Below are 57671 nucleotides of genomic sequence, written 5' to 3' on the forward strand. Positions count from 1 at the left end.
TCCACTTTGGTAGGTTGCTGGCCGGTGGGGTGCTGGCCGGTGGGGTGCTGGCCGGCGGCCCTTTCGCCTGTTGCCTTTTCACCCAACACCGCGCCCAGCCAGCGTCCCATGGAAGTGGCGGCTGCCTCGGCGGGTTCGATTCCCTTCATGGGACCCTCCTCAATGCGCGCGCAGTCCCCTATTGCGTACACGCCAGGGAGTCCCGCGACCCGCAGGTCAGGGCCAACAGGGTAGCCGGCGTGGGTGGGGGCCGGATTGGGTTCCGGATTGGACTTTGGGTTGGTCTTTGCGCTGGGTAGTGCAGGCCCGGCCGAGGTCGCCCCCACCGCCGCGAACCACAGCGGGTGTTGCGAGGGGTCGGGTTCAGGGGTGTGTGGCACGAATGTGACGTGTTCATGCAGGGCCACGACCGCCTGGGCGAGGTGGGCGCTGACCTTGGATAACGGCCGGTCGCCGCGCAGGTAGACGTGCGGGTGGTGACCGGCGTCGGCGAGTCCGCGGGCAATTTCCAAGGCAAGGAACCCTGACCCCAGGACCCCCACCGAGGTGCCCGGTGCCAAAGCATGAATGGCCTGGTGGGCACGGGTGGCGGATGCGCGGTCGTACACGGTGAGCGCGTCAAAGGCGGGTGTGCGAGGGGTCAGTCCGGTGGCGTAGACGACCGCGTCGGCGGGCAGTTCTCCGGCCACGGTCTCAACGATGTAGCGAGCGCGGTCGCTGGGTTCTGCCGGACGCACTTTGCTGACGGTCCCTTGCACGCGAACCACATTTTCGTCCATTACGTGAGGCACCAGGGACAGCTCTTGGGCCGCTAAGGATTTCGACAACGGCGGTAGCTCCACCGGCTGTTCGAGCGGGTCCACCACCGTGACACCACACTCGTCAGCCATGCCGCTTTCAGCCTGAGCAACGGTCTGGACGAATGAGTGGGCGCAAGCCGTACCGGCCGCTCCGCCTCCAATGATCACGACACGCATACTTCATGCTTACACCAGGGCATATGCTCTCTCAACACAGAAAGCGCCCGCAAAATTTGACGTATATCACACTTTGGGGGTTGGATAGTGACGTCTCACACATTTCACATCTTGAAATGTTCACTGTTCTTGTACCTGTCCAAGGAGTTTGTATGGATGCGGTCGTTACCGCGATTAACGACGTAGTGTGGTCACCCGCGCTCGTCTACTTGTGCCTGATTGCCGGCCTGTACTTCACAATCCGCTCACGGGTTGTGCAGCTTCGCAAGATCGGCTCGATTTTCACGTACATGTTCACCGGAAAAGGCAGTGACTCTGGAGTGTCCAGTTTCCAGGCCCTCGCCATGTCGCTTGCTGGGCGTGTGGGAACGGGAAACATCGCTGGTGTTGCTACCGCTATCGCCTTCGGTGGACCCGGCGCTGTGTTTTGGATGTGGATCGTTGCGTTCTTTGGTGCGTCCACGTCTTTCGTCGAATCGACTCTGGGCCAGATTTATAAGGAACGTGACCGGGACACTGGCGAGTACCGAGGTGGTCCCGCGTTCTTCATCGAACGCGCCTACCGTCACACCAAGGCTTCGGGCCTGTTTAGCGTGTACGCCATGGTTTTCGCATTTGTCACTGTTGTGGCAACGAGCTTCCTTCTTCCAGGAGTTCAGGCAAACGGTATTTCTTCAGCGGCCGCAGAGGCATGGAACTGGCCTAAGTGGGTTCCAGCCGTCATCATCACGATCCTTCTGGCCTTCATTATTGTTGGTGGAATCAAGCGCATCGCCACGTTCGCATCCCTGGTTGTTCCGTTCATGGCAGTGATCTACATCCTGGGTGCGATCGTGGTTGTGTTCGTCAACGCTGACCAAATTCCTGCGGTTTTCTCGCTGATTGTGCAGTCAGCATTTGGGGTGGACTCCACGTTTGGTGCCATGTTGGGTGTTGCGGTTTCGTGGGGTGTGAAGCGTGGTATTTACTCCAACGAAGCCGGTCAGGGAACCGGTCCTCACGCAGCTTCGGCGGCCGAAGTTTCACACCCGGCCAAGCAGGGTCTTGTCCAGGCTGGTTCGGTGTACATCGACACGTTGTTCGTGTGTTCAGCGACCGCGTTCATGATCCTGTCCACCGGAATGTACAACGTGTTCTCTGACGCGGCGGGAACGCAGCTGTTCCACGCTGGCCATGGAAACCTTCCGGTTGATACCGAGGTGGGACCTGCCTTCGCGCAGAACGGTTTCGACACCGTGATTCCGGGGCTTGGTTCGTCGTTCATCGCGGTTTCGCTCGCATTCTTCGCGTTCACCACGATCGTGGCCTACTACTACATGGCCGAAACGAACTTGGCGTTCTTCCTCCGAAAGATCGAGAACGTTCGTGTTCGTCAGGTGGGCTTCCGTTTCTTGCAGTTGTTCATTCTGGTTGCGTGCGTTGTGGGTGCCACGACCGACTCAGGTTCCGCATGGGCTCTGGGTGACGTGGGTGTGGGGCTCATGGCGTGGCTCAACATTATTGCGATCCTGATTCTGCAGCAGCCTGCGTTCAAGGTTCTGCGTGACTTTGAGCGTCAGCGCAAGTTGGGCAAGGACCCGGTTTTCCGTCCGTCCGAGGCGGGAATCGCCAACGCTGACCTCTGGGAAGAAATCGCTGACCGCGAGTCCGGCTCTGGTTCATCGGTGGCAGACGAAAAGGCCCCCGACGCAAAATAAATAACCTGTGAAGTCTCGGGACATCGTTCACTCGATGTCCCGAGACTTTTTGTGTGGTGACGTGTCGGGTCTCCGTTCCCCTTGTCTGGGCCTATAGCCCCTCAGTTACCCACCACAAGTGAGATGTTTTTCGTTTGATGTGTTGGGTAACTAGCCGATTTTGGGCCGAAAACGTGAACAAAACGAACAAAAAGGGCGTTTACCCACCAACCTTGTTCGAGGGGTGGTGGGTAAACGGTTTTTGTGCGCGTGGTGACGTGGCACCTGCTTGGTGGGTCATGTCTGCCTGGCGTGTCACATCTGCTTGGTGGAACAGTCCAAGTGAAGCGATCCTGGGCATAAAGCCAAGTCCACACGGCGCAAAGCGAGCGAAACGGCGCATTATATTGCGTAGTCTTGCTCGCTTTGCGCCGTTTCAAACGCACTGGAGGGGCACCTTCGCAAGAAGGTGCCCCCAGTGCGTTAGCGAGGGTCTGAGAAAACTAGCCCTGTTTTGGAGGGCCTAGCCCTGTGACTTACCAGCTGAACCCAACTGCTGGGCGGCTTCGACAATACGGGAGGCCATTCCCGCCTCGGCGAGCTTGCCCCATGCACGCGGGTCATACATCTTCTTGTTACCCACTTCGCCGTCAATCTTGAGCATGCCGTCGTAGTTCTTCAGCATGTGGTCGACGACCGGGCGGCTGAACGCGTACTGGGTGTCGGTGTCGATGTTCATCTTGATGACGCCGTAGCTCACAGCGTCAGCGATTTCCTGCGCGGTGGAGCCCGAACCGCCGTGGAACACCAGGTCGAACGGCTTGTCCTTGCCGTACTTGGCACCCACCTGTTCCTGAATGTCCTTGAGGATTTCAGGGCGCAGTTTCACGTGACCTGGCTTGTACGAACCGTGAACGTTACCGAAGGTCAAAGCAGTGATGTAGCGGCCCTTTTCACCCAGGCCCAGCTTTTCAACGGTGGCCAGACCGTCTTCGACCGTGGTGTAGAGCTTGTCGTTGATTTCGCCGGTGACACCGTCTTCTTCACCACCAACAGCGCCGACTTCGATTTCCAGAATCTGCTTGGCGTTGTGAGTGAGTTCGAGCAGTTCAGCGGCCAAGTCCAGGTTCTCTGGTACTTCAATGGCCGAACCGTCCCACATGTGCGAGTTGAACAGTGGGTCTTCACCGCGGTCGACACGTTCCTGGCTGACGGCGATGAGCGGCTTAACCCAGGTGTCGATCTTGTCTTTTTGGCAGTGGTCGGTGTGGAGCGCCACTGTAACGTCGTAGTTCTTGGCAACCACGCGGGCAAATTCTGCGAGCGCAATTGACCCGGTGACCTTGTCCTTCACTGTCGAACCGGATGCGTATTCGGCGCCACCGAACGACATCTGCAAAATACCGTCGCTCTGTGCTTCAGCGAATCCGCGAAGAGCCGCGATCACTGTCTGTGAGGACGTTACGTTGATGGCGGGGTATGCGAAACCTTCTGCTTTTGCGCGGTCGATCATGTTCGCATACGCATCGGGAGTTGCGATTGGCATGTACGCTCCTTCGTGGTACCAAATGGATGCTTGCTGTCAGTATGTCACGGTCTGTTTAACACAGTCCGAACTTTAGGTTCTGAAAACATGAGCCAGCCACCGCAGTGGTACACCACCCACGGAACACGGTCGTGGACCTACTTTGATCGCATACAGTTCTGAGTATGGAACCTTCGGACACCTCGGCATCCCCGCACGCCGGCAATCCACCCGCGCAGGCGAACCCGGCAGCGGCTCCGGAACAGGCACCTGCCCCCGCTACCCGGTCCACGATTGTGGCGTGGGCGCTGTGGGACTGGGGTTCGGCGGCGTTCAACGCGGTCATCATCACGTTCGTGTTCACCCCGTATCTCACGTCCAAGGTGGCAGGTGACCATGATTCGGGGACGGCCGCGCTGGGTTTTGTCACCGCGCTTGCGGGTCTTTTGGTGGCCGTGATTGCGCCGGCCGCCGGGGTTCGGGCGGATGCGAAAGCGAACCACCACCGCGCTGTTACGTCATTCACCATGATCGTGGTGGCATTGATGGGGGCCTTGTTCTTTGTGAAGGATTCGCCGGCATACTTTGTGCCTGGTCTGGTGATTCTGTGTATTGCGCAGGTGGTTTTCGAGATCGCGCAGGTGTCGTACAACGGCATGTTGCCCCATATCTCGACTCCAGCAAATGCCGGTACGGTGTCGAATGTGGGTTGGGCCATGGGGTATTTGGGCGGGCTTGCGCTGTTGTTCATTGCGTTGTTCACCCTCATTCAGCCCGAGGTGGGACTCTTTGGCGCAACCGACGAAGGTGGCTTGCGTTTCCGCTTAGTTGCCGTGTTGGCTGCAGTGTGGTTCCTGATCTTTAGTCTGCCTCTCGTGTTTTCGAAGCGGACGTCTGCCCGGCCCGCCCTCGGTGACTCTGGTTCCGGTGACGCTGGTCTCGGTGTTGCTGACCCAGAGTACGCCAGCCCAGACGACACTGCCCCTGCGCGCCCGACCTCGCGCGAGCTACGAGGGTTCGCCGCGTGGAAGGCTGACTATGCGCGGGTGATTCGCCGGCTGGCGGAGCTGTTTAAGGTGGAGAGGTCGACGTTCGTGTTCTTTGTGGCCTCCGCGATTTTCCGCGACGGACTGGCCACGATTTTTGCGATGGCCGGCGTGATCGCGGCGGGGGCGTATGAGTTCTCCGGTTCCGAGGTGATTTATTTGGGTATCGCCGCCAACGTTGTGGCTGGCGTGGGGTGTCTGATTGCGGGCAAGTTCGACGACTGGCTGGGGCCCAAGGCCGTGATTGTGACCGGCCTGATCTGTTTGATTGCCGGGTGCGTGCCCATTTTGGTCAGTGAGAACAAGACTGTGTTTTGGGTGACGGCCATGTGGCTGTGTTTGTTTGTGGGGCCAGTGCAGGCGAGCTCGAGGTCGTTCTTGTCGCGCATCACCGCACCGGGGCGGGCGGGTGAGAACTTTGGGCTCTACGCAACAACTGGCCGTGCGGTGAGTTTCTTAGGCCCGGCACTGTTCGCGCTGTGCGTCACCATCTTTGGTTTCCAGCGTGCCGGTGGCCTGGGGATCATGATTGTTTTGGCGCTGGGTCTGGTACTGATGCTCAGGGTGCCGGCGGCGCGCACCCGCACCCGCGCATGACATGACAGCGCACTGCCAACAGGTCAGCGCATGCTCGTTTTCCACCGCATAAACAGCCAAGCAACTGGCGCGGCAATGGGCAGAACAATGATCGCCAACGCGATCAGGATTTTATTACTACCGCTTATGTGGTTGACACGAAGAAGGTCGAATAGTGCGACGACTGCGAGGACGAGCGCCAGCACTGATACGCCATACATGGCAACTTCACCGGCAGTCGGTACCAGCGGATTAGCAATGATCACACCCATGAAAGAAGATTACCATTCTGTGGGCGCGCAAACCGCGCACGGATTTCGCCAAAGTGTGTCCCACACCATAGAATGAGGCATTAACTGAACGACTGTTTAGTCAAGTTCACCGCTACCGAACGACTTATGTAAGTCCCCGTTCGAAAGGATAGGCATGGACAACCTTCTGAGCGCAGAAGAACTCGAATTTGCCGAGAAGATGCGCCACTTCTACCGCACGGAAATCCCTGAGGACATTCGTTTCCGTAACGCAATCGGTCAAGAGATGACCAAAGACGACATCGTGACCACGCAGCGGATCCTCAACAAGCACGGATACGCGGTTCCTAACTGGTCACAGGAATTCGGCGGTCAGGACTGGACTCCCGTCCAGCACCACATTTGGCTCGAAGAAATGCAGCTGGCCAGCGTCCCCACCCCACTGCCGTTCAACGCTTCCATGGTGGGACCGGTTATTGACACGTTTGGTTCACAGGAAATCAAGGAACGCTTCCTCCCGGCTACCGCGAACCTCGACATTTGGTGGTCACAGGGATTCTCGGAACCAAACGCCGGATCTGACCTGGCAAGCCTCAAGACCTCGGCGGTCAAGAAGGGCGACACCTACATTGTGAACGGTCAGAAGACCTGGACCACCCTGGGTCAGTACGGTGACTGGATCTTCAACCTGGTCCGCACCGACCCCAACGTGAAGAAGCAGGCCGGTATTTCGTTTCTGCTCATCGACATGAAGACCCCTGGTGTGACGGTTCGTCCTATCCAGCTCATCGACGGTGGCGTTGAAGTCAACGAAGTGTTCTTCGACAACGTTGAAGTGCCTGTCGAAAACCTGGTGGGTGAAGAGAACAAGGGCTGGACCTACGCCAAGTTCCTCCTGGGCAACGAGCGCACCGGAATCGCCCGCATCGGTCAGTCCAAGGTGGCCCTCGCCCGGGCGAAGGCTTACGCGCAGGCGACAAAGACCTCGGCGGGAACCCTGCTTGACGACCCACTGTTCGCAGCACGCATCACCAAGATCGAAGCGGAACTCACGGCACTGGAATTCACCCAGCTGCGGGTCCTTTCCACGCAGGAAAAGGGCATGGACCGCCCAGACCCACGCTCCTCGGTACTTAAGCTGCGCGGATCCCAGATCCAGCAGGACATCACCGAACTTCTGTTCGACGTGGTTGGCCCACAGGGACTGGACTTCGTGGACTCTGATGAAGTTCGCAAGACTCTGCCCCACGGCGCCGGCGACGCAATGCCGCACTACTTCAACTACCGCAAGGTCTCCATCTACGGTGGTAGCTCCGAAGTTCAGCGCTCCATCATCTCCAAGGCCATCCTGGGCCTGTAACCAGCCAGCTCAGACAGCTAGAACAGCCGCGTAGAAATACGAAGCGACGAGTTTAGAACAAGAGGACAAAAATGGATCTCGAACTCACAGATGTACAGCAGGAGCTGGGTGCAACCCTGGGTCGCCTGCTGAAAGGAAAGTACGACGCCGAATCCCGCGAAGCGATCCGCACCTCGGACGCCGGGTGGAGCGAAGACATGTGGAACCAGTTCGCTGAACTGGGGCTCATGAGTCTGCCGTTTGCCGAAGAGCACGGTGGCGCGGGCATGACATTCGCTGAAGTTGCCGTGGTCATGGAAGCGTTTGGCCGCGCACTTGTGCTTGAACCGTACCTGCCAACCGTGGTCCTGGGCGGTGGGCTCGTGGACATCGCTGGAACCGACGAACAGAAGTCGGAAATCCTGCCTGGTGTCGCAGCTGGTGAAACGCGTATGGCGTTCGCCGCGCAGGAACCTGGTTCGTTCTACGACGTGACCGAACCGCAGACCAAGGCCGTGGGCTCTGGTCAGGTGCAGATCAGTGGTGAAAAGAGCAACGTTGTAGGTGGCGCGCAGGCGCACACGTTCGTGGTCACGGCACAGTCGGAGCAGGGTCTGGCCCTGTACCTGGTGCAGGCCGACGCGCAGGGTGTCACCGTGGACCAGCGCACGCAGGCCGACGGCCTGAGCACAGCGCACGTCACCTTTGACAGCGCCCCAGCCACCCAGCTGGGCACGCTTGTGGGACAGGACGTGCAGGACGCCGTGCAGCGCGTGCTGGACATCGCTAACGCGGCCCTGGCTTCCGAGGCCGTAGGCGCCATGGAAGTGTCCCTCAAGATGACGGCGGAGTACCTGAAGACCCGTGAGCAGTTCGGTGCGCCGATTGGTGTCAACCAGGTGCTACAGCACCGCGCGTCCGACCTGTACGCGGCACTCGAGTTCGCCAAGTCGATGGCCCTGTACGCCAAGCTGGCAATCACGCAGGACCCAGACGGCACCTCGGAGACCCGCCACCGCGATGTCCTGGCCGCCAAGTACGTCATCGACGACACGGCCCGCCTGATTTCGCAGGAAGCAATCCAGATGCACGGTGGAATCGGTATGACCATGGAATACCCCATTGGTCACTACGCCAAGCGCCTGACGGTGATTCCACGAACGTTTGACTCGAAGGAAGAAGTCACGCGCGAGCTCTCCGCTCTGGGTGGCCTCATCAAGCCAGAAGCTGCGGACCTCAAGTAGTCTGCATGGAAGGGCTCCGGTGCTGTTGTGCGCTGGGGCCCTTTATCTTTAGATTTTTGTCCAGAACAGGTGAACACTCAAAGGAGTGAAAATGACGGTTTCGAAAGCATATGTTTTGAATGAGCGCCCCACGGCTGCTCCTGACGCCAACACGTTTGCAGTCAAGGAGATCCCGGTGCGCGCGCCCGGTGAAGGCGAGCTGTTGTTGCGCACCTTGTACTTGTCGCTTGACCCGTACATGCGGGGGCGATTGTCGGAGGCGAAGTCGTACGCCAAGCCCGTTGAGTTGGGTGAGGTGATGGTGGGTGCCACCGTCGCCGAGGTCGTCGACTCCAACGCTGACGGCTTCAGTAACGGTGACATTGTGTTGGGGTACGGCGGTTGGCAGACGTACTCGGTGGAGCGTGCCAAGTACGTGCGTAAGTTGGACCCGGATGTTGTGCCGGTGACCACGGCCTTGGGTGTTTTGGGAATGCCTGGGTTCACCGCGTATGCGGGCCTGTTGGAGATCGGGAAGCCACAGCCGGGTGAGACCGTTGCGGTTGCCGCGGCGACCGGTCCCGTTGGTTCCGCTGTAGGTCAGATTGCGAAGATCAAGGGTGCCCGCGCGGTGGGTATCGCTGGCGGCCCGCAGAAGGTTGAGCAGTTGCGTGAGTTTGGGTTCGACGTGTGCGCAGACCACCGTGACCCGGACTTCAAACAGAACCTGCGTGATGCAGTTGGTAAGGGTTCGTGGGTTGAGCGCGGTGGGGCGGTCGTAAGCCGCCGAGGTGCTGGCGAGGAATCTGCACCGTCAGGTATCGACGTGTACTTTGAGAACGTCGGTGGCACGGTGTGGCAGGCTGTCATGCCGTTGCTCAACACGTTTGCGCGTGTGCCGGTGTGCGGTCTTGTGGCCAACTACAACGGGACAACCGACCCATCGCCTGCCGGTGGTATGGAGAAACTCATGATGCTGTCGCTGGCTAAGTCGCTGACCATCCGCGGGTTCATTCAGTCCGAGTTTGTTCGCGACCTTGAGCCACAGTTCTTGAAGGACATGACCGAATGGGTGGCTTCTGGACAGGTGAAGTACCTGGAGGACATCACGAACGGGTTTGAGAACACGGTCGATGCTTTTGTGGGCATGCTGGAAGGAAAGAACTTCGGTAAAACCATTGTGAAGTTCTCCGACTGACGGTTGTGTTGATCGAAAAACCCCGGGGCACGTGCGAGTGCTCCGGGGTTTTCCTTGTCAGTGCTTATTGTGAGCGCTTATCTTGTCAGTACGCTCCGGGTGGAGGAGGCTGGAACCGTCCGTCAGAGTTGCCAGGGTTACCCTGTGACGGGTTATACGGTTGTGGCGCAGAACCGTATCCACCCTGTGGGGCAGAACCGAACCCACCCGGCTGGCTTCCGTACTGGCCACCACCAGGTTGACCACCGGCTTGCCCGCCGGCAGGTGGGAAGCCTCCTTGCGGTGCAGAGCCGTATCCGCCCTGTGTCGCAGAGCCGTATCCGCCAGGTTGTCCGCCCGGCTGACTAGCGAACTGGCTTCCACCGGCCGGGTATCCGCCGCCAGGTTGTCCACCGGCGGGTGGAAAAGCCCCTGGGAACCCAGGCTGTTGCGGTTGCTTGGACTTTTTCTTCTTGGACATCACGACCAGCAGGATGATGCCACCAACGATCAAGAGGATCACCAGAACGACCGCGACGATGATGACCACGAGCCACGGGAATCCGCTTGCCTTAGCTTCAGCGGTCAGCGTTTCTCCGTCATAGGTCTTGAGATTCCAGGTGACTGTTTTGCCTTGGACATCGGCGCCGTCTGCTGAAATGACTTTGCCGGGGAAGGTGAACTTGATGATCGACTCATCCATCATTCCTTTGGCAGAAGGAGTGCTCCCGGTTCCCAAATACGGGTTGGAAAACGGGTTACCTGACCCATACGCGCCCCCGAGATCCATGGTCAGCGGGTTCGCCATCGAGAACTTGATGGTTCCGTTGTCGGTTTTCTCAATCGACATGTCGCGCCCAAAGGCCCCGTTCAACTGTTCTTCGCAGAATGCAGTGAAGTCTTCGGGCTTCATTTTGGTGAACGTGAGTTCATAGCCCTTATAGACGTCGTCGGACGCTTCTTTCACAGTCACTTCGGGTGGAAGCTTCGACTGTATCTCTTGAATCTCGTCTTGGACATTGGGAGCTTGCCCGAGCTGACTTTCAAATGCCGTGGAATCGACCTGGAACAGAATCGAACCGCTGATCAGCAGATCTTTGGAGATCTTGAGGTCACTGTTGAGTTTGACGCACGCGCTCAACGCAAATGCGCACACCACAGCCAGGAGGCATGCGATTGCTTTCTTGATACGAGTGGGGCCGGAACGGTGACGTGATGTTGCTGTCAATGTTGCACCCAAGGTTGCCTGCTTTCCAACGTGAGCGTGTGTCGTTATCTAGGTTACAGCCTGGCCGAATTCCCAACGCCGAATCCACGCGTGCATTGCGATTGCTGCGGCCGCGGCGGCGTTCATGGATCGGGTTGAACCGTACTGTTCAATCGAAAGAACTGCTTCGCACGCTTGGTGCGCTTCCTCGGTGAGCCCAGGTCCTTCTTGACCAAAGAGGAACACGCAATCGCGCGGAAGGTCATAGGTTTCCAGAGCAACCGAGTCAGGGAAGTTGTCGATCCCGATGAGCGGGAGTTCACGGTCCTTGCACCACTGTGCAAGAGCCTCAGCCGTTTCGTGGTGGTAGATGTGCTGGTAACGGTCGGTGACCATAGCGCCACGCCTGTTCCACCGTTTCTTCCCCACAATGTGTACCGCGGCGGCGTTGAATGCGTTGGCGGTGCGCACGACGGAGCCGATGTTCAGGTCATGTTGCCAGTTTTCTACTGCCACGTGAAACCCGTGTCGTGTGCGGTCAAGGTCGGCGACGATCGCTTCAAGTGTCCAGTACCGGTACTTGTCGATCACATTCCGCCGGTCGCCTTGTTCTAGCAGTTCCGGGTCGTAGCGGTCGTGATCAGGAAGGGGCCCTTCCCAGGGCCCCACCCCGATCTGGTGTTCCGTCATTTGTCGTCGCCTGCTGAAGGCTTCTTGCCGGTTTTCGCGCTGGCTTTCTTGCCGGTCTTCCCGCCGGTTTTCTCGTCAGCCTTGGCGCCGGCTTTCGCACCGGCCTTAGCGCCAACCTTCTTCTTCGAGTCAGACTCCGAATCCACCTCGGCGGTTTTCTTTTCTTCCTTCTTCGAGGCCTTGTCGTCCTTAGAGGCCTTGTCATCCTTGTCAGAACCAGAGTCATTCGAGCGCTCTTTGAGGCGCTTCTTCTGGCTGGCGGACAAGGTCTCGCGGCCGGTTCCGCGCAACAGGTTGGCCTGGTACGAAGCGGCCGCAATGGCCACAACGATCAGCGCGAACAGCAGGCTGATGCCCACTGCGAGCAGGCCGTGCCACCATTCGGCGTTAGCACCCAGGAAGTGAAGCACGTTGGCGACTGGCGCGGTGAACGGCACGTAGACCAGGACCTTCATCACAGCGGGGTTGGTCGCGAAGATCAGGGGGAGGAACGCACCCACGATCACCAGGGCACACACCACACCAATCGTGATTTGGCGAGCGCGCCGCCCCACAATGTTGGAAGCCCACAGGAAGAGACCCAGGGTTGCGCACACGGTGACTAGGTACAGCGCGGCGAACCAGCCAATTGCCGGAAGCATGGCGATTGCTTGACCAGTAAACGAGGTCACGGACATGCCCATGAACAGGATCGCCACTGCGACCAGCACGTACACGACGCTGAGCGTGGTCAGGCCCTGAACACGTCCTACTGCTGAGGACTTTGGTGGGATGGTGGCTGCTAGGACCTCGCCGATCCGGTGGCGCTTTTCCACGCGCAGGTTGGTATACATGGCGAACGCGAGCGTGAGGGCTCCGGCGATCAACAGTCCCGCCAAGCCGATCGCAACAGGCTGAGCGACCTGGTAGTTCACTGCTGGCTGTTCCAGGTATGTGACTTCTGGTTCTGGCTGCAGTGCGGAGAGAACGCGGGTTGGCTTCTTGTCCAACGCGATGATCTTAGGAGCGCCCATACCGGTGGGGTCCGCGATGAAGGCGGCGTCGGCTTTGCCGTCACGCACCGCCTGTTCTGCCTCTTGTGGCGAATTAGTGTCGTGGATTTTCAGCCCAGTCTGCTGCTCAATCTGGGCGGCTTGTTGGCCCATGCCCACGGTGGCGATGGTACCGTTTCCGGATTCGGCCGACAGCTGGTTGGCGCGTTGCACACCAAAGATCAGCCCCGCGATCACTACCAGACCGATGACCAACGTGGTCAGGTAGAAGATGGGGCTACGCGACACTGCCGAGGTTTCACGGTTGGACACGAGGAACGCGCTCTGCCCAAAGGTCAGGTCGCGGAACTCTGACACCAGTCCGGTTTTGGGTCCGTCGTCGGTGGGGCGGGTGTCGCGGAGTTCCTCGGGAAGGTCGTCCGAGGTGACAACCGTCGCCTCTGTCATGGAACCGTCGTCGGTGGGAAGTTCAAGCGCCATGTTGTGCGGGTCTACCGGGGTAGCGCTGGTGCTCCCGACACCACTGAGGTCTGCACTGTCTTTGGAAGATTTGCCAGAGGTTGTCGAGATGTCGATCTTTGGCTTCTTTGAACTTTTGTCCTGGCTCATACACGCTCCTTGAAAAGTTCTTCGAGGTTTGCCGGCTGCGTGGTGAAGTTACGCAGTCCGCTCAGTCCGTTCACGGCGTTGAGCGCACGGTTGATGTCGCTCGTCTGGAATTCGACGATGGAGCCTTTGCGTACAAAGTCGCCGCTAACGATTTCGGCGAGGGCCGCCTCGGCGTCCTTAGCACCCTTTTCGTTCACAAACTCAGCGCGGTAGGTGGGCTTGCCCTTCTTGCGCAGCGCTTCAACGTCGTCATGTTCCACGATTTCGCCGTGGCTCAGGACCACGACTTGGTCAGCGTACCGCTGGGTTTCGTCCCAGTCGTCGGAGGTGAAGATCACCGGCACGCCGGATTCTGCGTGGTCACGGAGGAGGGAGAGGACCAGGTCTGCCGACTTCATGTCGAGCCCGGTGAAGGGTTCGTCGAGGACGACTACGTCCGGGTCGGCCGCAATGACCGAGGCGATTTCCACGCACGCGACTTCGGAACCGGAGAGGTTGTGGAGGGGTGCGTAGGCGCGGTCGGACAGATCCAGGCGAGCCAGAAGCGTGACAGCGTTGCGTTCGGCGGCTCCCAGCGTCATGCCGTGCAGGCGTGCAAAGTACACGATCTGCTCCATGACCTTCATGTGAGGGTACCCGCCACGTTCGGCTGGCAAGTAACCAAAGTTCTGGCGGTCCCCGTAGCCCAGTTCGCGATCTTCGAGGGTGATGGTGCCCGAGTCGGTTTCGATGAGGCCCATGATTGCCCGGACCAGTTCGGTCTTCCCTGAGCCGCGGGCGCCGATCACGCCAGTGATCAGTCCTGATTCGACGCTGAGGCTGATGTCACGGAGCCACGTTTTGCGCTCCGTTTTCACTGTTATGTCTGAAAGTTCCAGCACTGGGTAGTCCTTTGCGTTGTGTATCTAGGCGTAGCTAAGAGTGTCTCTGGGAGTCTCTAGCAGCACAGTGCACGTTTCGTCCGAGAACCCACTGTAGCGCCCTGAGCGTGTTGGCGTTATGTGTCATCTCTCAGGGAGACACATACAGTTGCGCCGGGCGGTGGCTGTGACCGTGGCGCTGGGCCTTTACTCGAGGCCCAGATCTGCGCTTGACAGTGCGATGAGGTACGGGAGTCCTTCAGCTTCGACGCGTTCTTTTGCGCCGGTGCCACGGTCCATGACGACGGCGACGGCGACGACGTTTGCGCCGGCTTCACGTAGCGCCTCGACTGCAGTGAGGACTGAACCGCCGGTGGTGGAGGTGTCTTCTACTGCGATGACGCGCTTGCCTTTGACGTCTGGGCCTTCGACCCGGCGCCCCATGCCGTGTTCTTTGGCTTGTTTGCGGACAACGAACGCGTCAACGGGGGTGTTCCGTTGAACGGACGCGTGCATGATGGCGGTACCGACTGGGTCTGCGCCCATGGTGAGTCCGCCGGCAGCGTCCAGGTCTTTCCGCAGTCCGTGTTCTTCGAAAAGGTCCAGCATGACGTCGCCGACCAGTGGAGCAGAGCGGTGGTCCAGGGTGATGCGACGGAGGTCGAGGTAGTAGTCAGCTTCTTTGCCGGATGACAGTGTGACTTTGCCGCGCACAACGGCGAGTTCGTCAATGAGGGCAAGGAGCTGTGACTTGGTCTGAGCGATCTGTTCAGGTGTACGTGACGTCATGGTTCCAGTCTACTGACATGCGTGAGGGTGGTGCGTATGGGTGAAGCGCGTCCGGTGAATTGCAAAACCCCGGGCGACGTTAACCATCAAGCCCGGGGTTTTGTCATACTCCCCTCGAGTACCCGGACGCATCCCCATACGTCCGTTGTGTAGCTCCGATCCCCACCGGAACTACGTAGCAAAATTGTATTAGATAATTCAGATCTCAACAAATTTTTCGCGATCATTTTTAGTGATCTTGACCCTACTTTTTTGATGGTCTAGATAAAAGTCGTGTCGTACGGGTACTCACCTGCGCGAATGCCGGTCGCAAAGACTGTCTGAGCCGCCAAAATTCCCCTGGTGCGGACCTTCGTCACCGGGTGCGTTTCCATTGAAAACCACCGCTAAGCGCCCGCAAGAGTGGCCGAGGTGTGACCTGCGAAAGCGCATATAAGACCTGGTAGCCCACCCTGGGCACACTTATGGTCTTACCGGCGCGAGCATCCCGCAAAGCAATCCGGGCGACTTCCGCCGGCTCCATCCACACACAGTCAGGGAATTCACGGCCTACGCCCATGCGTTTATGAAACTCGGTTGAGACGAATCCAGGAAGCACGGCGGTGCACGTGACGGGGGTGCCACGCAGGTCGTGAGCGAGTGATTCGGTAAAGATGGTGGCCGCCGCTTTTTCGGCTGCATAAGTTCCTTGCGTCGTCACCGCGGCCAGAGAAGTGACGTTGACAATGCCGCCACGACCTCGGGCGACCATTTTCTTTGCCGCGTGCCAGCTGAGCGTGCGCACCGCTTCGTTCATGACCATCGACTGGGCGGTGAGTTGGTCCACAGGGGTGTCCAGGGTGGAGGTGCGCACGCCGAACCCGGCGCAGTTGATGAGAACGTCGACCCGGCGGGTTTCCAGTACGTGGACGACTGTGGTGATGCCGAGGTGGGTGGAGAGGTCGGCGGGCAGGGGTTCAGCGTCCAGCTGTTCGAGGTCATTCTGCGTGCGAGCGACCGCGATGACGTCGTAGCCTTCGGCTACGAGCTGGTGGACGAACGCGTGCCCGATTCCGCTGGTGGCGCCGGTGATGAGGGCACGGGGTGGGGAGTCAGTGCGGGGCGGGGTGGTGCGCGACTTGGGTCCTTGGGAAGGCGTGTCCACGGTTTAGACCTCCGAGGTGGTTGTGGGGTGGTCCTTCAACGATATGGTGAGTGGGTGCGAATTGTTACGTGGAATGTGAACTCTGTCAGGGCTCGGGCCGAGCGGATTGGCGCGTTTTTGGACCGGTCGGATGTGGATGTGTTGGCGATCCAGGAGCTGAAGTGTAAGGATGCACAGTTCCCGGCTCATATTTTTGAGGATCGTGGGTACCAGGTGGCGTTCCATGGGCTCAATCAGTGGAATGGGGTGGCTGTGGCCAGCCGCGTGGGGCTCGACGATGTTGAGGTCGGGTTTGAGGGCATACCCGGTTTCGGGGATGACGACCAGGTAGAGGCGCGAGCGATTTCGGCCGTAACCGGCGACGTGCGCACGTATTCGCTGTATGTGCCCAATGGGCGCGAGCTGGACCACCCGCATTATGCGTACAAGTTGGAGTGGTTGGCGCAGTTGCGTAACGAAGCCTTGGCACGGATGGAGCAGGACGTGCCGTTTGTATTGTGTGGGGATTTCAACGTGGCGCCGTTGGATGAGGACGTGTGGGATATGGCCGCGTTTGAGGGCGCCACGCACGTGTCTCAGCCTGAACGCGATGCGTTCAATGGTTTGATTTCTGCCGGTCTGACCGAGGTGACCCGCCAGTTCACGCCTGGCCCTGGCGTGTACACGTTCTGGGATTATCAGCAGCTGCGTTTTCCCAAGAAGCAAGGGATGCGCATTGACTTCCAGCTGGCGTCGACTGAGCTTGCCGAACGTGCGACGGACGCGTTCATCGACCGTGAGGAGCGCAAGGGCAAGGGGGCCTCTGACCACGCCCCAGTGTGGGTGGATTACCAGCTGTAGGCGCTTGCTCCGGTTTTGGTCTAGAGCGAGTCTGATCAGAATGGTGGTGGTTCTTCGCTGGGTTGCCTGGGCGGGTGTCACCGTTGAACACTTCCCCTGCCTCCTGAGCATTCTCAGTTTCAGTGCGGTAGGCGGTTTCGTGTCCGATTGCTTGGTATTCGTTGATGATACCGCTTACACAACGGATGCAAATTCTCCACCACATTCAACCCACCATTTTGGGAATCCTGGTGGTTAAACGGTTCAATATGGTCTTTTTCGCACACCCGGATCCACCCTGACCGGCAACCCGTAGCGCATATCCGAGTCATGACACCAGCTGAGCAGGCTGCCGCCCACGGCTGAGCCGCAGTTGCCATCGCGACAGCGAGCAACGCGGATGACGTCAGTGCCCGTTGCCAAGTCCTCCCGTGAGCCGCGCGTGGAATGCGGTCGTGTACTCGTTCATGCCGACGAACTCGACACTCTTGCCGTGCTGTTCATACTTCGCCTCAATCGCGTCGAGCGCGGCGACAGTCGAGGCGTCCCAGACGTGCGACTTCGTGAGGTCGATGACCACGCGTTCGGGGTCGTCGGCATACTCGAACATTGTGGTGAGATCGTTGCTGGAGGCGAACAGCAGCTGCCCATCGACCGTGTAGTGCGCAACAGGTGCGTCGCCCTGCTCGGTGACCTCGCGACGCACGTCGATGAGATGGGCGACACGGCGCACAAACATCACCGACGCGACGAACACCCCGACGACGACACCAATCGCAAGGTTATGGGTCGCAACGACCACTGCCACCGTAATGACCATGACGGTCGTCTCGGACTTAGGTATCCGCTTCAATGTGGAAGGCTTGATCGAGTGCCAGTCGAATGTGCCGGCCGAGACCATAATCATCACTGCGACCAGTGCCGCCATGGGGATGATCGCCACGACATCTCCGAGAACCACGATGAGCACAAGCAGGAATACACCGGCGAAGAACGTAGAAATGCGGGTGCGGGCTCCGGAGGCCTTTACGTTGATCAATGTTTGCCCGATCATCGCGCAGCCACCCATGCCGCCGAAGAAGCCGGAGACGAGGTTGGCCACACCCTGCCCCCAGGATTCACGGGTCTTGTTCGAGTGCGTATCGGTGATATCGTCAACCAGCTTGGCTGTCATCAGTGACTCCATCAGTCCAACGAGCGCCATAGCAAGCGCGTAGGGAGCGATGATCGTCAGTGTCTCCCACGTGAGCGGCACGTCCGGGATGAACAGCTCGGGCAGGCTGCGTGGCAGCTCTCCTTTGTCTCCCACGGCGGGCACGTTGATGGCGAAGACCACCACGGCAGCGGTGACTAGCACGATCGACACCAGTGGGGCGGGGATCACTTTGGTGATCTTCGGCATGAAGATCATGATCACGAGCCCCACGGCAACGAGTGGATAGACTGCCCAAGGCACGTCGACGAGCTCGGGTACCTGGGCCATGAAGATCAGGATCGCCAGGGCGTTGACGAAGCCGACCATGACACTGCGGGGGATGAACCGCATCAACTTCGCCACCCCGAACACCGCTAGTACGATTTGTAGTACGCCCGCGAGCAACACGGTGGCGATGAGGTAGTCCAGCCCGTACTCACGAACCACAGGAGCAATGACTAGGGCGATCGCTCCTGTCGCCGCGCTGATCATCGCGGGACGTCCACCGACGAATGCGATGGTTACAGCCATAACGAAGGAGGAGAACAATCCGACCTTGGGATCGACTCCTGCAATGATCGAGAAGCTGATTGCCTCGGGGATCAGTGCAAGCGCGACCACAAGGCCGCCCAGGACCTCACGAGCGAGGATCCTTGGCGTCTTCAGCGCGGTTAGCACTGAGGGTTCGGGCTGGTACCGACTCCGGTCATCGGTCGTCATGGCCGCTGTCGTCATGGGGGCTGGCCTCCAAGGCTCTGGGTGGGTCGGATGTGACACACATTGAAGTGTGTGCGCGCGCCCGTCGCCGCCCAGCTCGGGGTCCGGCAGTCGGGAGGATGCCCGGCACAAGGCGCGGGCACGAAGTCAACTCTAACGTAACGTGAGGGTTTGGAGCGAATCGAGAGGGAGTTGCACCATGTCCAGAACCGGGACGATGCACATCGGAGAGCTTGCTGAGCGGACCGGGCTGTCGTTGCGCACGATCCGCCACTACGACGAGATCGGGCTGTTGACGCCTTCCGGGCGCTCTGAAGGTGGTTTCCGCCTCTACACAGAGGGAGACTGTGACAGGCTCATGCTCATCCGCCGGATGAAGCCCCTGGGGTACTCGCTGGAGCAGATGGGCGATCTCCTCCGCGCCCTGGACGGTGCCGACGGAGACAACGCAGCCGCCGAGAGCGCCCGCAGGGAGCTGCACGACTTCCGGGCTGACGCGGAGAAGCGCCGCATGAAGCTCGCCAAGCAACTTGACGCGGCTGACGAGTTCATCGCGCAGTTGATCGAGCATTCTTCGGACTGAGCACGAGCCAGCTCCGATACGCTAGTTGCGCCAGCGTAGAGCGGGTTCGCCAACAGATACCGCACAGCATCGACGGAGAACTCCGACTCGCAGTAGAGGGGGTTGATGGTCACAGCAATCGCCCCCAGCCGAAGAAGTCCTCACACGGCACACTCAGGCACTGGAGCCAGCCGACCTCGGCCGAGGTGACCCGACCAGCCGTCTGCCTCCTCGGCGGACCAGCGCTACCGTAACACTCCCCTACCGTTCGCCTGCGGAAGAGATGAGCAGGCCTTCGCCTGCGAACTCATCCCCGCGGTCCACGGTAACGGTGTCGCCGTCGTGGATGTGTCCGGCCAGGATCTCCTTAGCCAGCTTGTCCCCGATCTCACGCTGCACCAAGCGACGTAGCGGCCTTGCACCGTACGCTGGGTCGTAGCCTTCGAGCGCCAACCATTCACTGGCAGCCGGCGTGACCACAAGCGTCAGGCGACGTTCACTCAAGCGGTTCTGCATCGACGCGATCTGCAGGTCCACGATGTGCGTGAGGTCCTCGGTGCTCAGAGCATCGAACATGACGATGTCGTCCAAGCGGTTGAGGAACTCCGGCTTAAACGCCGCGTTCACTACACCCATGACAGAGTCACGCTTCTGCTTGTCATCCAAATTCTGATCTACAAGGAACTGCGAACCCAAGTTCGACGTCAAAATCAAGATCGTATTGCGGAAGTCCACAGTCCGTCCCTGACCGTCAGTCAAACGCCCGTCGTCGAGCACCTGCAACAGAATGTCGAACACATCGGGGTGAGCCTTCTCCACCTCGTCAAGCAGGACCACCGAATACGGCCGGCGACGCACCGCCTCGGTCAGCTGGCCACCGGTTTCGTAACCCACATACCCCGGAGGCGCACCCACCAGGCGCGACACACTGTGCTTCTCGCCGTACTCACTCATGTCGATACGCACCAGCGCACGCTCGTCATCGAACAGGAAGTCCGCCAGCGACTTGGCAAGCTCCGTCTTACCCACACCTGTGGGTCCCAAGAACAGGAACGAACCCGTGGGCCTGTCGGGGTCTGACACGCCTGCGCGCGAACGGCGGATCGCATCGGACACAGCCTCAACAGCCTTCTTCTGCCCAATGAGACGCTTACCAATCACGTCCTCGGCGTGCAGCAACTTCTCCCGCTCGCCCTGCAACAGACGTCCGGCGGGGATACCCGTCCAGGCGGACACCACCTCGGCGATGTCATCCGAACCCACCTGCTCATTCACCATCCGCTTGCCAGCGCCAGCGGCGTCGTTGCTGGCAGCCTGCTTAGCTTCCTGAGCCTCAGCCTGGGCGATCTCCTTTTCAACCAAAGGGATCTCGCCGTACAGCAGGCGCGAGGCGGTTTCCAGGTCGGTGTCTCGGCGCGCGATCTCAGCCTGGCTACGCAGGTTATCCAGCTTCTTTTTCAACTCACCCACGCGGTTGAGGCCAGCACGCTGCGCCTCCCACGTGGCGTTGAGCCCAGCAAGTTTCTCTTGCTTGTCAGCCAGGTCCTCACGCAGGGCTTCCAGACGTTCCTTCGATGCGTCGTCGGACTCGTTGACCAGGGCCATCTCTTCCATCTTTAAACGGTCGACCGCGCGCTGGAGCTCGTCGATCTCAATGGGAGCAGAGTCGATCTCCATGCGCAGACGGCTCGCAGCCTCATCCACCAGGTCGATCGCCTTATCCGGGAGCTGACGCCCAGTGATGTAGCGGTTGGATAAAGCGGCAGCGGCAACCAAGGCGCCGTCTGAAATGGTCACCTTGTGGTGCGCTTCGTAACGCTCCTTGAGCCCACGCAGAATCGCCACGGTGTCTTCGACGCTTGGCTCACCCACGAACACCTGTTGGAACCGGCGCTCAAGAGCTGGGTCCTTTTCGATGTTTTCGCGGTACTCATCCAGCGTGGTCGCACCCACCAGGCGCAACTCACCACGAGCCAACATGGGCTTGAGCATGTTGCCCGCATCCATCGCAGAATCACCCGTAGCACCGGCACCTACGACCGTGTGGATCTCGTCGATGAACGTCACGATCTGCCCATCGGAAGCCTTGATCTCTTCCAGGACAGCCTTGAGGCGTTCCTCGAACTCACCTCGGTACTTCGCACCCGCGACCATTGCAGACAGGTCAAGGCTGATGAGCGTTTTGTTGCGCAATGACTCAGGCACGTCACCGGCCACAATGCGCTGGGCCAGGCCTTCAACCACCGCGGTTTTACCCACACCGGGTTCACCGATGAGAACCGGGTTGTTCTTGGTCCTGCGCGAAAGCACCTGGACCACGCGCCGAATCTCAGAGTCACGCCCAATCACCGGGTCCAGCTTGCCTTCACGCGCCGCCGCGGTTAAGTCCACACCGAACTTCGCCAGCGACTGGAACGTGTCCTCCGGGTTTTCACTTGTCACTTTCTTGCCCCCACGCACGCTGGGAAGCGCGTCCAACAGCGCTTGGCGGGTGACACCTCGGCCGGTTAAAACACGACCCATTTCACCGGTGCCTTGGGTTGCCGCCAGCAACAGGTGTTCCGTGGAGACGAACTGGTCGCCCTGGCCCTGCATTTCGCGCTCAGCGTTGTTGATGAGCTGCAGACCCTGGCGGCTGAGCTGCGGCTGGCTCACGGTCGAGCCTGACAGCGACGGCAGTGCCGCTGACAAGGCTGCGGCTTCGCGGGCGATTTCGGCTGGGTCGGCACCAAGGGCGGTGACGAGCGCACCCGCGATACTGTCTTTCTGTTCGAGGAGGGCGCTGACCAGGTGCGATGGTTCAACCTGGTTGTTGCCACGGTTGACCGCATCCTTAATGGCAGCGGACAGAGCCTCCTGCGAACGCGAGGTAAATTTAGCGTCCATAAGATTCCTTTCACACTTCTAAGCTTCAGAGTTTGAGCTTCTGAAATCTTCAACACTCTCAGGGTTGAGTCTATTCCGCTCAACTTTGAAAATCGGGTGAAAAAGTGCGTGAAGTTGTGCGAGAAAATCGCTTTCGATGGGCCCTTGGCTGTGTGTGCGTGCAACGTCAGCAACCGAAGGCGATAACCTAAAGAGCGAGTACACGAGAAAGAGGTTTCATGTCCATTGTGGTCACCGGCGCTTCAGGTTTTGTGGGTGGCGCGGTTGCGCGTTCGCTAGCAAAAAGTGGGCACCAAGTTATCAGCCTGAGTCGCACGTGCCCGGACTTCGCTGAGCCTCTGACCGGCGACATTGGACTGCCTAACACTCGCAAGCGTCCCGGCGTATGGCACCTTGATTGGGATATTCGCAACCCCGCGCCCGAGGTGGTTAAAGAACGCGCGGACGCCGCCCAGGCGGTCGTCCACACTGCCGGTTGCATGAACGACTGGATGACCTCGAGTTATGCCCACGCCGTGAATGTGACGGGCACCCGCAATGTGCTTGACGCGTTTCCGAACACTCACTTCATCCACTTTTCGTGCGCTCTTGTTTATGACCCGCAGGTGGATCTGGACGGCGCGTACGAGGAGTCCGCGTTGGTGACGGCGGGGCGGTACACCTCGGAGTTGGAGCGGTCGCTGGTGGAGGCCGAGCGGGTGGTTCACCGCGTGCGCCCCGACGCTGTCATTTTGCGCCCCGGCCCCATTTACGGCGCTGGCGACAGGAACACCATGCCGTACATCCTGAAGCGGGTCGAAAATGGGGTGCTGCCTTTGCCGGCCGGAGGTAAGAAGCGGATTACGCTGTGCCACATCGACAACGCGGTTGCCGCCGTTGAGGCGGCAATCAAGAACCCCCACATCAACGGGCCTATCAACGTGGGTGACCCCGAGCCGTATGTACTGCAGAAGGCCATCAACACGATCCTGGCCCGCTCCGAGTCGCACAACATTGTGAAGTTCGAGGAAATGCCTGCTGACCTGAGCAAGCTCAAGGCCTGGTGGTGGGAGCACAAGGCCAAAATGGCTGGCGGTGCTAAAAAGATTGAGAAAGCGATGGCTCGTCAGAATCCCGAGGTGTTGAAGAAGGCGCGCGCGAAGGCTCGGCCGTTGCTGACCCGGTTTGCAGTGCGGCAGTTGGTGCATGACCGCACTTTGAATCTTTCACGTTTGAACACTTTGCTGGGCGTGCACCCGGTGCAGGGTTTGGCGCCTCGCACGGGTGAGCTGCCCGAAGACCACGAGTAGTGGAGCGGGTGCGGCGCTGGGCCTGACGCATTTGCTCTACACGCATACACTCATAGTCATCACGAAGGAGTGGATCTGATGAGCATGAAAACGGACTACGACGTGGTCGCCCACCGTGGAGGCGACCTATGGGTTTTTACGATTCCGTCCCTCAGCGCTACAGGACAGGCGACCAGCCTCTCAGCTGTTACAGACGAGGCTCGAGGCATCATCGAAGCGTGGACAGAGGACGGTCCCGCATACGAAGACATTACTGTCAACGTTCAAATTGACCGAGCCCAAGAAGCTCGTACGGCCACGGCGCCAGACGGCGGAAAGTGAGCGAAACGACACGTTATATTGCGCAGTTTCGCTCACTTTGCGCAGTTTCACCCCAGGATCGAACGAATCCACGCGCTCGAATCGTCAAAACTCGACGCCGTGGTCGTTGAGTCGACCTCAACCGGGATACCGTCGGCTGCAGGGTACGAACCCAAGAACTGCAGCTTGCGCACCATCCGGTGAACGCCAGCCAAGGACTCCGCAACTCGCGGCTCCTGCACGTGACCGGAAATATCGATCGAGAACTTGTACAACCCGAGCCCGTCACCAGTTGGCCGCGACTCAATGCGCGACAAGTTCACACGCCGGGCCGAAAACTGCTCTAGCAACCCCAGCAGCGAACCCGCTTTATCGGTCGCCAACGTGGCTACGATCGTGGTTTTGTCCGCCCCCGTGGGAGTAGGCAACTGCGGGTTCGGTTTAACCAGGATGAACCGGGTCATTGCGTTCTTCGCTGTCCCGATATCCTCCGCCAGAACCTCCAAGCCATACGTCTGAGCCGCCAGCTCAGGGCACACCGCAGCGTGGAACGGCGCTTCACCCGCCCCTAACTGCTTAGCCGCAGCAGCGGTCGACGGCGCAGGCATGAACTGGGCATCCGGCAGGTGCGCACCCGTCCATTCGCGGGTCTGCGCCTCGGCGTGCGGGTGCGTGCCAAACGCTTGCACGTCGGCAAGCGCAGTCCCCGGTCGCACCGCCAGCACGAACCGCACGGGCACCACGGTTTCAGCCACGATACGCGCATGCCCCACACGCATCAGCGCATCAAGGGTCGCGGGCACGCCACCTTCGAGCGAGTTCTCAATGGGCATGACCGCTGCATCGTACACACCACTGGCTATCCCGTCGAGCGCCACGTTGGCGCTGATGACAGGCACGCGCTCAATCTGCCCGCGCCCTTCAGCGTCACCACCGCCGTCAGCGACAGTCCCAGCACCACCGGCCCACACATCCCCCGATTCGATCAGCTGCAGCAGGGCTGCCTCAGTAAACGTTGCGGCCGGGCCCAGATAAGCAACCTTCATTAGCGGATGGTCAGCTGGCGCGACACCACACCGGACTTCGCGCGACGCTGCTCTGGAGTCAGCGACCCGGTCTCTTCCATGGCCGCGTGGAGCTTCTTCGCGAAGTCACCCAGCACCGCGTCGACGTCGTCAGGAGTCTGGTTCTCGTTCAGTTCCCACACAGGGATCACGATTCCGTGGGCGCGGAAGCACCCCAGGTACTTGCCCAGCCCGCCGAGGTTGTTCTCACCTGCCGCGTGCAGGCGCGCCAGTCCGTCCATGACGGTGTCTTCTGGTTCGGTGAACGCCCACCGCACGTAGCAGCGGCCGGCCATTTCGGTCCAGTAGCAGCCTTCCGCAGCCACGAGTTTTTCGGTGGGGCTGATGCGCTGGTTGGCCTGCTCAAGGCCCTCGCGCAGCTGCTCTTCGCTGAACGCGGAGTCTTCTGGCAGGTCCACTTCTTCTGGCAACCAGTAGTCGAACGTTTCTTTAACCGTGACTTTGAACGGCACCGAGGTGTCAAGAATGTCTTGCAGGCGCGGCCCCTCACCTGGGTTGGAGTTGGGTTCGGCGTATGCGCCCGGACCTTGTTCCTTGACCTTAAGGATCGCCGCGGCGAGGTCGCGCGATGGGTCGGGGGAACTGTGTGGGGTTTGCAGTCCGGCCATGAGCACGCCGTCTTGGCGGTTCATGGCTTGCCATGCAGCGGGCAGAAGGGTGGCGAAGGTGACGTCGTCACCACCGTATTCTTCTGTCAGTTTGGCGGTTGCGGTTGCAGCTGGGACCAGTTCGCGCAGGCTCACCAGGTCGGTTTCAAACGGCAGGCCTTCGAACGGGCGTGGAACGAACGCAGCGGCCTGTTGGCGCGCCAGGCGCTTGGCAATGACATCAGCTGTTGACTTCTTGGACTTTTTTCCCATGGGCCTAGTCTAAGCAAAGACCGCCAGCCCCACACATTGCGCTTACGCTACGCGCCTCCAATGCACGCCAACGCGAGCGTTACTGGCCGCGGGCTTCAACAGAACTTTGGGCGATTTCTTTCAGTCCGTATTCTGCTTTCCAGCCGAGGTCTTGCCTAGCTGCGGTGACGTCTGCCACCAGGCGTGCGGGGTCACCTTGGCGACGGTCGCCAACCACCGCGTCGATGGGACGTCCCAGCGCATCGGAAAGTGCGGCGATGACTTCACGCACGCTGGACCCGTTGCCGGTTCCCACGTTGTAGACCGACTGCGGGTTGGACCCCGCTTCGAGCGCATCGAGCGCGACCACGTGTGCTTCAGCCAGATCTTTGACGTGGATGTAGTCGCGGATGCATGTTCCATCATCTGTGGGGTAGTCGTCCCCAAAGATCACGGACTGTTCCCCGTTTTCTACTTGGTTAAGAACAATGGGGATGAGATTTTGAACGGCAGTGTCGGCGAGTTCCGGCCAGCCTGCACCTGCCACGTTGAAGTAGCGGAGTTTGATCGCCCGCAGGTCGGATATCGCGGCAACATCGTCGATCATCCATTCGCCAATGAGCTTGGTTTCACCGTATGGATTGGAGGGGTGTTGTCCCACGTTTTCTTCTGCCAGCAGGAGCCGGTCCTGCATTCCGTACACCAGGGCAGATGAAGAGAAAACCAACCTATTGACGTCATGAGCCACAAGTGCTTCGAGCAGGTTGGCCAGTCCGGCCACGTTGTTGCGGTAGTACTTGAGTGGCTTTTCGACTGACTCCCCCGCCATTTTTTTAGCGGCGAAATGCACAACAGAGTCAACGTTGTAGCGCTTGATGACCTCGCCCAACTGTTCAGGTGCCGTGTGGGACGATACGTCGATCCGTTCAAGTGGCAACCCCTCGATTCGTGAGGCGATTCCGTTGGACATGTCGTCCACAACCACTACGGAGTCGCCTCGTTCGTGTAGCAGTCGCACAACGTGGGATCCGATATATCCGGCGCCACCGGTGACCATTACTGTCATGGAGTTTTCCTCTGTGAGTCGACGTATTCGCTTAGCGACTAAATTCTACTCGCGGAGCCACTTCTTGATCTCTTCGGAGTCCTTGCCCAGCCCCGGCGGGTCCATATCGTAGCTCACAGGTGTGGCTGAGAGTGTGATGGGGTTGGCCACCGTCGGCGTTGTTTCCGGAGTGGCTACGGGGTTAAGACCCAGTTTTTCTGCCAGGGCCACGCCCTGCGAAATGTCGTTGATTGGCGCGCACGGCACCCCGGCAGCAGTGAGCAGGTCGTACCACTCCTGCGCGGACTTGCGAGAAAGCGCGTCAATGAGGATGGGTGCTAAGTCGGTGCGGTTGCCGGTACGTCCGGCGTTGGTTGCGAAACGTTCGTCGGAAACGACCTCGGGAATATCCAAAACTCTGCACAGGGACGCGAACTGACGGTCGTTGCCAACAGCCAACAGGAGGTCCCCTTCGCCGGTTGGAAGCGGCAGGTATGGATACAGACTGGGGTGCTCATTGCCCATCCTGGTAGGCACCACTCCCCCAGTGACAAACGCGGCGGACTGGTTCGCCAAGCCGGACAGCGCGGAACTGAGCAGGTTCGTTTCAACGTGCTGGCCTTCGCCGGTTTCTTGCCGGTGGTATAGGGCAGACACGATTCCCAGCGCCGTGTGCAGGCCGGTGATGATGTCGAAGACGGCGAAACCGGCCTTGGTGGGCTCGCCACCGGCGGAATCGGGAGCCCCGGTGATGCTCATGAAACCTGAAAGCCCTTGAATGAGGAGGTCGTAGCCGGGTTGCGGGTTGTTTCCGCCAAATCCGGTGATCGAGGCGTACACCACGGACGGATTGGTTTTAGCGACTGTGTTGTAGTCGAGGCCAAACTTTTTCAAACCGCCGGCCTTGAAGTTCTCGACAACGACGTCGGCGCGGGAGGCAAGTTTTTGGGCAAGAGCGCAGTCGTTTTCGTCTTTGAAGTCCAGGACTACGTCGTGTTTGTTGCGGTTAGTGCCGAGGAAGTAGGTGGCTTCGCCTTCGTGGACGGGTGGGCGCCATCCGCGTGTTTCATCACCCGTGGGGCCCTCAACTTTGATGACAGTTGCGCCCAGGTCTGCCAAAAGCATGGTTGCGTGTGGGCCGGCTAGTACGCGGGAAAAGTCAGCGACGAGAACGCCTGTGAGAGGCCCAGTAGGGGTGCGACCAAACGTGGGGCGTGGCGTAGACACAGTCAACCTCTTCGTTCATTCATAGGTGTGTTCAGTTACGTGTTGACCCCATAATCTCACTCTTGGGTCTTTTGCGCCTTCTTCGACTACACATACCGCAACCATTTCAGTGTTATTCTCAACTAAGTGACTCTCGAGTAACTTTCAGCGACACCTCTTGCTTTAACAAGCCCCCTTGGCGTAGGATCGGAGCGCTGGAAGGCAGTGTATTTACATACACTAGGTTGCATAATACCTTAGCGCCCTAGCTTCGTTTACGCACTCGCCGTTCACCAGAGCACCATTAATGCTCACGCGCTCGCACGCGAGCGCCAAGCCACCTCGCAGAAAGAAGAGTGTCATCGACCTGAACCAGACCCGAGCGTTCCTTGCTGTGGCAGAGGAACTGCATTTCGGTCGCGCCGCGGAACGCCTCGGGATTGCACAACCGCCACTGAGTCGCACAATCAAACAGTTGGAAGACCGCCTGGGGGTTCAGTTATTTAACCGCACCACACGGTTTGTGTCGCTTACCGCAGCGGGGTCGGCGTTGGTGGAACCGGCCAGGGAGATTCTGCGGAGCGTGGAAAAGGCTGAGCGCACGGTTCGCCTAGCAGAAGAAGGCGACATTGGATCCGTCAACCTTGGTTTTACGATGTCCTCTGGTCACACTCACGTATCCCAGCTCATTAGGGCTATGCAGCAACAAGCGCCGGGAATCAAGGTTGAGCTCCACGGCAAGGTGTTCAGCGTGGAGGGGATATCCAGGGTTTTATCCGGAAAGCTGGACATGGCGCTGGTGCATACGGACTCGTTGCCACCGCGACTTGCAGGGCGCGTCATCAGCCTGGACCACTACACCGTGATCACCCCTAAAGATCACCCGCTTACCCAGCTGGACAGGGTGACGGTTGAGGACATCCAGGACTACGAGTTCGTCATGCTGGCGACCCAGGCCGGGGATTTCGCGCGCGAGAACTTCATACACTGGTGTCACGACGCTGGGTTCAAGCCGCGGGTCGCACAAGCTGTCCCCGACTCCATCACCATGGCATACTGCGTCAACGCCGGAGTGGGCATTGCGGTCAACACAACTCCAGCACTGGCTGACGTACCGGACACCTCGCTGGTCGCCACACCCTTGGAAACCGGGCACGAACCCACCCCGCTCGTCTTGGTCTATCACGAAGACAACACATCGCCTGCACTCCGTGAAGTCTTGCGCGTTGCAGAAGAGGCACTCCCCCACGCACAGTTTGAGCTGAAGTAACATCGGTAACGGCGAAAGCTTCAGAAGCCCACGTAACAGCGGAAGTTGCGGGACACCTCGGCGGTCTCATGCGTTTGTGAGGTGTGCGGGGTACGCTGAGGGTGGAAGCCTCACCTAGCCCAAAGGAGTGTGTCGTGCCACAGTCAACAGATACACAGGCGCTGGCCGTTGTTGCGTCGAATGCGAATGTGAGCCGGTCGGAGTCGCCCCAGTCGCGTAGGAAGTTCTACCCGCAACGTTTCACTGGCAAGATTGCTGTGGTGACGGGTGCCTCGCGTGGCATTGGCCTGGGGGTTGCGCAGCGGTTGGCGCGCGAAGGCGCCAAGGTGGTGATTACGGGTCGCAACGCGGATACGCTGGCTGAGGCGACGTCCACGATTGGCGGCCCACTGCAAGTGGTTGGTGTGGCCGGGAAGGCTGATGACCCCGAGCACCGCGAGCAGGTGTTTGCAGTGGCGCGCGAGAAGTTCGGGCCGGTGGATGTGCTGGTGAACAACGTGGGGATCAACCCGGTGTATGGGCCCATGATTGAGATGGATTTGGATGCTGCGCGCAAGATTTTTGAGGTGAATGCGCTGGGCGCGTTGGCGTGGGCGCAGGCGGCGTATGAGTCGGGGATGAAGGACCGAGGTGGTTCCGTCCTGAACCTGTCGTCGGTTGCGGCGGCGCGTCAGCCGGTGGGGATTGGGTTTTACGGTTCGTCGAAGGCGATGGTGGAGCACATTACGCGCCAGCTGGCGATGGAGTTGGGGCCGAAGGTGCGCGTGAACGCGGTGGCCCCGGCCGTGGTGAAGACCAAGTTCGCGGAGAAGTTGTATGAGGGGCGTGAGGACCAGGTGTCCGCTGAGTACCCTATGAAGCGTTTGGGTGAGCCCGAGGACGTCGCCGCTGCCGCTGCTTTCCTCCTGTCGGATGAGGCAAGTTGGATCACCGGCCAGGTACTCACCTTGGATGGTGGCCGCAGCCTGGGTGGCGAGTAGTTAATTAGTTTGACGACCCAGTTGCGCTTGGCTGGGCGCTGGGTTCTGGTTTCTTCTTCCAGACCACCGTGGTGATGGAGCTGGCGGCCACGTCAAAGCGCAGGGTGTTCCCGTTGACTTCTACGGTCGGGGCGTCACTTGCACCGGGAGTGGCCGGCGTAGGTTCTTTACCTTCAGAAGCGTTGTCGTTTTCTGGGCCCGAGTATGGGAGCGCTTTGGGGAGTTTCCGTTGCGGTGTGTGGCGGGCGCGGTCTTGAGTGTTGTTTTCTTTTCCGGCGAGTTGCCCTGCAGTGACGGGTTCGTACCCTTCAGGCATCTTAATGGTTACGGGGTTTCCGCCACTTGATGCAGCGTCGTTGTTGTTGATGATGACCGTGACCGTGGTGTCGCCTTTTGTAGTTGTGTAAGCGCGCATGTTGTCACCGCCGGAGATTTTCGTGTCCACGAAGTCGCCGCCCACGGTGGGACTGATGGTTTGCATGGCGAGGAAGTTGTCACGTGCCCGGAATTGGTATTGCCCATCGTTTGTGTCGGCCCAGGTTTGTGGGTCCAGTCCTGCACCTGCTCCGGCTCCGGATTTGGCTTCTTTCGATGGGTCACACACAGTGCTCATGGGGGCGCCTTTGTCGCATGAGCCCAGCATGGAGTGCATGTTGAGGCGTTGCACGCCCAGGGTTGCTGCGTGGAGTGTGTAGTCAGCAGTCCATAGGGACTTAGAGAATTTCTTGGATGTGTCGTTTGTGCCTGCGCAACTGGTGGGCCCGGTTTCCTCTACCCACAGTGGAGCTTTGGCTTTTTTGGCACGGTCAAGCCCCATTCCCAGGAGTTTGGTAGCTGAGTCGTGAACTTCTTTGGTTGTGAAGTTTTCGGCTTGTGGTCCGCGACCGGGGACTGTGGTCGAGGAGCAGTCGAAGAGTGCGTACCAGTGTTGGGAGATGGCTGCTACGTTGTCTTTGTGATTTGAGTCGTCCATGGCTTGCGTGAACGCGTCCATCCATTGCGTGTCGTAGGCGGCTGGCCCAATGATGGGGGCGTCTGAATGTTTCTCTGTGATTGCGTCGACGTATGCGCGTAGTTGTTTTTTGTAGGCGTCGGTGTTCCAGTTGTCGTCGCGGATTTTCAGGTCACCGGAGTCCACCGTGTATCCGTTTGGTTCGTTACCCACGCTGATGCCTACCAGGTGAGGGCCGAGGATTGTGATGGCGTGGTGGGCCATGTCGGCGCCGCGCTTGGGGTCGTAGTCACCCAGCGGGATGCCGATAGTCACACGTGATTTGGTTTTGTCGACCATTTTCTTGAGACGTTTGAGGTCGTCTGGTGTGACTTTGATTTCTCCTTTGGGTGCTTTTTCGTCTGACGAGGTCCAGAAAAGTGACCGGTCGAGTCTGTTGCCGCCAAACCGTAATCCTGGTTGGCCGAGGTTTTTGAGTAGTTCGTCGAGGTTGCTGTGGTCGGGGTCCCAGCGGGGGTCGGCAAGTTCGGTGGATTCGAAGGAGATGCCGAGGTTGTCGGCGCGCATCTTTCGCTTGTTGGGTTTGTCGCCGACTGTAATGGTGGCGGGTTCGCCGTCGACTGGTTTTGCGAACTCTTGCGAGAATTTGGGCGGGGGCGTTGGTGACGGCGACGATAACTGCGATTCGTTGGTGCCAGGTGTGCCTTCGCCCGAGCACGCCGAGAGCACAACCAAAAAGCACGTCATAAGTACGGCAAGTGCTGTGCGGGGTTTGCTGGTGTTTCTCATCGCTAGCATCGTGGTGCCACCTAGGTCGGGTTTGAGCCAATCATCTGAACGCCACGACTCACTATATGGCACGGTTCCCGCCAGCAAAATCGACGTCACGTGTGACCTGCACGCCCGTTCCGCTTACCCCAGATGGATCATTCTCAACTGCACGTCACTTCGATGAAGCGCTCACAGCTTCAGAACCTAATCGCGCGAATAGTCGAAAATTGTTACTTCTTGATCAATCGCCGTAATTTCAACTTCGCCACGACCGTGCGAGCCTTTAAACGGTGTCAGGTCTTTACATGAAACACGACTAGCCAAGAGCCATGACTGGTGACCGACAAGGTCCCGCAACGATTTCAGACGAACTGAAATGAGGTCACCCTTTGACAGCCCTAAAAAGCGAAGTGCAACGGGAGCAGCCGTCCTCGCACAGTCGTCCTCACACACAACTGCACCGTTCAACAACACTTGCCACTGCGCATATCCCATTGCGTTGGGGTTCTGGTAGCTACTGTGGACGGTAAAGGATACCCCTCCGGCACGTTCAGCGACATATAGATCTGCAGTCACCATCGCGTTCTTTTCCATCGCAAAGTTCTCAAACGACAAAACCGGTGATTCTACGTTAGTCGTTTCTTCTATTTCACGTGATGCGAACGACAAGTTCTTCAGCAGTGCCCGGCCCTTTAGCGCGACACTCTCACGACGCTGGTTGAAGATTGAGTCATCATCATTCACAGGAAGGAGTGTTAGTTCTGGCATGTTTCGATCGATGAGATCATAAATTGCTAACGCTTCTTCGCGTTCATAAATCGGGTAGGAAAGAAGAAGCTCAATTATGTCCCTCATTCCCAATGGCACTATCGTTTCGTAAAGGATGTCTTGCTCGTTCATGATCTCGCTGTGCCATTTACCCATGCGTAATTCCCAATATGCGAGGTCATCTGGCATGAAGCCGTGCAACACGGCCCCATAACCCATCTCTTTCGCCTGCGCGACATCACTGGCGGTAGTAAGGCCCATATATTTTTTCAGTGCCGCAAAATTGGCGTGCGATTCCTTCCAGTAGCGACGCACGATCTCAACTCCGGTGCCCCGGAGATGAATCCAATCGGGTTCTTCGAACAGGTTACGCATGCGCGCAAGCAGCTTGCGCCCATGACTCTTGAAAGAGTTAATTTTTGCGAGCTTTAATAGTCGAGGATCGTCCGGGGTTGTATCTGTCAAATCAACAAACCAATGTTCCTTGGAGTCGATATATGGCAACATCTCAGCAACCCGACTGTAATCCAGGTACATCGATTGAGAATACGCAGAGGCGCCCGCACGGGGGTTTCCGTAAGTAATAGTGGAAATGTCCTGGCGGTGGTCCTTAAGCATTGCCAATACAAAACGACTGTCCAGTCCTGCGGTGATGGATAGGACGACATTTTTCCATCGATTCAATAACTCACGATGTGCATTGCCCCAAAGTTCTTGAACTTTATCCAGCTTTTCTTCCGGCGACCAGTCCAGATATCGATTAATCGCGCGCGGGAAAAACCGTTCAACTTCCAGTGTATTGAGGTTTAAACGAAAGTTTGGCAGTAACTGCCATACTTGATCAAAGATCGTGTAATCCAGCCGATACCGGGTTTCTTTCGCACCATGTATCGCCTCACGTTTAGCCTTCTGGGATACCAAACGTGCGTGTGATCCAACTAGCCCTGAATCACGGTCGTAGTAAACACTCCGTAAACCTAACGCGTCGTGGTAAAGCCACGTCTCGCCTTCCCTCCTCGCAATCACCATGTAGCGCCCGAGCAAGGTACCTAGAGAGCGTTCGAATTTTTCATAACTAATCGCTAGACTCTCGGCAAGTTTTGACGCGACATCGTCACTGGAAACACCTGTACCGTCAAAAAACTGCCCACGGATGAGTACCATCACGTCAGCACCAGCAGTCGCACGACTTGTCGGAGTGAAATCATCGGACCAAAGCGTCCACCCGTCCCACAAAGGGGTTTCTACGAAGTGCGCAACTGAGGACGTATCGTCGCGCGTCAGCATAAATCCTTTTGAGAACGCAATGTCCCTGAAATCGTTCATCGTTTGCCTTCTATTGCGAATTGGTTCATAACGGCCTCCTCAAAACGCGCCACTTAGCGGATACAGTACTGCAGTTTCGGTATGAACACGGACACCTTGCCGAGCACCGATACAAAAACAGCACTAGATCAACAACATAGGACGCTGCTGAACCGCACAAATCGTCGGTTGTTACCGTTTCCCGCGCGACCCGCGAACCCTTTTTGCTTGAGTCTCACGTTACTTGTAGGAGGTCGTCCAGCTCTGGGTGATTGCCGTAAAAGCCAACCAGCTGACGAATGGTGGATTTACACTCTTCACGCTCATCCATCGCGACATTCCGCAGTTTATCGACGTACCATCCTTTAACGAATGGCATGAGCCTTACCGAGTTGTAAGAGTCCAACAGGCCAACTTCACTTAGCCATGTGGCACGGTCCTGCTCAAGAGCAATGTACTTCTTGTAGAACTTTGGCCCAACTTGGTTGACTGTGGAGTTTGAAACCGCCGCATAATACGTGTGGATTGGCGTTTCGGTAACCGCAATTCTCTTTGCATAGAACAACATTTGTTGGAAAAAGTACGAGTCTTGGCCAACCGCACCAACCGGTTGCACCAGGTTCAGCGACTTTAGCCACTCCGCGTCAGCAACGAGAGCTTGAATGGACATTGGCTGGAACTTGATCTTGGTAAGAATGTCCTCGGGAACATCGGCACCGTCATATGCTCTTGAACCGAGCGCTTTTCGAAGAATTCCTGAGTTATTGATGATAAGACGACGGTGCTTGAGCTTCACCATATTTCCAATAGCAAAGTTCACGCCTGTCTCTTCAATCATTTTAAGCAATTCTGCGAAGCCATCGGAAATGGCTTCATTATCTGGATCCAAATACGTAATAAACTTTGTGTCGCAAAGTTCCAGTCCCGTATTTCGTGGCCGTGAAGCGCTACCTGAACCACCGATTTCGTGATAGAACGCTTCGACATTCGGATAGCCTGCTACTAACCCCTGAACGATCTGCCGGGTCTCAAAGTCTGTTGAACCGTCATCGACCAAGAGAACTTTCATCTTGTTAAAGATGCTGGAGCGACGCAAAGAGTCAAAGCACTTGTAATACAAGTGGCGGCCATTGTTGTAAATGGGCACAACCACTGTGAGATCGTACTCACCTACTGCAATCTTCGGCTGCACAGAACGATCACGAGAAGCAACAAGCTGATTCGCAGGAACCGCTAGGACACCGGGATCGCTTGTGGAAACCCCGTGGACTTCAGCGTATTCACCCGCTTTAACACGGTGCTCCCCTTCAGGCACCATCTCGTAGGTGCCTTCGTATTTGTCCTGACTCACAACCGTTTTAGCAGATGAGTACTTAAAACCATTGACTAAATCATCGACGAAATGAGGGTCGTGTTCTTTACTCGCGTCAACATGAAGCGTCACATATCTACCTTCAGCTTCGTGAGATGTCATCTCGGCGCTTTGTTTCAACGTCAGTCGGGTCTTCTGCTCAGCAACGAAATTGGCGTACTCATCACTGTTCAAACCTGCTACGAAAACCTGGGGCTCATTCACTGGTACGTCAAAACCGCAGAATTCGAGCATTGCACGAACACGGTCGAAATTCGTATTGTCAGTAAACGCGTTTCGCACTCCATCAACCTGTGCTTTGCGTATGTCTTCAAGCGATAGGCTCTCTAGCCACTGAACCATGTCAATTTCACGGTCAGGCATAAACACATTTGGAAATTGTGTATTAACACCAGCGCTATAGTTTGAGACGATGCAGGTTCCCATAGCTTGTAACTCGATCACACGATTTGCAAACATCGTCTGGCTTGCATGCACCGAGTTCAGGTTTATTGAGACAGGTAGAAGCCGCTGGACAGCCAAAAGCTCATCGTGCGAAATCGAACCGTGCAGGTGTTGGAGATACTTCTCCGGATACAGATATTTTTCGGCGCCGATTTCCAAGTTGCGATCCACGATCCACAACGGGTATCCCGCTTTGAGAACTCCATCGAAAATCAACTCACCGGCTCGTCGTCGAGCTTGATATTTCTTCCGATGCCACGAACCGCCAAAGACAAATTCCGTCAAGTCACTTCGCATTGACCCTAAAGGGTTGTGATGAGAGAAGTTAACGCTAAACGGTAAAGCCGACACAGGCGTAGCCTCATTTGTCAGTTGTTGGTACTTATGAACTACCTCGATCGCAGATGTGAAGATGAAGTCAACTGATTTAGCGAGACCAGCAAAGACATCAAAGTTGGGGGGATCTTCTTTCGAGTAGAAAGCGACAGGGACACCGTTCTGCTTCGCTAAGGGAACAATCTTCTGGGTAACTAACCATCGCTTTCCGCTCGACGCAATTGAAAGCCCAAACCACTCATGGTCCAAACCTCTCCACGCAGACGTCACTAGCAACAAGTCAAGCTCAGGAATTGCCTCTTCGTAGTTTTCCGGTGTGATCGGAATGAAATGAGCCGCACCCTCAAAACTCTTGAATAGAAAGGTGTCAGCGATAATCCCAATCCGAAAGTTCAGCGGTTCGAACCACGACTGCTTCGAAACGTTCGGAAGCGAATCAGCCGTCGCAATTAACTCTCGTATGCGCTCTTCGTTCGAGGCGCGAAAGTACTCGTACCGTTCAAGGTATTCATCAGCCGATTCGACTGGGAACAGAAACGGGTGTTTCCCCAGCAACGCGTCTTCGTAGTAAACGCTTTCCTGCACACTCTTGGAATACGCGTTAACGACGGAACGTCGTGCCTTCACATCAGCAATCTGCTGATTCAGGTCTTTCGTTTTTGCTTCTACGGTCTTAGCGTCAAAAGCCATCAGCTATTTCCTCTTTTTAAACTTCTCTTTGAGCTGCGTTCGAAGCTTCCAATATTTAACTTGGGCCGAAGCAAGCTTTGAACTGGCGAGATTCTTGTACCGTTGTTGCAAGTTTGCATTCGTGCGCTTGAGGCGCTCAATCTGCTGTTCTCTGCGAAGCAAGGACTTCATCAACAGCTTTTCACGCTCGAGTTGGCTGATGTACGAGTTGGCTAACGAGTCGTGCTCTTTCGCCAAATGCGCGATAACTTTACGGGAGTTTTCAAGACATACTTGTAACTGCTCGTCGCTCGCATAAATTTCTGACGCTTGAGTTCCTGGGGTCACAGCAAAGCTCTCCATACTATTCAGGCAAAATCGGGCATGCGCGAACCAATGTTAAACATGTGCTTGATTGCCGCCACTGACCGTTGCGCCGCTTTGCCGTCACCATAAGGATTCACGGCCTGCGCCATGCTGGCGTAATGCGCTTCGTCGTCAAGCAATTTAGTCACTGCATTGACAATCTGTTCACGCTCCGTCCCAACAAGCTCAACGGTTCCTGCGTCCACGGCTTCGGGACGCTCGGTGTTCTCCCGCATCACCAGAACCGGCTTTGCGAGGCTCGGCGCTTCTTCTTGGATTCCGCCCGAGTCTGTCAGAACTATGTCAGACGCATTCATCACTGTCGTAAACGCGCCATACGAAACCGGTTCCGTGACCAAGACGTTCGGACAACGCATGACTCGTGGGAGCACAGCTTCCCGTACAAGCGGGTTCTTGTGTGCTGGTAGCAAATAGGTGACGTCTGGCCTGTTTGTTGCCAGTTCATTGAGCGCATCCCCGATGTTCTCCATTGAGCGGCCCAAGTTTTCACGACGGTGCGTTGTCACTAACACTTTTGGCCCGGTTGCTGCGAGATAGTCGCGAGTTGCTTGGTCCTCAGGTTCGACCTGAAGATCCACTGCCAATTGCAATGCGTCAATCACAGTGTTTCCGGTTACAGCAATTGCGTTTGAGTCTATTCCGTCATTCTCAAGGTTTGCGCGCGACCTTCCGGTGGGCGCCAAATGCAATGAAGCGATTTGACCCGTCAGTTTTCGGTTCGCTTCTTCGGGAAACGGGTTGAAGAGATTTCCTGAGCGCAAACCCGCTTCAAGATGGATGACCGGGATTGAACGGTTAAAAGCGGCAATTGCAGATGCCATCACCGTGGTCGTGTCCCCTTGAACCACAATTGCGTCGGGAGCCAAGTCGACAAGCTCTTTATCGACTCCTTGGATCACCCGCGCCGTAATCTGGTTGAGCGACTGTCCTTTAGCCATGATGTTCAAGTCACGGTCTGGCTGGATACCAAAAAGCTCGTTTACTTGATCCAGCATTTCCCGGTGCTGCGCTGTAACTAGCACCACCGATTCCAGTGCCGAGTCTGCTTCAATCTCTTTGATCAAGGGGGCCATCTTGATTGCTTCAGGGCGAGTTCCATAAATGGACAAAATGCGAGGTGACGAGCTCATCGGGAAGTAGACTCCTTACGAATACGGAATTTCATTCAAAGTTTAACAGCCATTAGGTTTGAAAATTTGAATGCCTTGGGGGCGCAATAACGCGATTGGCGTGACGTGGAGCCATTTTGCGTAGCTTTGACAAGTCTTCGGTAATCTCCACCAATTGTTCTCGACCCTGTTCGCGCGCGTCCGCAAGCAATTTTTTTGCGATGTCCGCCTTCCCTTTGGCTTCGTTCCATGCCCACCATCGATACGCCTCTGCAACATCTTCAGCAGAGCCGTCGCGAATGAAATCACCCTTATGCAACCAAATCGCACGGGTACACATCTCCTGAATCGTTTTCGCAGCGTGACTCACGAGGAAAACCGTTCCCGCATCGTCGAGCATACTCTTGGTAGCTTCTTTGCTTCGTTCATAGAAGGTTGCGTCACCTGTCGATAAGGCTTCGTCAATAAGCATGATCGAAGGTCTCGCTGCGACCGCAATTGCAAAACGCAAACGCGCGCCCATACCGGATGAGTATGTACCCATTGGTCGCCGAATAGCTTCACCCAGGGCCGAAAGTTCCACAATCTCGTCGACACGTGATTCAGCTTCCTCAGGAGTCATGCCCATTGCAAGACAGCCAAGCCGGATGTTTGCCAGGCCAGAAAGGTGAGGGTGAAGCGCAGCGCTCACACCCAATAGCATCGGTTGTTTACTGGCCAGGATTCGACCTGAGTCCGGTTGTTCGACACCTGCGATGAGTCGCAAAAGTGTTGATTTGCCTGACCCGTTTGAGCCAACAACGCCTACAAATTCTCCCGATCTTGCGACAAAATTAATGTTTCTAAGCGCTTGGACCTTTTCGCGTCTGAACGCTGCGGTAAGAGCCCCCGCCAAACCAGGACGCTGAGACGTAGCCCGCACACTGTAGCTCATGCTGATGTTTGCAACAGCTACCGTAATGTCGCCCGTATGAGCGGCGAGCTTACCCGTATCGTTCCATGCAGTCCGGTCAGAAAGTACTGCGTCGTCAATCTCTTGTGAGCCCATACGTACTTTCCCCCTGGTAGAAAAACAGGAATCCGAATACAAAAAACAACAGAGCCCAGCCCGCGCAGTTCAGCCACATCCATACTGGAGTGTCAACACCGTAGAGAAGGCTATTACGCACCAGCATTAGATACCCATACATGGGATTGGCTTTCATGACTGAAGACATCACCTCGTGCGTGACAAATCGGTCAATCGAAAAGAACACTCCTGAGGCGTAGAGCCAAAATCGAGTCAAGATAGAAATCAAGTGGGACAAATCAGGGATGATGTGGCACAGCCGAGCAGCCGCGAATCCGATCCCCAGTGAAAACATGACCTGGAGCATGAAGGCGGGGATTATGTAAATCACGCGCCAAGTCAGGTTCTCTGATGGCGGAAGAGCCAGAATCATTAGCATCATGACGACGACGGACGGCACGAAGTTCATGATTTCTCTGACAACGACCGAAATCGGGATTGACGCGCGAGGAAATGTGAATGCCTTAATCATGGCTTGATTAGCCTTCACACTGCCAGCGCATGTTGTCAACACTCGCGTTGTAAATCCAAAAAAGAAAACTCCAATGAGCAAGTAGCCCAGGAAATTCTCGATACCACGCGAAGTTTGTAGGATAACTCCGAAGATGACAAAGAAAGCCAGCGCGTTCAGAATCGGCTGGATGACCATCCAAGCGATTCCTAGATAGTTTCGCTGATTACCGCCTATAACTTTGGCGCGCGATTCCGCAATGATGAAGTGGCGTCTATGCCATATCTGACGAAAGTAGGCATTGAGCGGGACGCGAGCGTTCACCTGTCCAAGCGACCAGGCTGGAACCTCTATTGTTTCTAATTCACTTGATTTCGACTTCATTTCAACTTGTCCAGTTCCAGTTCGGACGACAATGCTTGGTACGTTGCCACAATATGTTCAACGCGCTTTGACCAACTCGCCACTTGTTCTACCCATTCCCGACCGCGCGCGGAAAGCGCGCACCGCAAATTACCGTCACGTTGCAATTCCGTGATCGCTTCTGCCCATGCCTTAGCGTCTCCGGGCTTAGCTGTCATTCTTGCTTCTGATGGCAACGCCTCTGCTAAACCAGGAACTTCCGATAATAGTACGGGCCGGCCGAGTCCGGCGGCTTCAACAGGTTTCAAAGGCGTAACTAAGCGACATACCGGGTCGTCTCTACGAGGGATACAGTACAAATCGAGTGCTTGGACAAACTCATGCGCTAACGTTTGAGGTACTCGTCCTGGAAACACTGCCGGAACGTCGTAAAGACGAGCCATCTCCTTGAGCGCGGGCATGGCAACTCCGTCTCCCACTAAAAGCAGACGTACATCTTCTCCTTTTGTGCGCAAAAGAGAGATTGCCTCGATGAGTGTGTCGAAACCTTCATAATCAACGATAGATGCAGCGGCGCCTACCCAAAAGCCCTTCTGGGGAATACCAAGAGTTTCACGCACCTCATGAGGCGACCGCGACGTTTGAGCGTTCAATATACCTTCACCAACACCGTTAGGAACGACGCTTATACGTTCGCTGGGCACACCTCGGGCTATCAATGACTCTGCCATAGTCGCGCCCAACGTAACTACGTGATCGGCTGACTTCGCCATAAGAGTTTCCATCTGTCTAAAGCGAACGTACTTCTCTGACTTAATTGCCGTGCCAAAGCCTTCTGGGTGAGCCGAAGCCCATGTATCTTCAAGCATTCCGCGGACTTCGTAAACCCACGGAATGCCAAGTGTTTCCGCTGCCTTACGAGCTACTAGACCATTCACGAAGTGCGTTGTTGTGTGCAGAATCTTCGCGTCAGTAGCTCTGAGAAACTCCAAAAGGTACGTCAGCTGTTGGTCCAGCCTGGCTGACGGTGTCCGTTCCAGTCGCGTCGGGAGGTGACGAACATAATCGACCCCGTCAACGGTTTGCACGGGACCAGGGCACCACTTCCCCACCAACGTGGGATACCCGGTTCGAGTCAAAGCGGCAACTGATAAACCGGAGTTTTGAACACCTTTAAGTACTTCGTGGGTACGAATTGTGTAACCCGACTGCGTATAAGGGAGGGAATTGTTGACCATATAAGCAACATCGACGTTACGGTCCGCGCCAGTGGCTACACTTACAGATTTACCAACAGTTGGCGCCCATTCTCCCGAATACAGTCGCAATTCAGAGGCAAGACGTCGTTTTAGCTGACTTCGTCGTGGAGCACGCTCGACAGCTCTTGTCATGTGCCCGGAGTACCACAGAGCTCTCGCCTCGATTTTGTGTCGACGTGACGTGTTCCGCACGCTTGTTGCTAGTCGTATTGCAGATTCTGGTTGCCCCAAGTGGAGAGCAAGTTCACCTAGCACACCTGCCGATATCCCTCGTGGGCTTGACTCCTCAATGATGTTGATTGCTTCGCGGTTCTTTCCCAAACACCAGGCGCCAATAGCCCGCGCCGTGTGAGCCGGAAGCTTACTCATAGTCGCTCCAACAATCCGCACAGTACGCCCAGGAAACCTGCGGACCACCTGCATCCCAAAAAAGACTGGGTCAGTGGCAACGTGGTCTGCCACCACTAAAGAGAGACCAATAACCTGTTTCAACCCGAACGTGATACTCATTGCGTCACCTCGAACAGTACACGTTCTAGACGTCTCCCTGCACTCTCCGGCGAAGCGTTCTCTGAAACCCACTTCTGAGTGTGGCCGATGTTGTTACCCAATTCCTGCTTTTCAGCTAAGGCATTGAGCAACGCTTTTAACACTTGTGAATTACCGGGCGTTGAAATGTCACCTGCTTGGGAGTTCGCAACAATTGAAGCTGCCTCGCCACCCAAAACCCCAGTGACATGCTTCCCTCGCGCCATGACTCCGTACAGTTTTGAAGGAACGGTCATCTCAAAGGCCTGCAATGGCGCAAGGGTAACGAGACCAGAGTCGGCCCAGTTCCAATGTTCTTCTAACTGCTCCCCCACTGTTTGCGGGTAGAACTGGATGTTCATGGCTCCTGCTGCTTGTTTCTTCAACTGCTCCTTCGCAGCTCCGTCACCCACGACACGCAACGTCACGTGCGGAGTGTCTCGCACTGCGTCGACGACGTGTTCAAGCCCTTGCGACCTCCCCACCGTCCCCACGTACAAAAGGTTCAGAGCGCCTTTCTTTTTTGGACGTGAAGGTGAAGGGCGTGGTTCAGCCACGTTACGAATGAGGTGAACGTTGTTCATTCCACGTTCCTCGGATACCCGTTTGAATGCCTTTGTGGTAACGATTACTGCATCCGCTTGTTTTTGCGCGCGGATCAAAAGCTGGGGGATAAGTTTTCGTTCCAAAACACTCGATATCGGTTTGGGCAACAAGCTCTTGGTCGCGCCCTCGACCAACCGGGTTTGCCATATGAGATCCGGCCATGCGTCACGCACTTCCGCAATGTGTGGCACGCCTAGAATTCGTGATGCCAGCTCCCCTGCAAAGAGCATAGGCAACCCGGGGGTCGTCGATATGACAACATCGGGTTTGCGTCTGCACATATACGTTGTCGCGAATGCCTCTGCCAAGCTGGAGATTGCTTGGTCCAGCATCTGCACTACCATCGAGCCAGAGTACGGGACGTATGGTACATGCAAAACTCGTTCACCATGCTTGCCTGACTCCCACACCCACACCTTGTCCTGGGTAAACCGGCGTCCCAAGGGGTAGTGCGGAACAGGAGCACACACCGCAACTTCATGACCACGTTTGATGAGTAATTCCACCAGGTAGTTCCAGCGTTTTTGTGGGGCTCCTACCTCGGGCTGGTAGTAGTGCGTCATCAACAACACTCTCAAGGCTGCACTCGCTTCTGTCGCGCGGTGTTCACAATGTGCGGGAGCGCCGCGTACCCGACTGATACCAATCCCCAGACCATAATTACAAGCAACCTACTTGCAGTGAATGTCACCACACAACAAGCTATGACCGTGGCGGCAAAAATTGCGCCTACCGCTTCGTGGCTCACACCAGCTTGGTTGAGTCGCTGATAGTAATGCTTTCTATGGGGTTGAAAAATGTTCTCGCCGGCGTAAACCCTTTTCACAATCGTGACCAGAACATCAAACAACGGTATGACAAATGGAGCGGCAATCATCATGCGCGAGGCGCCACTGATCCATAAAAGCCAGAATAACGCGATTGCTATGCCACCAATTGCGTAACTGCCTACATCGCCTAGAAACGCGCGCGCAGGGGACTTATTGATAGGGAGGAAAGCTACGGTAGCTCCAGCTAGTGATGTTGCGACCCCCGCAAGCAAAGTTTGACCTGCGCTAACCGCAATGACTGCATACCACAACCCAATCAGCGCCGCCCATCCCGTGATGAGCGTATTCACGCCGTCCATAAAGTTAATTGCGTTCACGGAAAGCACGACGGACGCGGCTATTGCGAATACAACAGACCACCCCCATGGTGAAAGGAGGAACACCAGGAAACCAAAAATTAGGCCCAATACGATTTGAAAGAACAAACGCGTCGTTGCCGAAAATGAATCCAAATCATCAGCTAGCCCAACCGCCCCACAAACAACAGCAGCCGCAAGTGCCATGCTTGCAACTACCCATCCGTGCCCGAGCGGTTCGTCGAAAAACGTATGCACAACTACCGAAGTAACACCGCCAACCAAGTACCCCGCGATGACACCAATTCCGCCACCGCGGACCACAGAGGTGTCGTGAGACGACCGTGCAGTGGGGTGATCAAGGACTGCGTGCCGTTGCAGGCCAGGAATTACGAGAAACCGATTGACCGCGTAGCCCAGAACTAGCGCGACCCCAAATCCAAGAAGGAGCGTCACTGCCCGTCCCCATTCTGTTGAGCAATCAGTTCCTCTAGAGACAGCGGTGATGTTGAGGGTTGCGCTGGGTTCAAGGCGTTTTCTTGTGCTTCAGTCATGCAGTCGCTTTGATGTATCAGCGACAAGAGCTGAGTGCGCAACTCTGCATCGCGCCGGTGACCTGCCAACCGTCCTGCAGCGACAATAGACCGCACGTGCTCTAGCGAGATTGGAGAAATAGATACCTGTGAAATTAACGGGTGACCAGGTCGGTTATCGGACTCTCCTGCCGCCAGCCTCACTTCCTCGGGTTTCTCCCCGTCGCGCAAGCCTGTGTAGACGATTTCGATGTCATCACGTCCAGATAACGCGATGACACGTTTAGCTAGGTCTTCAATGAGCACAGGTTCGCCCATATCCAGAACGAGGGTCTCTCCGGGGTTACCCAGGGCGCCGGCTTGCAGCACCAAATCGCATGCTTCGGTGGCTGCCATGAAGTAGCGTTTGACGCCAGGAGCTGTCACCGTGACTGGCCCACCTGCTTGCACTTGAGCAACAAATGTGCCCAGGACCGAACCACGTGACCCTAGAACATTTCCAAACCGCACCGACATGTACCTGCGACCGGTCTGACGGGCCACCTCGGCGACAGCTCTTTCAGTTAGGTATTTCGAAGCACCAAGCACTGAGGACGGGTCGGCAGCCTTGTCAGTAGAAATATGAACGAAACTTTCGACGTCGTTTTCGACAGCGGCATCGAGTAGCGACAAACTTGCGCCGACGTTCGTCTTAACAGCCTCGTCGGGAAAGCGTTCAAGAAACGTCAAGTGTTTCAAAGCCGCCGCGTGGAAGATAATGTCTGGTTTGACGTCTGCCACCATTGATCGGACAAATCGCCCGTCGCGGAGATCGCCAAGTATCAGGTCATCACTCGTCAGAAGTGCCGATCCCTCAAGAATGAGTTGTGTCGAATGAAGACCACTTTCGTCACGGTCGGTCATTACCACTCGTTTTGGCGCGTACTTGACCAACTGTTTGCACAAAACTGATCCGATTGATCCGCCAGCTCCTGTGACGAGGATGGTCTTTCCGGTCAAGTAATCGGCGATTTCGTCGACGTTGGTGTTGATCGGCTGACGCCCCACCAAGTCATCGAACTCAATACTGCGGAAAAAGCCAGGACGCGACATGATTGGGGCGATCTGGTTCATGGTCTGTCGCCGTTGATCTTCTGCTCGCAGATGCGGTAACACACGCAGATCAAGTTCCCGAGCACTTGTCTCTTTAACAATGCTGTCGACTTTGTCCGAGGGCAACGAGTTCGACGCTAAAACAACCAGATCGGGTTTCATTTCGTCGAGCAATTCGGGTAGCGCAGTAAGTGCCCCTAGGACGCGCACACCTTCAATACGCAAGTGGCGCTTTGCCTTGTCGTCGTCAAGGAAACCCACAACGACAAACTCTTCGCGAGGGTCCTCGGCGATCATCCGATACGCGGTGCGACCGTGTACACCCGCACCGATAATAAGTGCCTTCTTTGCGCGGTTATTTTGGATGCGTCGTCGCTGAGTCCACGCCGTATCGAGCCATGACAGCGTACCGATTGCAACGATCGTGAGCGCCCCTGCTGTCAACGGAACGCTGATCGGAATTTCAAGGGTTAACCACGGCAACAAGAAGGCCAAATAGAGCAGACCTGTTGCGATCGCGGTTAGCGAACCGATCGCCATCAATTCATCGCCAGAAGCCTTCCAAAAGCGCCCCCGGTAAACGGTCAGTGGGCCAAGCACGACGAAAAAGAGGAACCCGCACAACGCCGCAATGAGAATGTGCGTGTAGTTGGGGGTGGTAACGCTGAAGTCATAGCGGACCATTGCGGCAACCCACACCGCCACCGCATACACGAAGCCGTCACGAAGCGCTCGGACAAATGCCTGCTTGGTCGTACGAAGAGACCTCGCAGGAAAATTTGTCGCAGTTGGCTTTGGCTGACTAGGGGAAGCTATGGCTCGGTCCTTACTCACACAAAAATGAAACTTGCGAAACCAGTATAGTTCTCAATCCCTAGCTATTCGTCGGAGCTCGTCCACGAGAGACTCGTAGGTTTGCGCATCGTAGTGGTAGGGAGCAACCCCCCACTTATGGTCGCGCGCACTTCTCACGTCCTCGGCCCCCCTGCAAATCACAGAGTCCGTAAGTGTGCTCGCAAACTCGAAGTAGCGTGCAAAAGAGTCGTTGGCTTCCGCTACACGCTGGTGACGAGCGTCAACATCAGGCAGTGTCGAATCGAATAGATCATTGGTTACACTCCAAATCGCACGGCCTGAAACCATACCGGTTCGCGCATTCGACCAGTTTCGCTTGAACGTTCGAGCGAGTCGGCCTGCTTTTCTTCGGTTGTGCGATGCCCAACGTTCATCATCGAACGTATCTGCCCAGGCGACATCCATGAGAACTGTTGGCGCCTCCACGGCCTTGAGCTCAGCCATGTTTAAGGCGAACCCCTTCTTCCATAGATCGAAATGTTCATCCGACCCAAATTCGATAAAACGGTAGTTCTTTTGACGGGCTATCGCGTCGATTCCAAGTTTGAAAGCTTCGATCGAGTTTGTGAGGAAACGCCCCTCCTGGTCTGCCCACACGCCACGGCGTTCGTCAACTAAATCGATCAAAATAAGGTTGAGGTCGTCCTCTTTCAATCTCTTCACAGCATCTGCGCGTGTATCTCCTAGATACGACTTTCGCTGGAACTCAGATTCGAGCGCCGTACTCGCTGGGGCGTGGTCACGCATTGGGTTCAACCGAGTTATTGAGGACTGTCGCGCTACGTAAACACGAGGATCGCATTCCGCCCAGTATTCACACGTATCCCGAGAAACGCACGATCCGAAGATCCCCACAGCTACGTGATTCTCTTCGTTTGAACTCATACCACCATCTCGCACAGTCATCGTTTTTCACTTGGTCACACAATAGCCTCTTATGGCACATCGATGTGTGAAAATAGGGGAAAGTAGGCCGTTAGGAGGAAGTCGTGTCCAAGATCCACATGCTTCGCAAAGCACTGTGGCACCTGCGCAGAGGCGGAGTCGGCCAACTCAAAGAATGGTCTAGACGGTCTAAGACCGAGAGGTTAAATCGAGCTGGATTCCGCAACAGAGACAAATTCGAGTATTACCCAGCTGAACCGCTTGAGCGACCGAAGCGATTCCCCGACCTCAATGTTGGCGTTATTCTTGACGATTTTTCACTACAGGCCTTCGCACCAGAATGGAACCAAATCGAGCTTGCGCGAGACTGGAATGGCCAGTTAGACAACCTCGACCTCGTTTTCATCGAATCTGCATGGAACGGCAACCATGGGAAATGGCAATATCAACTCACGGGCAAAAGTGGAGTCAAAGATGACTTCAAAAGCCTCCTCGCAGATTGTCGAAACCGCGGAATCCCTACCGTTTTCTGGAATAAGGAAGACCCCCCGCATTTTGAGGACTTCATCGAAGCTGCCTCGCTTTTCGACCATGTTTTCACAAGTGATTCCCGTCTCATTCCTGAATACACGAAACGCCTGGGCCACGAGCGAGTCAGCGCGCTCATGTTTGCTGCCCAGCCCTCCATCCACAACCCTGTTCGCGCGGTTGGAGAACGGATAGCAGACGGAGTGGCGTTCGGTGGAATGTACTTTGCGCATAAGTTTCCTGAGCGGCGCGAACAGATGGAGTGGCTCCTCCCTGCCGCTAAGTCTGCTGCAGAGAAAACTCGTGAGCGATTCGCAATTTTCTCACGCCAACTGGGTAAAGACCCCAGGTACCAGTTTCCACCGCCCCTCGATACTTCGGTGGTGGGTTCACTGCCCTATGACGAGATGCTCACAGCGTATAAAGACTTCAAGGTGTTCCTAAACGTCAACTCTGTTGTGGATTCGCCCAGCATGTGCGCCAGGAGAATCTTTGAACTCACCGCGTGTGGAACGTCCGTGGTCACAGCTCCAAGCGAAGCGACACGACAGGCGTTTCCCCCGAACGAGATCTTCCAACCTGTTAGTGAAGACGAAGCCTTTCACACCACTCGGGCTCTCTTGCGATCCCACGAGCTACGTGACCGTTCCGTCCACCTTGCTCAGCGGCGCGTGTGGGAAAACCACACATATGCCCACCGAGCCGAGAAGGTAGCCCATGCTGCGGAACTTTCAATCTCCGATACAGCGCGACACAAGGTGTCTGTACTGACTTCAACAAATCGTCCTCAGCAGCTGGCGCATCTTTTCTCGCAGGTCGGAAAACAGACCGTAAACCCCGAACTAGTTCTGATTACGCACGGCTTCACGCCATCCTCAGAACAAATCGACGAGTTGGCGCAGTCCAACGGAATCGCCGAGGTCGTCCACCGGGTTGCAGACACCGACCTCACGCTGGGCGAATGTTTAAATATGGCTGTTGGCCTGGCCACAGGCACCGTCCTCGCCAAAATGGACGACGATGATCTGTACGGCGAACGCTACCTCGAGGATGCCCTCCATGCGCTCATGTATTCGGGCGCTGACCTCGTTGGAAAGAACGCGCATTACATGCATTTAGAAGCAGAAAACGTTACCGTCCTCCGGTTCCCGGAACGCGAGCACAAGTTCACCAACCTTGTCATGGGACCAACGATGGTGGGACCTCGAGAAACTTTTGAAACCGTACAATTTGCAACTCGTAGCACAGGAGAAGATACTGATTTTCAGGCTCGGATTTTAGACGAGGGTGGAAAGATCTATTCGATGGACCGATTCAATTTCGTCCAAATGCGTAAGGAATCTCACGCTCACACATGGAGCGTCACCTCAGCCGAGCTTCTAGGAAACGGAGTCATTCACAGCTACGGTTTACCTAGCAACCATTATTTTTTCTAGAACAAAACTAGATGAGTGAGGACAAGCCATGACACAGGGTGTGGAGACATCCCAGCCAACCGTTGCAGTGATCGGCCTAGGTTACATTGGCCTACCAACCGCCGCTGCTCTTGCCAACGGTGGTGCTAAAGTAATCGGCGTCGATGTAAAAGAATCCACCGTAGACGCAGTCAACCGCGCCGAGCTTCCCTTCGTAGAAGAAGGTATGCAGGAAGTTTTGACAAAGGCAGTCACGAGCGGAAACCTCACCGCCAGCCTCGAAACACCAGTTGCACAAAACTACATCGTGGCTGTACCCACCCCTTTTAAGGGTGACCACGAACCTAACCTGGCCTACATTGAGGACGCCGCGACTAAAATCGCGCCCCAGCTCAAGGGTGATGAACTGGTCATCCTCGAATCAACTTCTCCTCCCGGTGCCACTGAGCGAATGGCTCAGGTCATCCTGGACGCTCGCCCTGACCTGACCATGGAACCGGGCCAGGACAACTCTGTCTACTTCGCTCACTGCCCAGAACGCGTGCTTCCTGGCCGAATTGTAGAAGAACTGCGCACGAACGACCGCATTGTTGGTTCGCTCAACGGCGACGCTGGTGAACGCGCACGCGACCTCTACAAGCTTTTCTGCGACGGCGAATTCCTGATGACTGACGCTAAAACCGCAGAGCTGTCCAAACTCGTCGAGAACTCATTCCGCGATGTCAACATCGCATTCGCAAACGAATTGTCGGTCATTTCTTCAGACCTCGGAATCGACGTCTGGGAGCTCATCGAACTGGCCAACCACCACCCTCGCGTCAACATTCTGCAGCCTGGCCCAGGTGTTGGTGGCCACTGCATTGCTGTTGACCCATGGTTCATCGTGTCGTCTGCGCCTGAAACTGCCCGCATTGTTCGCGCCGCACGTGAGATCAACGACGCGAAACCAGAGTTCGTTCTCAACCAGATCATTCCGCAGGCAGAAAAGTTCACCGCCCCCAAGGTCGCTGTTTTGGGTCTTGCGTTTAAGCCCAACATTGACGACCTGCGCGAAAGCCCGGCAATGCTCATTACTGAACAGCTTGCCCAGCGTCTTCCTCAGGGTCAGATCCTGGCAGCCGAACCAAACATCAAGGAACTCCCTGCCAAGCTTGCAGAGTTCGAAAATGTGCAACTGACCGAACTCAACGATGCAATCCGCGACGCCGACATCGTGCTCTTGCTCGTTGACCACGATGAGATCAAGGCAGTTGACCCATCAGCGGTCAACGCTGGCTTCGTCTACGACACCCGCGGAGCGTGGCGCACCAAGTAACCGCTTTTAAACAAAATGCCGGGGCTAGTTCATGTTGAACTAGCCCCGGCATTTAGCTTAACTACCAAGCACCGTTCTTAGCGGTTTCTGCAAACTGCGCAACTTCGCCGTTAGCGTACGCCTCTTGCATCCGTTTCTGTTCCTTCTCATCAACCACAATGATCGAAGCTTTACCAGCACGGCCCGGCCCCTTGTTGGGCGCGGTGAAGAAGTGCATATCGCTGGCCCTAAGCCCACGCATTCCAAGCCCCATCTTCACCATCTTGTCGGACGAAAGACCGTCGTCGACCGTCACGTACGGCGAAAACTCCTTGACGATGTTGGAGATCTTCCCGGGGTCTGAAAGCGTGTTACCTGACAAGGTCTTGCGCATAACACCCTTCAGGAATTCCTGCTGGTGACGCATACGCGTGTAATCACCATCCGCAAAGTTCTTACGAGCACGCACAAAGTCCAGCGCGCGCTTGCCCTCGACGTTGTTTACACCAGCTTCAAAGTTCGACCCGTTCGACGAAAACGCTTCTTCAGACTTCACGTCAACGCCACCGAGCGCGGTACTCAATCCTTGGAAACCTTCAAAGTCGATAATTGCGACGTGGTGGATAGGCGCACCAATGAACTCGCTGAAAGTCTTAGTCGCTAACGGCAATCCACCGTACGACATCGCGGCGTTAATCTTTGCCTTTCCATGACCTTCGACGTCCACCCACGAGTCACGTGGAACCGACATCACGTAAATGCCTGAGTTATCAGCTGGGATGTGCGCGATCAAGATCGTGTCTGACCGGAATCCACGAGCGCTCGTGTAGTCAACGTCTTTTTTCCTTGCGTCGGATCCCAGCAACAAGATGTTTGTGCCTTTTCCATCTTTGCTGGCGTCTGGTGGTGGGTTGTCACCAAAAATCTTGCTTGCCTCAATCTTCTGTGACCCCTTGTCCCACAGTGATTTGACGTACAGGAAGTACCCGCCAATAGCCGCCATCCCCAGGAGAACCAAAACAACTAGACCAGAAATGACCCACTTCCCAGCGGTCATTTTCTTCTTTTTTGCCCGAGGTCGTCGCAGCTGAGATTCCTCGCTGGTTTCGGGACTGTCATCGAAAATATCTGAGTGTGACACTGAAGCTCCGCACTGTCGTAAAAAGACCTAACGAATATTGTACGAGGTTCATACGGTCATTCCAGAATGCGTGGCCGCGTTCGAGGAATCTCCCATGAAATTAGACTGTCCTTATGATTAACGACGTTGTTATTTGCTCTCCTCTACGCACGCCAGTGGGCGGGTTCGGTGGCCAGTTTGCTTCGCTCACGGCACCTCAGCTAGCAACACAGTTGTTCGAAGCACTGTTAGCAAAAATCGCCTTGGACCCTGAACACATCGACGACGTGGTTCTTGGGCACGGTTACCCAACCATGGAGGCCCCGTCCATTGGACGCGTTGTCGCACTCGACGCTGGCTTGCCGGTTCGCGTAGCCGGAAGACAGGTCGATCGACGGTGCGCTTCTGGCCTGCAAGCAGTCCTTGACGCTGCCGGACAAATCGCAACAGGAGGTGCTTCGCTGGTGGTTGCGGGTGGAGTTGAGTCGATGTCTGGTGCCGGATTCTTTGTGGATGGCATCAGGTGGGGTTCGGTCAACGGAACCGTCAACATGAAAGATTCCCTTCAACGTGGCCGGGTCACGGCAGGTGGCAAGAATCATGTCATTCCAGGTGGAATGATCGAAACTGCTGAAAATTTGCGGAGGAAGTACGCCATTTCACGTGAAGAACAGGATCTACTAGCAGTTGAGTCGCACAGGCGCGCGACGCAGGCGCAACGGGCTGGGCATTTCATGGAAGAAATTGTGCCGGTTACGGTACCTGGTACCCGCAAGGTCACTGAACACCAGGTACACACTGATGAGCACATTCGCCCCAATTCCACGCTAGAAAAGCTTGCGCAACTCTCCCCTATTTTAAAGAGCACCGATCCGAAGTCCACCGTGACGGCGGGTAATGCTTCCGGCCAAAATGACGGCGCCGCCATGTGCATTGTGACAACCATGCGGGAAGCTGAACGCAACGGGCTCACACCGCTTGTGCGGCTGGTGAGTTGGGGTGTGAGTGGAGTGGCACCAGAAACCATGGGCATTGGACCAGTTCCGGCAACCGAGTATGCGCTCAACCGCGCAAACCTTGCACTGCCAGATATGGATCTCATCGAACTCAACGAAGCATTCGCGGCTCAGGTGCTGGCGGTTACCCGCGAGTGGGACTTTCCTGCATTCTCAGCGACGACCTCGGCGTTTGACCGCCTCAACGTCAACGGTTCTGGCATTTCCTTAGGGCACCCCATAGGCGCGACAGGGGCGCGCATCCTCACAACCTTGGCGTACGAAATGCACCGAAGAGAAGCCCGATACGGCTTGGAAACTATGTGCGTCGGTGGCGGACAGGGCCTGGCGGCAATCTTCGAACGCATCGCATAAGACGCTTTCCTTCCGCCCGGAAACTGGCAGTTCACCCAGTAAAACGTTCAGTTAGCACTGACTAACTGAACTGTTGTTACAGTGAGGATACGACCACACGGCCACTGGGCCAGGAAGGATGACTGCTGATATGCGGATTGTCACTTTTGTTAAGTACGTTCCGGACGCAGCTGGCGACCGGACTTTCGACGACGACAACACGGTAGACCGCGAAAGCGACGGAATTCTTTCCGAGCTTGACGAATACGCGGTAGAAGAAGCCCTGAAAATCAAGGATGCTGTAGGCGACGCTGAAGTTATCGCGCTGACAGTTGGACCCGAAGACGCAGAGGACGCTGTTCGCAAGGCGCTCCAGATGGGCGCCGATGCAGGTGTTCACGTCGACGACGAAGACCTCGAAGGTACGTGTGCAGTGGGAACCGCAAAGGTTCTCGCCGCTACGATCAAAGCATACGAAGAGGAAGAAGAGGAACAGGTTGACCTCATCCTTACGGGCCTTGCATCCACCGACGGTGGCATGAGCGTCATGCCAGCCATGGTTGCTGAACTGCTGGGACGCCCTGCGGCAACTCAGGCTTCGGAAGTGACTGTTGAAGGAAGCACCGTTCGTGTTCGTCGCGACGGCGACACCTCGAGCCAGTTCATTGAAGTGAGCCTGCCTGCCGTTGTGAGCGTGACTGACCAGATCAACGAACCTCGCTACCCATCCTTCAAGGGCATCATGGCTGCTAAGAAGAAGCCCATTGACTACTACGACCTTGAAGACCTTGAGCTCGCTGAAGCTGAAGTTGGGTTTGACGGTGCGACCACCCAGGTGGTCAACGTCGCCGAACGTCCTCCACGCACCGCTGGTGAAATTGTCACCGATGAAGGTGAAGGTGGAAACCAGCTCGTTGAGTGGCTCGCTTCCAAGAAGCTCGTCTAATCAATCCGTCCAACTAACACAAAGGGAATCGAAACATGTCTGAAGTTCTCGTTCTTGTAGACCACGTGGACGGCAACGTACAAAAGTCCACATTTGAACTCCTCGCAGTTGCTCAGCAGGCCGGCGAACCAGTAGCAGTGTTCGTAGGGTCTGACGACCAGGCGCAGAACGCTGCGGCCTCGCTGGGCCAGTACGGCGCAACCAAGGTTCTTGTCGCAAACGACCCAGCTCTGAACGAATATCTGGTTGCTCCTAAGGCTGAACTGCTCGCGCAGCTCATTTCCGAGCGTCAGCCAGCTGGCGTCCTCGTTTCGTCAACCGCCGAAGGCAAGGAAATTGCTGGTCGTGCAGCAATTAAGTCCGGCTCCGGTGTCATTACTGACGCTGTTGAGGTGGAAGCTGACTTCACTGCTACCCAGTCGGTGTTCGCTGGTGCGTACACGGTCACCGGTAAGGTCACCAAGGGCACTCCGATTGTTGCCGTGAAACCAAACTCAGTGTCACCGGTTGAAGCTGGCGCACAGGCAGCTGTTGAAGCTGTGAGCTTCACCGCAAGCGATGTAGCAAAGACCGCACGTATCGTTTCGGTTGAAGAAAAGCCTTCTTCAGGTCGCCCAAACCTCACGGAAGCACCGATTGTTGTTTCCGGTGGACGCGGTACCGGTGGAGACTTTGGCCCAGTCGAAGCTCTGGCAGACTCGCTTGGCGCTGCCGTCGGCGCCTCACGTGCAGCCGTTGACGCTGGCTGGTACCCACACGCGAACCAGGTAGGTCAGACCGGTAAGGTCGTTTCGCCTCAGCTGTACGTTGCTGCTGGTATCTCCGGTGCGATCCAGCACCGCGCTGGTATGCAGACCTCGAAGAACATTGTTGCAGTCAACAAGGATGCAGAAGCTCCTATCTTTGAGCTCGCAGACTACGGTGTCGTTGGCGACTTGTTCAACGTACTTCCGCAGGCAACTGAAGCGATAAACGCACGTAAGTAATGCTTGACAAAAGTGGTGTGGTCACCGGCTGGTGGTTACACCACTTTTTTGTGCGAATTTGTCGTAAACCGTTCACGAGCATGCGTCACCTGACATAATGAAACTGGTCGCCCAAGCAAAAGTTTTAGGAGCTTCACATGAAGAAACGACTCGTCCTTCTTGCCGGAATTGGTATCGGATTTGTTCTGGGTTCGCGCGCCGGACGCCAGAGCTATGAAAACCTCAAGCGCCAGGCAACAAACCTGTGGAATGACCCCAAAGTCCAGGACGGTATCGAAACCGCCCGCGAACAGATCGAAGAAAAAGCTCCTGTTGTTGCACAGGCAGTCAAAGACAAGGCACCTGTTGTTGCAGACAAGGTGAAGGAAGCCGCAGACGCTGGCGTTGCTAAAGCTAAAGAAGCTACCAGCGATGTAAAGGCAAAGGTCGAAAACGACCCTAAGTCCGAGGTTCCTGACGACGTCGTTTCAGACCCAGCTACTCCTATGGACGAAGAAGGTCCAGCACCTACGAAGTAAGTGCGTCGTGAGGGGGCGGGTGATCCATGGTCACCCGCCCCCTTTCGCATTCACAACAACGACGACGTCAAGCGACACACGTTCTCTAGATACTTCTGCTTCAGCGAGCGTTTACGCCACTGCTCGATATTGAGCTCCTTCACCACGGGCACATACGCTTCTTCTTCCAAGTCATACAGCGACGATGTCACACCTTCATCAACGATGAGCAAGCTGATCTCCATGTTCATGGCAAACGACCGTTCGTCCATGTTCGATGACCCAATCACCGTGACATCGTCGTCGACCAGGATGAACTTCGAGTGCAGAATCGTGGGCTTGGGGTAAAGAAAAATCTTCACCCCGTTCTCCATGAGCTCCTCATAAAACGACTCTTGCGCGTACTGCAAAATAGCGTGGTTTCCCTGCTCAGACACATAAATCCGAACATCAACCCCGGAATGCGCCTCTGTCGTCAACGCCTGCTTCAGCGACTCATTAGGAACAAAATACGGAGTCACAATCACAACACGCTTGTTCGCGTTATACACCAAGTGATTAAACAGCCTCAAATTGTTTTCCAACGGAAAACCCGGCCCTGAGGGCACCGCTTGCGCCATGATTCCACCCTCGTGCGGGGTGTCCATGGTCAGTTGCAACTCATCAGAAATAATGTCGCCGGTTTCTGAGTACCAGTCAGTCGCGAACACGGCGTCCAGCTCGTTAACCACCGGGCCTGTACACCTAATGGCCAAGTCTTTCCACTCAAAGCCTTTTTTCACATTCGCACGCTTGTTGTACGTCTTATCAATCGCATTGAGCGAACCAGTGAACCCAACCTCACCGTCGATCACCACGATCTTGCGGTGATTCCGCAAGTCAGGGCGCTGATACTCCAACCGCCACGGCCGCACGGGCAAGCTCCGTCGCCAGTCAATAGGTGAGTTGTCCATGAGCTTGACTAGCTCTTTGTAGCCTGGGTACCCCACGCATCCAATGTGGTCCACCAGCACACGCACGTGCACCCCACGCTCCGCAGCGTCCTTCAACGCATCAAAGAACGGGGCAGTAGTCGAGTCATAGGCAGCGATATAAAATTCCACATGGACGAACTTCTTAGCGCGCTCAACCTCTTCGGCCATCAAGCGGATAGCTTCGTGATTATCCGGCAACAAGCTAAAAGAGTTCCCGTGCGTCATGGGAAGCGCACCCAGGGAGTAATTTAGTTGCGCCGAGGTGCGAAGTGGTTCCGTGAGGTGCTCGGATTTGCCCAAGATGGCTTGGTCGTCTGTTTGCTCTTTGATCAGGTCGTTGATTGTTTGCTGGTCTTTTCGGCGCTTTGCCGGCAACTTTGAACTACCAAAAATCAGGAACGCAATGATTCCCACATACGGGATGAAGAAAATGGCTAACAGCCACCCCAGCCCTACGGCTGGTTTGCGCCTGTACGGAACCCATCCCAGCGCAATAAGCCGAATCAGGATGTCGGGGATGATCAGTAGGGTAACCAGCCATGCTGGCCAGTCGAGTTCAAACAGTTGAGTTGCCCACAAATCCACCATCCCAATTTAGCGCACGTGCAAGAACGCTAGTCCCCGCACGTGCGCAGAAAAGAATGACGGGCTACGCCTCAACCATGAGAGTGACGGTCTGTGCGATGCAGGCTGGCTTGTCAGCACCCTCAATTTCGACAGTGTGGTTCATGACTACCTGCACACCGGATGACTTGCGGTTCACCTCGGCAAGTTCCACGACATCACGCACACGAGAACCCACAGGAACTGGCTGTGGGAAACGCACCTTGTTGAGCCCATAGTTGATCATCATCTTCATTCCGGTGATGGTGAAGATCTTTGGGCTTAAACCAGCAATGAGGCTCAGTGTCAGATAACCGTGCGCAATCGTGGAACCAAAAGGCCCTTCCTTGGCCCGTTCTTCATCGATGTGGATCCACTGGTGGTCATCGGTTGCATCTGCGAACTGAGAAACACGTTCCTGAGTAATTTCAAACCAGTCTCCAGTCCCTACTGGCTGACCGACTAAGGATTCGAGTTCTTCGACACCATTGATGACACGAGGTTCTGACATTGCTTCTCCTTCGAAACTTTTATTTGCCTTTGAACATTTCTACCATCGCTAAGCCACTTCGTGCATGTCATCTTGCACTGGAATAACACCTTGCTTGACTAAGCGTTCTTCAGCTTCCAACCACAAACGACCAAGTCGTGCAGATTCGGCTTGCGACATCAAGAGCCTATTTTTGTAGTAATAGGGACCTGGTTCGAAAGTTAGCTCACCTAAATAAACTCCATTAGGGACGTCATACAGATCAACACGAACAAATGGCGAAGGAACAGCACTTGAAATTCGTTCCGCAGTAAG

General features: G+C 56.4%; 48 protein-coding genes (2 of these 48 running past the window's edge). 17 read left to right on the forward strand and 31 right to left on the reverse strand.

All coding sequences use genetic code 11. The annotated features are described in order from the left end of the window. On the reverse strand, positions 1-977 hold the 5' portion of the coding sequence (locus JOE56_RS04610) for an FAD-dependent oxidoreductase (RefSeq protein ID WP_204515035.1). It extends 289 nt beyond the left edge of the window; the window shows 977 of its 1266 coding nt (coding positions 1-977); the start codon lies at positions 975-977; its stop codon lies beyond the left edge, outside the window. 152 nt (positions 978-1129) lie between these two features. Here JOE56_RS04610 and JOE56_RS04615 point away from each other — a divergent pair, with 152 nt between their 5' ends. After that, positions 1130-2674, forward strand: coding sequence for an alanine/glycine:cation symporter family protein (locus tag JOE56_RS04615; protein ID WP_204515036.1), 1545 nt, complete (start codon positions 1130-1132; stop codon positions 2672-2674). 502 nt (positions 2675-3176) lie between these two features. On the opposite strand, the gene fbaA is transcribed toward JOE56_RS04615, so the two are convergent. Next, positions 3177-4199, reverse strand: coding sequence for a class II fructose-bisphosphate aldolase (gene fbaA / locus JOE56_RS04620; RefSeq protein ID WP_102238928.1), 1023 nt, complete (start codon positions 4197-4199; stop codon positions 3177-3179). 164 nt (positions 4200-4363) lie between these two features. Here fbaA and JOE56_RS04625 point away from each other — a divergent pair, with 164 nt between their 5' ends. Beyond that, a complete protein-coding gene (locus tag JOE56_RS04625) occupies positions 4364-5821 on the forward strand; it encodes an MFS transporter (RefSeq protein WP_204515037.1) in 1458 nt (485 codons plus the stop codon). Positions 5822-5844: 23 nt separating this feature from the next. Here JOE56_RS04625 and JOE56_RS04630 read toward each other — a convergent pair whose 3' ends face one another. Continuing rightward, positions 5845-6072: a PLDc N-terminal domain-containing protein gene (locus JOE56_RS04630; RefSeq protein ID WP_204515038.1), complete on the reverse strand. Its 228-nt coding sequence runs from the start codon at positions 6070-6072 to the stop codon at positions 5845-5847. A gap of 154 nt (positions 6073-6226) precedes the next feature. On the opposite strand from JOE56_RS04630, the gene JOE56_RS04635 reads away from it, so the two are divergent. The 3 genes from JOE56_RS04635 (at position 6227) to JOE56_RS04645 (ending at position 9811) form a co-directional block, all read left to right on the forward strand. Further along, complete coding sequence (locus tag JOE56_RS04635) at positions 6227-7411, forward strand: acyl-CoA dehydrogenase family protein (protein WP_102238926.1); 1185 nt, start codon at positions 6227-6229, stop codon at positions 7409-7411. A 71-nt stretch (positions 7412-7482) separates the two neighbouring features. Next, the gene (locus JOE56_RS04640; protein ID WP_204515039.1) at positions 7483-8634 is read left to right on the forward strand and encodes an acyl-CoA dehydrogenase family protein; all 1152 of its coding nucleotides are present in this window, start codon (positions 7483-7485) and stop codon (positions 8632-8634) included. Positions 8635-8725: 91 nt separating this feature from the next. Next, entirely contained in the window at positions 8726-9811 is a 1086-nt protein-coding gene (locus JOE56_RS04645) for an NADP-dependent oxidoreductase (protein WP_204515040.1), read from the forward strand. 85 nt (positions 9812-9896) lie between these two features. Here the strand turns inward: JOE56_RS04645 and JOE56_RS04650 are convergent, their stop codons facing one another. The 6 genes from JOE56_RS04650 to JOE56_RS04675 form a co-directional block, all read right to left on the reverse strand. Next, positions 9897-11018 carry an LppM family (lipo)protein gene (locus JOE56_RS04650; RefSeq protein WP_204515041.1) on the reverse strand — a complete coding sequence of 374 codons (1122 nt, stop codon included), beginning with the start codon at positions 11016-11018 and terminating at the stop codon, positions 9897-9899. Positions 11019-11066: 48 nt separating this feature from the next. Continuing rightward, entirely contained in the window at positions 11067-11687 is a 621-nt protein-coding gene (locus JOE56_RS04655; RefSeq protein WP_204515042.1) for a TrmH family RNA methyltransferase, read from the reverse strand. Next, positions 11684-13288: an ABC transporter permease gene (locus JOE56_RS04660; protein ID WP_204515043.1), complete on the reverse strand. Its 1605-nt coding sequence runs from the start codon at positions 13286-13288 to the stop codon at positions 11684-11686. Before JOE56_RS04660 ends, JOE56_RS04655 begins: the two co-directional genes overlap by 4 nt. After that, complete coding sequence (locus tag JOE56_RS04665) at positions 13285-14169, reverse strand: ATP-binding cassette domain-containing protein (RefSeq protein WP_204515044.1); 885 nt, start codon at positions 14167-14169, stop codon at positions 13285-13287. Before JOE56_RS04665 ends, JOE56_RS04660 begins: the two co-directional genes overlap by 4 nt. A gap of 186 nt (positions 14170-14355) precedes the next feature. After that, positions 14356-14937, reverse strand: a complete 582-nt coding sequence (gene pyrE / locus JOE56_RS04670; RefSeq protein ID WP_204515045.1) for an orotate phosphoribosyltransferase — start codon at positions 14935-14937, stop codon at positions 14356-14358. Between the two features lie 355 nt (positions 14938-15292). Beyond that, complete coding sequence (locus JOE56_RS04675) at positions 15293-16081, reverse strand: SDR family NAD(P)-dependent oxidoreductase (RefSeq protein ID WP_204515046.1); 789 nt, start codon at positions 16079-16081, stop codon at positions 15293-15295. 54 nt (positions 16082-16135) lie between these two features. Here JOE56_RS04675 and JOE56_RS04680 point away from each other — a divergent pair, with 54 nt between their 5' ends. After that, on the forward strand, positions 16136-16921 hold the full coding sequence (locus JOE56_RS04680) for an exodeoxyribonuclease III (RefSeq protein WP_204515047.1): 786 nt from the start codon (positions 16136-16138) through the stop codon (positions 16919-16921). A 385-nt stretch (positions 16922-17306) separates the two neighbouring features. Here JOE56_RS04680 and JOE56_RS04685 read toward each other — a convergent pair whose 3' ends face one another. After that, entirely contained in the window at positions 17307-18830 is a 1524-nt protein-coding gene (locus JOE56_RS04685) for a SulP family inorganic anion transporter (RefSeq protein ID WP_204515048.1), read from the reverse strand. A 181-nt stretch (positions 18831-19011) separates the two neighbouring features. Between JOE56_RS04685 and JOE56_RS04690 the strand changes: the two genes are divergently transcribed. Continuing rightward, on the forward strand, positions 19012-19395 hold the full coding sequence (locus JOE56_RS04690) for a MerR family transcriptional regulator (RefSeq protein ID WP_204515049.1): 384 nt from the start codon (positions 19012-19014) through the stop codon (positions 19393-19395). Positions 19396-19635: 240 nt separating this feature from the next. Here JOE56_RS04690 and clpB read toward each other — a convergent pair whose 3' ends face one another. Continuing rightward, positions 19636-22260: an ATP-dependent chaperone ClpB gene (clpB, locus tag JOE56_RS04695; RefSeq protein ID WP_204515050.1), complete on the reverse strand. Its 2625-nt coding sequence runs from the start codon at positions 22258-22260 to the stop codon at positions 19636-19638. Positions 22261-22478: 218 nt separating this feature from the next. On the opposite strand from clpB, the gene JOE56_RS04700 reads away from it, so the two are divergent. After that, the gene (locus tag JOE56_RS04700) at positions 22479-23549 is read left to right on the forward strand and encodes an NAD-dependent epimerase/dehydratase family protein (RefSeq protein WP_204515051.1); all 1071 of its coding nucleotides are present in this window, start codon (positions 22479-22481) and stop codon (positions 23547-23549) included. Between the two features lie 78 nt (positions 23550-23627). Then, positions 23628-23870, forward strand: coding sequence for a hypothetical protein (locus JOE56_RS04705; RefSeq protein WP_204515052.1), 243 nt, complete (start codon positions 23628-23630; stop codon positions 23868-23870). 47 nt (positions 23871-23917) lie between these two features. Here the strand turns inward: JOE56_RS04705 and pheA are convergent, their stop codons facing one another. The 4 genes from pheA to JOE56_RS04725 all read right to left on the reverse strand — a co-directional run bounded on the left by pheA (position 23918) and on the right by JOE56_RS04725 (position 28045). Next, a complete protein-coding gene (pheA, locus tag JOE56_RS04710; RefSeq protein ID WP_204515053.1) occupies positions 23918-24895 on the reverse strand; it encodes a prephenate dehydratase in 978 nt (325 codons plus the stop codon). Further along, positions 24895-25794, reverse strand: coding sequence for a DUF5926 family protein (locus tag JOE56_RS04715; protein ID WP_204515054.1), 900 nt, complete (start codon positions 25792-25794; stop codon positions 24895-24897). The genes pheA and JOE56_RS04715 overlap by 1 nt, the downstream gene beginning before the upstream one ends. Before the next feature lie 79 nt (positions 25795-25873). Continuing rightward, on the reverse strand, positions 25874-26839 hold the full coding sequence (gene galE / locus JOE56_RS04720) for a UDP-glucose 4-epimerase GalE (protein ID WP_204515055.1): 966 nt from the start codon (positions 26837-26839) through the stop codon (positions 25874-25876). 45 nt (positions 26840-26884) lie between these two features. Continuing rightward, the gene (locus JOE56_RS04725; RefSeq protein WP_204515056.1) at positions 26885-28045 is read right to left on the reverse strand and encodes a CoA transferase; all 1161 of its coding nucleotides are present in this window, start codon (positions 28043-28045) and stop codon (positions 26885-26887) included. Positions 28046-28331: 286 nt separating this feature from the next. Between JOE56_RS04725 and JOE56_RS04730 the strand changes: the two genes are divergently transcribed. Then, positions 28332-29294 carry a LysR family transcriptional regulator gene (locus JOE56_RS04730; RefSeq protein ID WP_204515057.1) on the forward strand — a complete coding sequence of 321 codons (963 nt, stop codon included), beginning with the start codon at positions 28332-28334 and terminating at the stop codon, positions 29292-29294. Positions 29295-29428: 134 nt separating this feature from the next. Continuing rightward, entirely contained in the window at positions 29429-30274 is an 846-nt protein-coding gene (locus JOE56_RS04735; RefSeq protein ID WP_338028623.1) for an SDR family oxidoreductase, read from the forward strand. 4 nt (positions 30275-30278) lie between these two features. Here the strand turns inward: JOE56_RS04735 and JOE56_RS04740 are convergent, their stop codons facing one another. From JOE56_RS04740 to JOE56_RS04795, 12 genes are all read right to left on the reverse strand, one after another. Continuing rightward, entirely contained in the window at positions 30279-32114 is a 1836-nt protein-coding gene (locus JOE56_RS04740; protein WP_204515058.1) for a hypothetical protein, read from the reverse strand. Positions 32115-32201: 87 nt separating this feature from the next. Then, positions 32202-34091 carry a hypothetical protein gene (locus tag JOE56_RS04745; protein ID WP_204515059.1) on the reverse strand — a complete coding sequence of 630 codons (1890 nt, stop codon included), beginning with the start codon at positions 34089-34091 and terminating at the stop codon, positions 32202-32204. 214 nt (positions 34092-34305) lie between these two features. Next, complete coding sequence (locus tag JOE56_RS04750) at positions 34306-36912, reverse strand: glycosyltransferase (RefSeq protein WP_204515060.1); 2607 nt, start codon at positions 36910-36912, stop codon at positions 34306-34308. Positions 36913-36915: 3 nt separating this feature from the next. Then, complete coding sequence (locus JOE56_RS04755) at positions 36916-37254, reverse strand: hypothetical protein (protein ID WP_204515061.1); 339 nt, start codon at positions 37252-37254, stop codon at positions 36916-36918. Between the two features lie 5 nt (positions 37255-37259). Continuing rightward, complete coding sequence (wecB, locus tag JOE56_RS04760; RefSeq protein WP_204515062.1) at positions 37260-38408, reverse strand: non-hydrolyzing UDP-N-acetylglucosamine 2-epimerase; 1149 nt, start codon at positions 38406-38408, stop codon at positions 37260-37262. A 52-nt stretch (positions 38409-38460) separates the two neighbouring features. Further along, entirely contained in the window at positions 38461-39435 is a 975-nt protein-coding gene (locus JOE56_RS04765; RefSeq protein ID WP_204515063.1) for an ABC transporter ATP-binding protein, read from the reverse strand. Further along, the gene (locus tag JOE56_RS04770) at positions 39416-40291 is read right to left on the reverse strand and encodes an ABC transporter permease (protein WP_204515064.1); all 876 of its coding nucleotides are present in this window, start codon (positions 40289-40291) and stop codon (positions 39416-39418) included. Before JOE56_RS04770 ends, JOE56_RS04765 begins: the two co-directional genes overlap by 20 nt. After that, positions 40288-41508, reverse strand: coding sequence for a glycosyltransferase family 4 protein (locus tag JOE56_RS04775; RefSeq protein ID WP_204515065.1), 1221 nt, complete (start codon positions 41506-41508; stop codon positions 40288-40290). Before JOE56_RS04775 ends, JOE56_RS04770 begins: the two co-directional genes overlap by 4 nt. A 527-nt stretch (positions 41509-42035) precedes the next feature. Continuing rightward, positions 42036-43226, reverse strand: coding sequence for a glycosyltransferase family 4 protein (locus JOE56_RS04780; protein WP_204515066.1), 1191 nt, complete (start codon positions 43224-43226; stop codon positions 42036-42038). 11 nt (positions 43227-43237) lie between these two features. Continuing rightward, positions 43238-43996 (reverse strand): MraY family glycosyltransferase, encoded by a 759-nt coding sequence (locus tag JOE56_RS04785; protein ID WP_204515067.1) that lies wholly within the window; start codon positions 43994-43996, stop codon positions 43238-43240. A gap of 245 nt (positions 43997-44241) precedes the next feature. Beyond that, complete coding sequence (locus JOE56_RS04790; RefSeq protein ID WP_204515068.1) at positions 44242-46248, reverse strand: polysaccharide biosynthesis protein; 2007 nt, start codon at positions 46246-46248, stop codon at positions 44242-44244. 33 nt (positions 46249-46281) lie between these two features. Beyond that, entirely contained in the window at positions 46282-47175 is an 894-nt protein-coding gene (locus tag JOE56_RS04795; protein ID WP_338028624.1) for a DUF6270 domain-containing protein, read from the reverse strand. 83 nt (positions 47176-47258) lie between these two features. Between JOE56_RS04795 and JOE56_RS04800 the strand changes: the two genes are divergently transcribed. Continuing rightward, entirely contained in the window at positions 47259-49118 is a 1860-nt protein-coding gene (locus JOE56_RS04800; RefSeq protein ID WP_338028625.1) for a glycosyltransferase family protein, read from the forward strand. Between the two features lie 28 nt (positions 49119-49146). Then, positions 49147-50412, forward strand: a complete 1266-nt coding sequence (gene wecC, locus JOE56_RS04805) for a UDP-N-acetyl-D-mannosamine dehydrogenase (protein ID WP_204515070.1) — start codon at positions 49147-49149, stop codon at positions 50410-50412. Positions 50413-50473: 61 nt separating this feature from the next. On the opposite strand, the gene JOE56_RS04810 is transcribed toward wecC, so the two are convergent. Beyond that, positions 50474-51532 (reverse strand): LCP family protein, encoded by a 1059-nt coding sequence (locus tag JOE56_RS04810; protein ID WP_338028626.1) that lies wholly within the window; start codon positions 51530-51532, stop codon positions 50474-50476. 113 nt (positions 51533-51645) lie between these two features. Between JOE56_RS04810 and JOE56_RS04815 the strand changes: the two genes are divergently transcribed. The 4 genes from JOE56_RS04815 to JOE56_RS04830 all read left to right on the forward strand — a co-directional run bounded on the left by JOE56_RS04815 (position 51646) and on the right by JOE56_RS04830 (position 55310). After that, positions 51646-52881: an acetyl-CoA C-acetyltransferase gene (locus JOE56_RS04815; RefSeq protein ID WP_204515071.1), complete on the forward strand. Its 1236-nt coding sequence runs from the start codon at positions 51646-51648 to the stop codon at positions 52879-52881. A 130-nt stretch (positions 52882-53011) separates the two neighbouring features. Further along, a complete protein-coding gene (locus tag JOE56_RS04820) occupies positions 53012-53806 on the forward strand; it encodes an electron transfer flavoprotein subunit beta/FixA family protein (RefSeq protein WP_204515072.1) in 795 nt (264 codons plus the stop codon). 35 nt (positions 53807-53841) lie between these two features. Continuing rightward, positions 53842-54792: an electron transfer flavoprotein subunit alpha/FixB family protein gene (locus JOE56_RS04825; protein ID WP_204515073.1), complete on the forward strand. Its 951-nt coding sequence runs from the start codon at positions 53842-53844 to the stop codon at positions 54790-54792. A 137-nt stretch (positions 54793-54929) separates the two neighbouring features. Further along, positions 54930-55310 (forward strand): hypothetical protein, encoded by a 381-nt coding sequence (locus JOE56_RS04830; RefSeq protein WP_204515074.1) that lies wholly within the window; start codon positions 54930-54932, stop codon positions 55308-55310. 50 nt (positions 55311-55360) lie between these two features. Here JOE56_RS04830 and cls read toward each other — a convergent pair whose 3' ends face one another. The 3 genes from cls to JOE56_RS04845 form a co-directional block, all read right to left on the reverse strand. Further along, positions 55361-56848, reverse strand: a complete 1488-nt coding sequence (cls, locus tag JOE56_RS04835; protein WP_204515075.1) for a cardiolipin synthase — start codon at positions 56846-56848, stop codon at positions 55361-55363. 64 nt (positions 56849-56912) lie between these two features. Next, on the reverse strand, positions 56913-57377 hold the full coding sequence (locus JOE56_RS04840; RefSeq protein ID WP_204515076.1) for a MaoC family dehydratase: 465 nt from the start codon (positions 57375-57377) through the stop codon (positions 56913-56915). A gap of 48 nt (positions 57378-57425) precedes the next feature. After that, on the reverse strand, positions 57426-57671 hold the 3' end of the coding sequence (locus tag JOE56_RS04845; RefSeq protein ID WP_204515077.1) for an ATP-grasp fold amidoligase family protein. 588 nt of this gene lie beyond the right edge of the window; only the last 246 of its 834 coding nucleotides appear in the window; its start codon lies beyond the right edge, outside the window; its stop codon occupies positions 57426-57428.

The organism is Brevibacterium paucivorans (assembly GCF_016907735.1).
Lineage (GTDB): Bacteria > Actinomycetota > Actinomycetes > Actinomycetales > Brevibacteriaceae > Brevibacterium > Brevibacterium paucivorans.

What these genes read in the sequence shown, in the direction of transcription:
- JOE56_RS04615 (WP_204515036.1), top strand. Translation starts at nt 1,130, where the DNA reads ATGGATGCGGTCGTTACCGCGATTAACGACGTAGTGTGGTCACCCGCG.
- fbaA (WP_102238928.1), bottom strand. Translation starts at nt 4,199, where the DNA reads ATGCCAATCGCAACTCCCGATGCGTATGCGAACATGATCGACCGCGCA.
- JOE56_RS04625 (WP_204515037.1), top strand. Translation starts at nt 4,364, where the DNA reads ATGGAACCTTCGGACACCTCGGCATCCCCGCACGCCGGCAATCCACCC.
- JOE56_RS04630 (WP_204515038.1), bottom strand. Translation starts at nt 6,072, where the DNA reads ATGGGTGTGATCATTGCTAATCCGCTGGTACCGACTGCCGGTGAAGTT.
- JOE56_RS04635 (WP_102238926.1), top strand. Translation starts at nt 6,227, where the DNA reads ATGGACAACCTTCTGAGCGCAGAAGAACTCGAATTTGCCGAGAAGATG.
- JOE56_RS04640 (WP_204515039.1), top strand. Translation starts at nt 7,483, where the DNA reads ATGGATCTCGAACTCACAGATGTACAGCAGGAGCTGGGTGCAACCCTG.
- JOE56_RS04645 (WP_204515040.1), top strand. Translation starts at nt 8,726, where the DNA reads ATGACGGTTTCGAAAGCATATGTTTTGAATGAGCGCCCCACGGCTGCT.
- JOE56_RS04655 (WP_204515042.1), bottom strand. Translation starts at nt 11,687, where the DNA reads ATGACGGAACACCAGATCGGGGTGGGGCCCTGGGAAGGGCCCCTTCCT.
- JOE56_RS04660 (WP_204515043.1), bottom strand. Translation starts at nt 13,288, where the DNA reads ATGAGCCAGGACAAAAGTTCAAAGAAGCCAAAGATCGACATCTCGACA.
- pyrE (WP_204515045.1), bottom strand. Translation starts at nt 14,937, where the DNA reads ATGACGTCACGTACACCTGAACAGATCGCTCAGACCAAGTCACAGCTC.
- JOE56_RS04685 (WP_204515048.1), bottom strand. Translation starts at nt 18,830, where the DNA reads ATGACGACAGCGGCCATGACGACCGATGACCGGAGTCGGTACCAGCCC.
- JOE56_RS04690 (WP_204515049.1), top strand. Translation starts at nt 19,012, where the DNA reads ATGTCCAGAACCGGGACGATGCACATCGGAGAGCTTGCTGAGCGGACC.
- clpB (WP_204515050.1), bottom strand. Translation starts at nt 22,260, where the DNA reads ATGGACGCTAAATTTACCTCGCGTTCGCAGGAGGCTCTGTCCGCTGCC.
- JOE56_RS04700 (WP_204515051.1), top strand. Translation starts at nt 22,479, where the DNA reads ATGTCCATTGTGGTCACCGGCGCTTCAGGTTTTGTGGGTGGCGCGGTT.
- JOE56_RS04705 (WP_204515052.1), top strand. Translation starts at nt 23,628, where the DNA reads ATGAGCATGAAAACGGACTACGACGTGGTCGCCCACCGTGGAGGCGAC.
- pheA (WP_204515053.1), bottom strand. Translation starts at nt 24,895, where the DNA reads ATGAAGGTTGCTTATCTGGGCCCGGCCGCAACGTTTACTGAGGCAGCC.
- JOE56_RS04715 (WP_204515054.1), bottom strand. Translation starts at nt 25,794, where the DNA reads ATGGGAAAAAAGTCCAAGAAGTCAACAGCTGATGTCATTGCCAAGCGC.
- galE (WP_204515055.1), bottom strand. Translation starts at nt 26,839, where the DNA reads ATGACAGTAATGGTCACCGGTGGCGCCGGATATATCGGATCCCACGTT.
- JOE56_RS04730 (WP_204515057.1), top strand. Translation starts at nt 28,332, where the DNA reads ATGCTCACGCGCTCGCACGCGAGCGCCAAGCCACCTCGCAGAAAGAAG.
- JOE56_RS04745 (WP_204515059.1), bottom strand. Translation starts at nt 34,091, where the DNA reads ATGAACGATTTCAGGGACATTGCGTTCTCAAAAGGATTTATGCTGACG.
- JOE56_RS04750 (WP_204515060.1), bottom strand. Translation starts at nt 36,912, where the DNA reads ATGGCTTTTGACGCTAAGACCGTAGAAGCAAAAACGAAAGACCTGAAT.
- JOE56_RS04755 (WP_204515061.1), bottom strand. Translation starts at nt 37,254, where the DNA reads ATGGAGAGCTTTGCTGTGACCCCAGGAACTCAAGCGTCAGAAATTTAT.
- wecB (WP_204515062.1), bottom strand. Translation starts at nt 38,408, where the DNA reads ATGAGCTCGTCACCTCGCATTTTGTCCATTTATGGAACTCGCCCTGAA.
- JOE56_RS04765 (WP_204515063.1), bottom strand. Translation starts at nt 39,435, where the DNA reads ATGGGCTCACAAGAGATTGACGACGCAGTACTTTCTGACCGGACTGCA.
- JOE56_RS04770 (WP_204515064.1), bottom strand. Translation starts at nt 40,291, where the DNA reads ATGAAGTCGAAATCAAGTGAATTAGAAACAATAGAGGTTCCAGCCTGG.
- JOE56_RS04775 (WP_204515065.1), bottom strand. Translation starts at nt 41,508, where the DNA reads ATGGTCAACAATTCCCTCCCTTATACGCAGTCGGGTTACACAATTCGT.
- JOE56_RS04780 (WP_204515066.1), bottom strand. Translation starts at nt 43,226, where the DNA reads ATGACGCACTACTACCAGCCCGAGGTAGGAGCCCCACAAAAACGCTGG.
- JOE56_RS04785 (WP_204515067.1), bottom strand. Translation starts at nt 43,996, where the DNA reads ATGGCACTTGCGGCTGCTGTTGTTTGTGGGGCGGTTGGGCTAGCTGAT.
- JOE56_RS04795 (WP_338028624.1), bottom strand. Translation starts at nt 47,175, where the DNA reads ATGACTGTGCGAGATGGTGGTATGAGTTCAAACGAAGAGAATCACGTA.
- wecC (WP_204515070.1), top strand. Translation starts at nt 49,147, where the DNA reads ATGACACAGGGTGTGGAGACATCCCAGCCAACCGTTGCAGTGATCGGC.
- JOE56_RS04815 (WP_204515071.1), top strand. Translation starts at nt 51,646, where the DNA reads ATGATTAACGACGTTGTTATTTGCTCTCCTCTACGCACGCCAGTGGGC.
- JOE56_RS04820 (WP_204515072.1), top strand. Translation starts at nt 53,012, where the DNA reads ATGCGGATTGTCACTTTTGTTAAGTACGTTCCGGACGCAGCTGGCGAC.
- JOE56_RS04825 (WP_204515073.1), top strand. Translation starts at nt 53,842, where the DNA reads ATGTCTGAAGTTCTCGTTCTTGTAGACCACGTGGACGGCAACGTACAA.
- JOE56_RS04830 (WP_204515074.1), top strand. Translation starts at nt 54,930, where the DNA reads ATGAAGAAACGACTCGTCCTTCTTGCCGGAATTGGTATCGGATTTGTT.
- JOE56_RS04840 (WP_204515076.1), bottom strand. Translation starts at nt 57,377, where the DNA reads ATGTCAGAACCTCGTGTCATCAATGGTGTCGAAGAACTCGAATCCTTA.